The sequence below is a fragment of the Fictibacillus phosphorivorans genome (assembly GCF_007673525.1).
Classification (GTDB): domain Bacteria; phylum Bacillota; class Bacilli; order Bacillales; family Fictibacillaceae; genus Fictibacillus; species Fictibacillus phosphorivorans_C.
In genome coordinates, this window is record NZ_VDZU01000001.1 from 2,354,068 (window position 1) to 2,411,738 (window position 57,671).

64 protein-coding genes (2 of these 64 only partly in view) are annotated in these 57,671 nt (G+C 39.6%); 1 reads left to right on the forward strand and 63 read right to left on the reverse strand.

The window, feature by feature from the left end; all coding sequences use genetic code 11:
• The 54 genes from FS458_RS11695 to smc form a co-directional block, all read right to left on the reverse strand.
• Positions 1-208, reverse strand: the beginning of a protein-coding gene (locus FS458_RS11695) for a chemotaxis protein CheC (protein WP_144700743.1). It extends 425 nt beyond the left edge of the window; the window shows 208 of its 633 coding nt (coding positions 1-208); it begins with the start codon at positions 206-208; its stop codon lies off the left edge, out of view.
• A gap of 1 nt (position 209) precedes the next feature.
• Positions 210-674 (reverse strand): chemotaxis protein CheW, encoded by a 465-nt coding sequence (locus FS458_RS11700; RefSeq protein WP_370629964.1) that lies wholly within the window; start codon positions 672-674, stop codon positions 210-212.
• Between the two features lie 11 nt (positions 675-685).
• Positions 686-2,692: a chemotaxis protein CheA gene (locus FS458_RS11705; RefSeq protein ID WP_144700745.1), complete on the reverse strand. Its 2,007-nt coding sequence runs from the start codon at positions 2,690-2,692 to the stop codon at positions 686-688.
• Positions 2,693-2,710: 18 nt separating this feature from the next.
• On the reverse strand, positions 2,711-3,757 hold the full coding sequence (locus FS458_RS11710; RefSeq protein ID WP_144700747.1) for a protein-glutamate methylesterase/protein-glutamine glutaminase: 1,047 nt from the start codon (positions 3,755-3,757) through the stop codon (positions 2,711-2,713).
• Between the two features lie 7 nt (positions 3,758-3,764).
• Positions 3,765-4,622, reverse strand: coding sequence for a MinD/ParA family protein (locus tag FS458_RS11715; RefSeq protein ID WP_144700749.1), 858 nt, complete (start codon positions 4,620-4,622; stop codon positions 3,765-3,767).
• Positions 4,615-5,736: a flagellar biosynthesis protein FlhF gene (gene flhF / locus FS458_RS11720; RefSeq protein ID WP_144700751.1), complete on the reverse strand. Its 1,122-nt coding sequence runs from the start codon at positions 5,734-5,736 to the stop codon at positions 4,615-4,617. The genes FS458_RS11715 and flhF overlap by 8 nt, the downstream gene beginning before the upstream one ends.
• The gene (gene flhA, locus FS458_RS11725) at positions 5,736-7,769 is read right to left on the reverse strand and encodes a flagellar biosynthesis protein FlhA (RefSeq protein WP_144700753.1); all 2,034 of its coding nucleotides are present in this window, start codon (positions 7,767-7,769) and stop codon (positions 5,736-5,738) included. Before flhA ends, flhF begins: the two co-directional genes overlap by 1 nt.
• A 23-nt stretch (positions 7,770-7,792) precedes the next feature.
• Positions 7,793-8,872, reverse strand: coding sequence for a flagellar biosynthesis protein FlhB (gene flhB, locus FS458_RS11730; RefSeq protein WP_144700755.1), 1,080 nt, complete (start codon positions 8,870-8,872; stop codon positions 7,793-7,795).
• Between the two features lie 4 nt (positions 8,873-8,876).
• On the reverse strand, positions 8,877-9,647 hold the full coding sequence (fliR, locus tag FS458_RS11735) for a flagellar biosynthetic protein FliR (RefSeq protein ID WP_144700757.1): 771 nt from the start codon (positions 9,645-9,647) through the stop codon (positions 8,877-8,879).
• A 4-nt stretch (positions 9,648-9,651) separates the two neighbouring features.
• A complete protein-coding gene (fliQ, locus tag FS458_RS11740; protein WP_066393686.1) occupies positions 9,652-9,921 on the reverse strand; it encodes a flagellar biosynthesis protein FliQ in 270 nt (89 codons plus the stop codon).
• 13 nt (positions 9,922-9,934) lie between these two features.
• Entirely contained in the window at positions 9,935-10,615 is a 681-nt protein-coding gene (gene fliP, locus FS458_RS11745; RefSeq protein ID WP_137789655.1) for a flagellar type III secretion system pore protein FliP, read from the reverse strand.
• Complete coding sequence (locus FS458_RS11750; protein ID WP_144700759.1) at positions 10,608-11,267, reverse strand: flagellar biosynthetic protein FliO; 660 nt, start codon at positions 11,265-11,267, stop codon at positions 10,608-10,610. The genes fliP and FS458_RS11750 overlap by 8 nt, the downstream gene beginning before the upstream one ends.
• Before the next feature lie 6 nt (positions 11,268-11,273).
• On the reverse strand, positions 11,274-11,636 hold the full coding sequence (locus tag FS458_RS11755; protein ID WP_066240809.1) for a response regulator: 363 nt from the start codon (positions 11,634-11,636) through the stop codon (positions 11,274-11,276).
• Positions 11,637-11,654: 18 nt separating this feature from the next.
• Positions 11,655-12,791 carry a flagellar motor switch phosphatase FliY gene (gene fliY / locus FS458_RS11760; RefSeq protein ID WP_144700761.1) on the reverse strand — a complete coding sequence of 379 codons (1,137 nt, stop codon included), beginning with the start codon at positions 12,789-12,791 and terminating at the stop codon, positions 11,655-11,657.
• Entirely contained in the window at positions 12,785-13,777 is a 993-nt protein-coding gene (gene fliM, locus FS458_RS11765; protein ID WP_137789658.1) for a flagellar motor switch protein FliM, read from the reverse strand. The genes fliY and fliM overlap by 7 nt, the downstream gene beginning before the upstream one ends.
• A 34-nt stretch (positions 13,778-13,811) precedes the next feature.
• On the reverse strand, positions 13,812-14,240 hold the full coding sequence (gene fliL, locus FS458_RS11770; RefSeq protein WP_144700763.1) for a flagellar basal body-associated protein FliL: 429 nt from the start codon (positions 14,238-14,240) through the stop codon (positions 13,812-13,814).
• Positions 14,241-14,453, reverse strand: coding sequence for a flagellar FlbD family protein (locus tag FS458_RS11775; RefSeq protein WP_144700765.1), 213 nt, complete (start codon positions 14,451-14,453; stop codon positions 14,241-14,243). It lies immediately after the preceding gene.
• A gap of 48 nt (positions 14,454-14,501) precedes the next feature.
• Positions 14,502-15,359, reverse strand: a complete 858-nt coding sequence (gene flgG, locus FS458_RS11780; RefSeq protein ID WP_144700767.1) for a flagellar basal body rod protein FlgG — start codon at positions 15,357-15,359, stop codon at positions 14,502-14,504.
• 83 nt (positions 15,360-15,442) lie between these two features.
• On the reverse strand, positions 15,443-15,817 hold the full coding sequence (locus FS458_RS11785) for a TIGR02530 family flagellar biosynthesis protein (protein ID WP_144700769.1): 375 nt from the start codon (positions 15,815-15,817) through the stop codon (positions 15,443-15,445).
• 12 nt (positions 15,818-15,829) lie between these two features.
• On the reverse strand, positions 15,830-16,282 hold the full coding sequence (gene flgD / locus FS458_RS11790; protein ID WP_144700771.1) for a flagellar hook assembly protein FlgD: 453 nt from the start codon (positions 16,280-16,282) through the stop codon (positions 15,830-15,832).
• Between the two features lie 6 nt (positions 16,283-16,288).
• Positions 16,289-17,449, reverse strand: a complete 1,161-nt coding sequence (locus tag FS458_RS11795) for a flagellar hook-length control protein FliK (protein ID WP_231607269.1) — start codon at positions 17,447-17,449, stop codon at positions 16,289-16,291.
• Between the two features lie 26 nt (positions 17,450-17,475).
• Positions 17,476-18,042 carry a MotE family protein gene (locus tag FS458_RS11800; RefSeq protein ID WP_144700775.1) on the reverse strand — a complete coding sequence of 189 codons (567 nt, stop codon included), beginning with the start codon at positions 18,040-18,042 and terminating at the stop codon, positions 17,476-17,478.
• A gap of 16 nt (positions 18,043-18,058) precedes the next feature.
• The gene (gene fliJ / locus FS458_RS11805; RefSeq protein WP_144700777.1) at positions 18,059-18,496 is read right to left on the reverse strand and encodes a flagellar export protein FliJ; all 438 of its coding nucleotides are present in this window, start codon (positions 18,494-18,496) and stop codon (positions 18,059-18,061) included.
• The gene (fliI, locus tag FS458_RS11810; protein ID WP_144700779.1) at positions 18,496-19,812 is read right to left on the reverse strand and encodes a flagellar protein export ATPase FliI; all 1,317 of its coding nucleotides are present in this window, start codon (positions 19,810-19,812) and stop codon (positions 18,496-18,498) included. The genes fliJ and fliI overlap by 1 nt, the downstream gene beginning before the upstream one ends.
• Positions 19,809-20,603, reverse strand: a complete 795-nt coding sequence (gene fliH, locus FS458_RS11815; protein ID WP_144700781.1) for a flagellar assembly protein FliH — start codon at positions 20,601-20,603, stop codon at positions 19,809-19,811. The genes fliI and fliH overlap by 4 nt, the downstream gene beginning before the upstream one ends.
• A complete protein-coding gene (gene fliG / locus FS458_RS11820; protein WP_144700783.1) occupies positions 20,596-21,609 on the reverse strand; it encodes a flagellar motor switch protein FliG in 1,014 nt (337 codons plus the stop codon). Before fliG ends, fliH begins: the two co-directional genes overlap by 8 nt.
• Before the next feature lie 14 nt (positions 21,610-21,623).
• Complete coding sequence (gene fliF / locus FS458_RS11825; RefSeq protein ID WP_144700785.1) at positions 21,624-23,216, reverse strand: flagellar basal-body MS-ring/collar protein FliF; 1,593 nt, start codon at positions 23,214-23,216, stop codon at positions 21,624-21,626.
• 81 nt (positions 23,217-23,297) lie between these two features.
• Positions 23,298-23,597, reverse strand: a complete 300-nt coding sequence (gene fliE / locus FS458_RS11830) for a flagellar hook-basal body complex protein FliE (RefSeq protein WP_144700787.1) — start codon at positions 23,595-23,597, stop codon at positions 23,298-23,300.
• Between the two features lie 12 nt (positions 23,598-23,609).
• On the reverse strand, positions 23,610-24,056 hold the full coding sequence (gene flgC / locus FS458_RS11835) for a flagellar basal body rod protein FlgC (RefSeq protein ID WP_144700789.1): 447 nt from the start codon (positions 24,054-24,056) through the stop codon (positions 23,610-23,612).
• Positions 24,057-24,058: 2 nt separating this feature from the next.
• Positions 24,059-24,445: a flagellar basal body rod protein FlgB gene (gene flgB / locus FS458_RS11840; RefSeq protein ID WP_144700791.1), complete on the reverse strand. Its 387-nt coding sequence runs from the start codon at positions 24,443-24,445 to the stop codon at positions 24,059-24,061.
• A gap of 474 nt (positions 24,446-24,919) precedes the next feature.
• Positions 24,920-25,699, reverse strand: coding sequence for a GTP-sensing pleiotropic transcriptional regulator CodY (codY, locus tag FS458_RS11845; RefSeq protein ID WP_066393642.1), 780 nt, complete (start codon positions 25,697-25,699; stop codon positions 24,920-24,922).
• A gap of 24 nt (positions 25,700-25,723) precedes the next feature.
• Positions 25,724-27,118, reverse strand: coding sequence for an HslU--HslV peptidase ATPase subunit (hslU, locus tag FS458_RS11850; protein WP_137789674.1), 1,395 nt, complete (start codon positions 27,116-27,118; stop codon positions 25,724-25,726).
• A 20-nt stretch (positions 27,119-27,138) separates the two neighbouring features.
• Positions 27,139-27,678 carry an ATP-dependent protease subunit HslV gene (gene hslV, locus FS458_RS11855; protein WP_137789675.1) on the reverse strand — a complete coding sequence of 180 codons (540 nt, stop codon included), beginning with the start codon at positions 27,676-27,678 and terminating at the stop codon, positions 27,139-27,141.
• Positions 27,679-27,702: 24 nt separating this feature from the next.
• A complete protein-coding gene (xerC, locus tag FS458_RS11860) occupies positions 27,703-28,608 on the reverse strand; it encodes a tyrosine recombinase XerC (protein WP_144703529.1) in 906 nt (301 codons plus the stop codon).
• A 61-nt stretch (positions 28,609-28,669) separates the two neighbouring features.
• The gene (gene trmFO / locus FS458_RS11865; protein ID WP_144700793.1) at positions 28,670-29,974 is read right to left on the reverse strand and encodes an FADH(2)-oxidizing methylenetetrahydrofolate--tRNA-(uracil(54)-C(5))-methyltransferase TrmFO; all 1,305 of its coding nucleotides are present in this window, start codon (positions 29,972-29,974) and stop codon (positions 28,670-28,672) included.
• Between the two features lie 13 nt (positions 29,975-29,987).
• The gene (gene topA / locus FS458_RS11870) at positions 29,988-32,063 is read right to left on the reverse strand and encodes a type I DNA topoisomerase (protein WP_144700795.1); all 2,076 of its coding nucleotides are present in this window, start codon (positions 32,061-32,063) and stop codon (positions 29,988-29,990) included.
• A gap of 99 nt (positions 32,064-32,162) precedes the next feature.
• Positions 32,163-33,029 carry a DNA-processing protein DprA gene (dprA, locus tag FS458_RS11875; protein WP_144700797.1) on the reverse strand — a complete coding sequence of 289 codons (867 nt, stop codon included), beginning with the start codon at positions 33,027-33,029 and terminating at the stop codon, positions 32,163-32,165.
• A 78-nt stretch (positions 33,030-33,107) separates the two neighbouring features.
• The gene (sucD, locus tag FS458_RS11880; protein ID WP_144700799.1) at positions 33,108-34,022 is read right to left on the reverse strand and encodes a succinate--CoA ligase subunit alpha; all 915 of its coding nucleotides are present in this window, start codon (positions 34,020-34,022) and stop codon (positions 33,108-33,110) included.
• Positions 34,023-34,056: 34 nt separating this feature from the next.
• Positions 34,057-35,217, reverse strand: a complete 1,161-nt coding sequence (gene sucC, locus FS458_RS11885) for an ADP-forming succinate--CoA ligase subunit beta (protein ID WP_144700801.1) — start codon at positions 35,215-35,217, stop codon at positions 34,057-34,059.
• 201 nt (positions 35,218-35,418) lie between these two features.
• The gene (locus FS458_RS11890; protein ID WP_137789681.1) at positions 35,419-35,577 is read right to left on the reverse strand and encodes a small, acid-soluble spore protein, alpha/beta type; all 159 of its coding nucleotides are present in this window, start codon (positions 35,575-35,577) and stop codon (positions 35,419-35,421) included.
• A 46-nt stretch (positions 35,578-35,623) separates the two neighbouring features.
• Positions 35,624-35,899: an EscU/YscU/HrcU family type III secretion system export apparatus switch protein gene (locus tag FS458_RS11895; protein ID WP_144700803.1), complete on the reverse strand. Its 276-nt coding sequence runs from the start codon at positions 35,897-35,899 to the stop codon at positions 35,624-35,626.
• Positions 35,896-37,359: a hypothetical protein gene (locus tag FS458_RS11900; protein WP_144700805.1), complete on the reverse strand. Its 1,464-nt coding sequence runs from the start codon at positions 37,357-37,359 to the stop codon at positions 35,896-35,898. Before FS458_RS11900 ends, FS458_RS11895 begins: the two co-directional genes overlap by 4 nt.
• On the reverse strand, positions 37,352-38,137 hold the full coding sequence (locus FS458_RS11905; protein WP_144700807.1) for a ribonuclease HII: 786 nt from the start codon (positions 38,135-38,137) through the stop codon (positions 37,352-37,354). The genes FS458_RS11900 and FS458_RS11905 overlap by 8 nt, the downstream gene beginning before the upstream one ends.
• Positions 38,138-38,570: 433 nt before the next feature.
• On the reverse strand, positions 38,571-39,434 hold the full coding sequence (gene ylqF / locus FS458_RS11910; RefSeq protein WP_144700809.1) for a ribosome biogenesis GTPase YlqF: 864 nt from the start codon (positions 39,432-39,434) through the stop codon (positions 38,571-38,573).
• Positions 39,435-39,445: 11 nt separating this feature from the next.
• Positions 39,446-39,997, reverse strand: coding sequence for a signal peptidase I (gene lepB, locus FS458_RS11915; RefSeq protein WP_144700811.1), 552 nt, complete (start codon positions 39,995-39,997; stop codon positions 39,446-39,448).
• A gap of 84 nt (positions 39,998-40,081) precedes the next feature.
• The gene (gene rplS, locus FS458_RS11920) at positions 40,082-40,423 is read right to left on the reverse strand and encodes a 50S ribosomal protein L19 (RefSeq protein WP_066393605.1); all 342 of its coding nucleotides are present in this window, start codon (positions 40,421-40,423) and stop codon (positions 40,082-40,084) included.
• A gap of 113 nt (positions 40,424-40,536) precedes the next feature.
• A complete protein-coding gene (trmD, locus tag FS458_RS11925; RefSeq protein ID WP_144700813.1) occupies positions 40,537-41,277 on the reverse strand; it encodes a tRNA (guanosine(37)-N1)-methyltransferase TrmD in 741 nt (246 codons plus the stop codon).
• Positions 41,277-41,792, reverse strand: coding sequence for a ribosome maturation factor RimM (gene rimM, locus FS458_RS11930; RefSeq protein WP_144700815.1), 516 nt, complete (start codon positions 41,790-41,792; stop codon positions 41,277-41,279). Before rimM ends, trmD begins: the two co-directional genes overlap by 1 nt.
• Positions 41,793-41,923: 131 nt before the next feature.
• Positions 41,924-42,151: a KH domain-containing protein gene (locus FS458_RS11935; protein WP_066393598.1), complete on the reverse strand. Its 228-nt coding sequence runs from the start codon at positions 42,149-42,151 to the stop codon at positions 41,924-41,926.
• 21 nt (positions 42,152-42,172) lie between these two features.
• Positions 42,173-42,445 carry a 30S ribosomal protein S16 gene (rpsP, locus tag FS458_RS11940; protein ID WP_066393596.1) on the reverse strand — a complete coding sequence of 91 codons (273 nt, stop codon included), beginning with the start codon at positions 42,443-42,445 and terminating at the stop codon, positions 42,173-42,175.
• A gap of 82 nt (positions 42,446-42,527) precedes the next feature.
• Positions 42,528-43,874, reverse strand: a complete 1,347-nt coding sequence (ffh, locus tag FS458_RS11945) for a signal recognition particle protein (protein ID WP_144700817.1) — start codon at positions 43,872-43,874, stop codon at positions 42,528-42,530.
• 15 nt (positions 43,875-43,889) lie between these two features.
• Positions 43,890-44,213 (reverse strand): putative DNA-binding protein, encoded by a 324-nt coding sequence (locus FS458_RS11950; protein WP_066393591.1) that lies wholly within the window; start codon positions 44,211-44,213, stop codon positions 43,890-43,892.
• A 469-nt stretch (positions 44,214-44,682) separates the two neighbouring features.
• Positions 44,683-45,672: a signal recognition particle-docking protein FtsY gene (gene ftsY / locus FS458_RS11955; protein WP_144700819.1), complete on the reverse strand. Its 990-nt coding sequence runs from the start codon at positions 45,670-45,672 to the stop codon at positions 44,683-44,685.
• A gap of 14 nt (positions 45,673-45,686) precedes the next feature.
• Positions 45,687-49,253 (reverse strand): chromosome segregation protein SMC, encoded by a 3,567-nt coding sequence (smc, locus tag FS458_RS11960; RefSeq protein WP_144703532.1) that lies wholly within the window; start codon positions 49,251-49,253, stop codon positions 45,687-45,689.
• Between the two features lie 228 nt (positions 49,254-49,481).
• Here smc and FS458_RS11965 point away from each other — a divergent pair, with 228 nt between their 5' ends.
• Entirely contained in the window at positions 49,482-49,706 is a 225-nt protein-coding gene (locus FS458_RS11965) for a DUF1128 domain-containing protein (RefSeq protein WP_144700821.1), read from the forward strand.
• A gap of 50 nt (positions 49,707-49,756) precedes the next feature.
• Here FS458_RS11965 and rnc read toward each other — a convergent pair whose 3' ends face one another.
• The 9 genes from rnc to sdaAB form a co-directional block, all read right to left on the reverse strand.
• A complete protein-coding gene (gene rnc, locus FS458_RS11970) occupies positions 49,757-50,467 on the reverse strand; it encodes a ribonuclease III (RefSeq protein ID WP_260858766.1) in 711 nt (236 codons plus the stop codon).
• Positions 50,468-50,650: 183 nt separating this feature from the next.
• On the reverse strand, positions 50,651-50,884 hold the full coding sequence (gene acpP, locus FS458_RS11975; protein ID WP_066240701.1) for an acyl carrier protein: 234 nt from the start codon (positions 50,882-50,884) through the stop codon (positions 50,651-50,653).
• A gap of 83 nt (positions 50,885-50,967) precedes the next feature.
• The gene (fabG, locus tag FS458_RS11980; protein WP_144700825.1) at positions 50,968-51,708 is read right to left on the reverse strand and encodes a 3-oxoacyl-[acyl-carrier-protein] reductase; all 741 of its coding nucleotides are present in this window, start codon (positions 51,706-51,708) and stop codon (positions 50,968-50,970) included.
• Positions 51,701-52,651: an ACP S-malonyltransferase gene (fabD, locus tag FS458_RS11985; RefSeq protein WP_144700827.1), complete on the reverse strand. Its 951-nt coding sequence runs from the start codon at positions 52,649-52,651 to the stop codon at positions 51,701-51,703. Before fabD ends, fabG begins: the two co-directional genes overlap by 8 nt.
• A 3-nt stretch (positions 52,652-52,654) precedes the next feature.
• Complete coding sequence (gene plsX, locus FS458_RS11990) at positions 52,655-53,653, reverse strand: phosphate acyltransferase PlsX (RefSeq protein ID WP_144700829.1); 999 nt, start codon at positions 53,651-53,653, stop codon at positions 52,655-52,657.
• 6 nt (positions 53,654-53,659) lie between these two features.
• Positions 53,660-54,232 (reverse strand): transcription factor FapR, encoded by a 573-nt coding sequence (gene fapR, locus FS458_RS11995; protein ID WP_144700831.1) that lies wholly within the window; start codon positions 54,230-54,232, stop codon positions 53,660-53,662.
• Positions 54,233-54,402: 170 nt separating this feature from the next.
• Positions 54,403-56,439: an ATP-dependent DNA helicase RecG gene (gene recG / locus FS458_RS12000; RefSeq protein WP_144700833.1), complete on the reverse strand. Its 2,037-nt coding sequence runs from the start codon at positions 56,437-56,439 to the stop codon at positions 54,403-54,405.
• 2 nt (positions 56,440-56,441) lie between these two features.
• Positions 56,442-57,329: an L-serine ammonia-lyase, iron-sulfur-dependent, subunit alpha gene (gene sdaAA / locus FS458_RS12005; RefSeq protein ID WP_144700835.1), complete on the reverse strand. Its 888-nt coding sequence runs from the start codon at positions 57,327-57,329 to the stop codon at positions 56,442-56,444.
• Positions 57,330-57,341: 12 nt separating this feature from the next.
• Positions 57,342-57,671, reverse strand: partial view of an L-serine ammonia-lyase, iron-sulfur-dependent subunit beta gene (sdaAB, locus tag FS458_RS12010; protein ID WP_144700837.1) — the final stretch only. It continues 333 nt past the right edge of the window; 330 of the gene's 663 nt are visible here — the last part of the coding sequence; its start codon lies off the right edge, out of view — the gene reads right to left on this strand; its stop codon occupies positions 57,342-57,344.

A 57,671-nucleotide genomic window follows, 5' to 3' on the forward strand; every position in this document is an offset into this window, starting at 1 on the left:
TTCTTAAGAAAACGGAAGCCACAACGTTCTCTGCTCCGCCGACCATCTCAGATATTTCTTCAAATGAGATGACATTCACTGAAGGAACTTTCATATCGACAGCTTTGTTCAACATCGTCGACAAAGCTGTCGCTGCATGTCCTGCTCCAATGTTACCGATCTCACGTAAGACATCTAGATGGATAGGCTTAATTTTCAGAAAATCCATCTTAATGGATACTCTCCTTAGTTGGTTGGACATCCAGTTTTTCTGGATTCAAAACCTTCACGAGGTCAAGCAGGATCAATAGTCGCTTTTCAATCTTTGCAACTCCTTGGATATACTCAGCATCTACACCGCCCACTACTTCAGGAGGTGGCTCGATCGACTCTTTATCAAGATCGATTACGTCGTTCGCTGCATCTACAATGAGTCCTGCTTCAATCGTACCTACAGACACAATGATGATTCGAGTCGTATCCGTATGGCTTACTTCTTCGATCTCGAATCGAGAACGCAAGTCAATAATGGGAGTAACGACTCCTCTTAAGTTAATTACACCTTTTACAAACGATACTGTTCTTGGAATTCTTGTGATCGGTTGCATTCTTTCGATCGATTTCACGTGCTGAACAGGAACTGCATATTCTTCATCTTTTAATTGAAATATGATTACTTTTTCTTCATTCATCATGATTAACCACCTTATTTAATGAGTGCGTTGCAATCGAGAATTAATGCTACTTGTCCATCTCCTAGAATCGTTGCGCCAGAGATAGCAAATACCGATGTTAAATACTGACCGAGTGATTTCAAGACGATCTCTTGCTGTCCGATAAACGAATCAACTACTAACGCAGCCATCTTATCTCCTTTTCTTACTACGACTACAGGAACGTGCTGACCCGATCCAGTTGAACCAGGGACTTCAAAAATATCTTTCATGTTCACAAGAGGTACCACTTTACCTCTAAAATCGATCACTTTCTGATTATGAGCTGAAAGGATTTCTTCTTTTCTAATAATAGCTGTCTCAATAATTGATGATAATGGGATCGCATATTTTTCACGACTGATCTCAACGAGCATGACAGACATGATCGACAGGGTAAGAGGAAGCTGTATGGAAAAGATCGTTCCTGAACCTTCCGTTGAATCTACAGTGATAGAACCACCTAAAGATTCAATTTTGTTTTTTACAACATCCAATCCTACTCCTCGTCCGGAGATGTCAGAAACAACATCTGCTGTAGAAAAGCCGGAAGCGAACAATAATTCAAAACACTGCGTATCGGTCAAATTTTCAGACATTTCTTTCGTGAGTATTCCATTTTCGATCGCTTTACTTAATACTTTTTGTTTATTTATACCCGCTCCATCATCTTGAATCTCAATAAACACGTGATTTCCGCTATGAAAAGCTCTTAAATAGATGGTACCTGTTTCATTTTTACCTTTAGAAGAACGTACACCTGGGTTTTCAATACCATGGTCGATCGAGTTTCTAAGTAGATGAACAAGTGGGTCACCGATCTCATCGATTACGGTTCGATCTAGTTCAGTTTCTGCTCCTACGATCTCGAGGTTAACTTTTTTACCAAGATCTTTTGCTAATCCTCTGATCATTCTTGGAAACCGATTGAAGACTTGCTCTACTGGAACCATTCTCATCGTCAGGATGATGTTTTGCAGATCTCCTGACACACGAGACATTCGTTCAACAGTCTCATTCAGTTCCATACTCTTTAATGATTTTGAAATCTCTTCTAGCCGACCACGGTCAATGACAAGTTCTTCAAACAAGTTCATGAGCTGATCAAGCCTCTCGATATTGACACGAATAGTTTTCCCGCTGCTACCAGCATTTGAAGTTTGCTGTACTTCACTCTTTTTATCTTGCGGTGATACTTCTAGTTGCTCTAATTTGTCATTCTCTTCCCTCTCGGAATTAGACGATATGTTAAGTTGATCTGCCTTGATATCAATCACTTCTACTGCATCAACCTCAGAAACTTTTAAGATACGTTCTTTAACGTTTCCGGCGGATTCTTTCGTAAGGATGGAAAGAGTAAAATGTGTTCCAAATTGTTCTGTTTCTAGCATATCTACCGCTGGTAACGTCTTAATGATCTCACCGATCTGTTCGATCACTTCAAACACCATATATACTCTGGCTGCTTTTAAAATACAGTCTTCTCTTAATGAGATCGATAATTCGTATGCATGAAATCCTTGTTCTTTTGATTGAATGATGATCTGTTTTTCATATTGATCATAATCTTGCAATGAACCGGCTTCTTTGTTCGCTTCAACTTGCATCGATCGTGGAACTTCTCCCTTTTCAAGTGCCTCTAACTCTTTCACTGTCTCAGCAACATCACGTTTTCCGCTGCCGCCTTCTGAAATTTCAACTACCATCGCTTCTAAGTGATCAAGTGAAGCGAAGAGTACATCTAGAACAGAAGATGAAACGTCTAATTTGTTGTTGCGAATCGCATCTAGAACATTTTCCATACAATGAGTAAGGTTAGCTAGATCTTCATAACCCATCGTAGCCGACATTCCTTTTAATGTATGAGCAGAACGGAAAATCTCATTGACAATTGAAAGTTCACCTGGTGTTTTTTCCAGCAGAAGTACTTGTTGATTAATAGACTGTAAATGCTCTTTGCTTTCTTCAATGAATATGTCGAGATATTGTGTCATTTCCATCGTATAATTCCTCCTATTTTACAAATGGTTCAAAATTGCTGATCCGATTGACTCTAAATGAACAATTTCATCTACTTTTTTCGTAAGAACCGCGGTCTTTGGCATTCCATAAACAACGCAAGACTCTTCTGCTTCTGCAATAACTACAGTTGAACCCGCTTCTTTTAAATCTACGATCCCTTCGGTGCCATCAGAGCCCATACCCGTCATGATAACAGCGATCTTTTGGTAGTCTTTAAGTTTGCTTGCAGAACTGAACAGTACGTTTACTGCTGGTCGATGTCCTCCTACAGGATCATCTTTATGTAACGAAACGTACAAGCGCTCCATTTTCTCGTAAAGTCGTACATGAAAACCACCCGGTGCGATGTAAACATAACCTTTTTGTAACAGCTCATGGTCCTCCGCCTCTTTTACAGAAACGTTCGATAATGAATTCAATCGATCTGCTAACGATCTCGTAAACCCTGCGGGCATATGTTGTACGACAACAACAGGTGCATCTAAGTCCGTCGGAAGCTTTGTGATCACTTGTTGTAATGCTCTTGGACCGCCAGTGGATGTACCGATCAAGACCAGCTTGTCTTTGTATTCTCTCTTTAGAATTCTCTTCTGTACATTTTTTTCAAGTTTATATGGTGACGGTGCTTTTTTTGCTGTGATATTTGCTTTTGAAGACGTTATTACTTTTTCTATTAAACTATTTTTTACTTTATGTAAATCTAGGGATATTGCGCCAGATGGCTTAGCGATAAAATCAATAGCTCCTGCTTCCATAGCTAGAATCGTATTTTCTGCACCGACTTTTGTTGTGCTCGATAACATGATGATCGGAACAGGGGAGCTGTTCATGATCGTTCTTGCAGCATCAATGCCATTTAAAACGGGCATTTCAACATCCATCGTGATAACGTCTGGTTTTAATTTTATTGTTTTATCAATTGCTTCCTGTCCGTTTCTAGCTGTATCGATCACCATAATTCTAGGATCTTCACTTAAGAACTCTTTGATCAGCTTCCTCATAAAGGCAGAATCATCTACAATTAGTACTCTGATCTGTTTCATGCAGCATCTACCTTTCTCTGAAAAATGACTTCAACTTGCCGATGAAAGACTTATAAGATACTTCTTGCTGTTTTACCGTACCAACATACGTTTCCGCTAACTGATAGACAGCTTTGGAAGCTAATGAGGATGGCTTATGAATAGAGAAGGGAATTTGTTTTTTTACAGCATGCCATACATCTTGATCCATCGGTATCTGTCCTAAACAAATCAGCTCTTTTTGTAAGAACTGTTTACAAACATGGCTTAACTTTTCAACCGTATCTCTTCCTTCTCTTTGATTTTCATATCGGTTGATAACTAAATAGAAGGGAAGTTCTTTATCTTTCATATAAATGAATTTCATCATAGAATAGGCATCTGTTAGTGATGTGATCTCAGGTGTAGCTATCACCAATACCTCATGGCTTGCAAGCACAAACTTTAAAGCCGTTTCTGTTGCACCTGCACCCATATCTAGAAAGATAAAATCATAAAATCTCTCTAATTCTTCTATTTGATTCATAAAATGTACTAACATCTCATCCGTTATGCTTGTAAGAGAACCGAAATTCCTACCACCAGCAATCGTATGAAGTCCATCTTTACCCTCTTCGATGATCTCCCATACAGACAATTGGTTCTGAAGCATATCCATCAAATGTCTGTGAGATCTTCTTCCAAGAATCAAATCTACATTTCCCATACCTATATCAAGATCTAGTACTAAAACCCGCTTTCCCATTTTAACCAGCGAAAGGGCAAGATTCACCGTGACGTTCGTTTTACCGACGCCGCCTTTACCACTGACTACAGAGATTACTCGCGCACTGTTTGCCGAAACAGAGACTAATTGTTTTCGAAGACTATTCGCTTGATCAAGCATGATGTGTCTTTTCCTTTAACAGCATCTGAATAAGTTCATCCGCTTCAGCCTCAAACATATCATCAGGGACGTTCTGGCCGTTAGTTACATAGCCGATCGGTACATTGTTTAGGATTGCAAGATTAAGTAGTGAGCCGTACGTCTTTGTTTCATCTTTCTTCGTAAAGATTACTTTATGAACAGGTAAACTCTTAAACTGACTATAGATGGTTTCCATATCGCGATATTTTGAGGTTAATGAAAGGACAAGATAGTTTTTCATATCCTTATCAAAATGGATGATACGTTGAAGCTCTTCGATATAAAAACGATTTAAAAAATTTCTGCCTGCAGAGTCTACGAGAACTAGATCATAATCTTCAAACTTTTCTTTAGCTCTCTTAAAATCATCCGCTGTATAAGCGACCTCACATGGAATGTTTAAAATCTCAGCGTACGTTTTTAGTTGGTCGATAGCAGCGATCCGATATGTATCGGTCGTAATAAACGCTACTTTCTTTCCATCTTTTAAAACCGCTTTTGCTCCAATCTTGGCTATTGTCGTTGTTTTACCAACACCAGTAGGTCCGATCAAGTTTAAGAATTTCGTTTCATAATGAAAGCCACCAAACTCACTTTTAGCCATTCTTGCACTTAAAAAGCTGCTGATCCACGCATTCCAGTCATAACTGACTCTTTCCATTTCATCTAGACTTTCGTATTTAGTGGATAAAGATGGAATAATTTCTTCTAGTATTGCTGAGTCAACTTCTTGATTGCAAAGAAACGTTTCCCATTCTTTAACAAATGGTGCTGTATCTTCTGGAATCTTGGATTGTACGGTCAACGTGTGAACCATCTTCTTCAGCTGACGAATCTCCTTCGTCAATTCCTCTTCTTGATACTCAGGTTGCTGTTGTTTCACAATATTTTTGTTATGATTCTTCGTTTGATGATAATCTATGTCTTGATCCAATCCTGCGAAAATCTCAACATTTTTCTTTGTAAAGAATCCGAAGAAACCTCCAACTTGAACCTCTCTTGTATTTAATATGACTGCACCGCTGCCAAGATCTGCTCTTACTAATTTCATAGCTTCTGGCAAGTTCTGTGCTGTATACTTCTTCACTTTCATCAGATGTTCACCACCCCTACACTTTTCACTTCTAGCTCAGGTTCCAATTCGTTGTATGATAGAACCGCTACATCCGGAAGATAACGCTCAATGAGTTGCCTTACGTACATCCTTACAGCTGGTGAACATAAGAGAACAACGGATTGGTCAAAGCTTCGTCCTGATTCAAGTTCAGATGTAATGCTGTCAAAGATCACTTGAGAATCTTCTGGATCTAAAGAAAGGTAATTGCCATGTTCTGTTTGCTGAACAGCATCAGCTATCTTCTTTTCTACCGATCCGCCAAGTGTGATAACATGCAGCGGTTCATTTTCATTCGTATAGGTTTTTGATATCTGTCGAGACAAACCTTGTCTTACATACTCTGTTAATAGATCTGTATCCTTTGTCATCTTTGCAAAATCAGCTAACGTTTCAAAGATTACCGCTAAGTTTCGAATCGAGATTCGCTCTCGTAAAAGTTTGGATAATACCTTTTGAACTTCACCGATCGTAAGGGCATCTGGCGTTACTTCTTCGACAATGGCTGGATACGATTCTTTTAGATGCTCTACAAGTTGTTTTGTTTCTTGTCTGCCGATCAGTTCGTGTGCATGTTTCTTTATCACTTCTGTTAAATGCGTTGAGACGACTGAAGGGGGATCTACGACCGTGTATCCTGAGTATTCAGCTCGTTCTTTCATCTCTTCACCGATCCAGATGGCCGGCAGACCAAATGCTGGTTCCATCGTTTCGATACCTTGTACCTCTTCATCATCGATTCCTGGACTCATCGCTAAATAATGATCCAACAGCAACTCACCTTTTGCGACTTGACTGCCTTTTATTTTAATTCTGTATTCATTCGGCTGAAGCTGGATGTTGTCTCGAATCCGAACGACCGGTACGATCATTCCAAGCTCTAGAGCAAGCTGCCTTCTGATCATTACGATCCTATCCAAAAGGTCACCGCCTTGCGAAGTATCAGCTAACGGAATGAGACTGTAGCCGAATTCAAATTCGATCGGGTCGATCTGCAGCAGATTCACAACAGATTCAGGACTTTTCAACTGTTCAGTTTGAATGTCTTCTTCTACCACTTCTTCTTTTTCTTTTTGCTCACGCTCAGCTTTTAATAAAAGATAACCGCCGATAGCTAAGATTCCGCCGATCGTAAGTGTAAAAAAGTCATTGATCGGTGTGAACAACCCCAGCATGATGATGGTTCCTCCAGCTACAAAAAGCATGACAGGGTAAGCAAGCAATTGTTTGCTGATATCAAACCCTAAGTTTCCTTCTGAAGCCGCACGCGTCACGATAATACCTGTCGCTGTCGATATGATCAGCGCAGGAATCTGTGATACTAATCCATCACCAACCGTCATTCTTGTAAACAATTCTGCACTCTCACCAAAGCTAAGACCCATCTGAAGCATTCCGATGATGATTCCGAACACCATATTGATCAAAACGATGATGATACCAGCTATTGCATCACCTTTAACAAATTTACTTGCTCCATCCATCGCTCCGTAAAAATCTGCTTCTCGTTCAATCGTTTCACGTCTTTCTTTCGCTTCCCGATCTGAAATCATGCCAGCGTTCAGATCAGCATCAATACTCATCTGCTTACCAGGCATCGCATCAAGTGTAAACCTTGCAGCAACTTCTGATACACGTTCAGATCCTTTCGTAATTACGATAAATTGAATAATAATTAGAATAAAAAATACCACGATACCAACAAGAATATTTCCACCTACTACAAATTCACCGAAAGTATGTACAACGTTTCCAGCATCTCCTGTTGAAAGGATGCTTCTCGTTGTCGAAACGTTTAGCCCTAGTCTAAAAAGCGTCACTAACAATAACAATGACGGAAATATAGAAAATTGGAGAGGCTGTGTTGTGTTCATGGCAATCAATATGATTAAAAGTGCCAGAGATATATTCGTAATGATTAAGAAGTCCAACATAAAAGTTGGCATTGGTATGACGAGCATGGCGATAATGAGAATAACGCCTGCTAAAACACTCATGTCTCTAGCTTTCATCTGTAAACTCTCCTATTCATTCCTTACGCTTTTTTCTTTACACGGTATACAAAGGCTAAAATTTCAGCTACAGCTTTAAATAGATCTTCAGGAATCACATGCCCGATCTCAACACGAGCGTAAAGCGTTCTTGCTAGAGGTTTGTTTTCTACAACCGCTACGTTATGGTCTTTTGCAATCTCTTTGATGCGTTGAGCGATCAGATCTACTCCTTTTGCTACAACTACTGGAGCATCCATGCTATTATCGTCATACTTTAAGCAGATCGCGTAATGTGTAGGGTTTGTGATGATCACATCTGCCTTTGGTACTTCTTGCATCATTCGCCTCATAGCCATCTGTCTTTGTTTTTCCTTGATCTTCCCTTTAATCTTAGGATCACCCTCAGATTTTTTGTATTCGTCTTTGATATCTTGTTTAGACATCCTGATATTTTTTTCAAAATCGTATTTTTGGTACATATAGTCGAGAAACGCAAGAAAAAGTAAAACGAGTGAAGCGGCAAAGCCCATCTTGACCGCAAGTCCTCCGAATACAGGAAGTGACGATTCAATACTCACTAAGCTCATTCTTAAATAAATATCTCGCTCACTCCAAAGAATAAAAAAAGTCACACCACCGATTAGTAGAATCTTAAGCATCGATTTTGATAGTTCTACTAAAGCACGTACCGAGTAGATTCGTTTAAATCCAGATAACGGATTGATCCGTTCAAGCTTCATCTGAATCGCTTCTGTTGATAATAAAAACCCTACCTGCAAATAGTTCCCTAAGACACCCGCGATCATAGCGGCGATCATTACGGGAGCTATGATAATTGCAACTTCAAGCGAAAGTTCCCAAAACAGCTTAGGAATACTAGATTCCGTCACGTTATAAAGCAGTTTTTTATCTAGACTATAGGCGAAGAGGTGAAGCAATCTTTGCCCCATCCAACTCCCCATAAAGGATAGAAACATAACGGATGCAAACAGCACTAGTGCAGCATTGATGTCAGCACTTTTGGCTACTTGTCCCTTTTTTCTGCTTTCCTGCCTTTTTTTCGGTGTTGCTTTTTCCGTCTTTTCTCCTGAAAAGTATTGTAGATTGACCGGATATCTCATCGACTTAAGCCCCTAACAATTCCATTAAGTTAATCATGCTGTCACGCATCTGATCGACCAGCATCTGAACAGATACAAAGAATGCGGGCATTACTACTAAAAACAATACGAGAGCAATTAAGATCTTCACCGGCAGACCGATAACAAAGATGTTCATCTGCGGTACGGTTCTGGCTACGATCCCAAGTGCAAGGTCGGCTAAAAACAACGTGCCAACGATAGGGATCGCCATCTGAAGAGCGACTAAGAACATACCTGAGAACACACTTAGTACAAACTTCATGACCCCGCCATCTCCAAAATTCGATATGGCCGAATCAATGGGTAAAAATTGATAACTATAAAAGATTCCATCAAGTAACATGTGATGCGCATCTGTTGCTAGCAAGAAAAGAATGGCAAACGTATACAGATATCTCCCCATCAATGGTGTCTGGATGCCTGTTTGCGGATCGAACACGTTCGCGATAGCAAAACCCATCTGTAGATCAATAAATCCGCCGGCAACTTGAATCGCGTAGAAAACGATCGCTGCAATAAATCCGATCGTTAGTCCGACCATCGCTTCTTTAATGATTAATAGAAAAAAAGTAGCATCCAATGGAATTGGTTTTGGGTCAACAGCGTACAACATGATCCAAGATAAGAATAACGATAATCCGATTTTATGCATCACTGGTAAATTTTTATTGGAAAACACAGGAATTGTTAAGAAAAATGCCGATACTCTAGTTAGGATTAATAAAAAAGCAGGGAAAGCCACTAAATCAACCATTTCATCATCCTATATAAGTGTGTAAATTTTGGAAAATATTTGATGTGAATCCTAGGATTTGAGAAAGCATCCAAGGCCCAAAAAACACGAGTCCTACTAACACGGCAACAATCTTTGGTATAAATGCAAGTGTTTGTTCCTGAATCTGCGTTGTTGCTTGAAATATACTGACGATCAAACCTACGATCAGGGCTAATAACATGAGCGGACCGCACAAAAGCAAGGTCATGTATACCCCTTTTTCTGCTAAAGAAATTACAAATTGAGAATCCATGTTTCCACCTGCCCTAATAGCTTAATAGCAATGATTTAACGATGAGGTACCAGCCATCAACCAGTACGAATAACAAGATCTTAAATGGCAGTGATATCATAACGGGCGGCAGCATCATCATCCCCATAGCCATTAAAATAGACGCAACGACCATATCAATGATCAAGAACGGTACAAAAATCATGAATCCAATCTGAAAGGCTGTCTTTAGTTCACTGATCGCAAACGCTGGAACAAGTGTCGTTAACGGAATATCTTTAATACTTTCTGGCTTTTTCGCACCTGAATATTCCATAAACAGCATTAGATCTTTCTGACGTGTATGTTTTGCCATGAATTCTTTGATCGGAAGACTTCCCTTATCAAACGCCTCTTCTTGTGAGATCTCACCTTTTACTAACGGCTGGACCGCTTCTTTGTTTACCTCATGCATCACTGGCGCCATGATAAAAAAAGTTAAGAACAATGCAATTCCAATCAAAACTTGGTTAGGCGGCATCTGCTGCGTCGCTAATGAAGTTCTAACAAAAGATAAGACAATGATTATCCTCGTAAAACAAGTCATAAGAATTAAGATACTTGGAGCAAGCGAAAGGACTGTTAAGAGCAGCAACAGCTGAATCGTAGTTTCCATGTTCGCTGGATCGCTATTATTAATAAAATCCAAGTCTAATCCAGGAATAAATTCATTCATGATGTTTCCCTTTCTCTAACACTCTCTGAAGTTCTTTTTGCTGATTCTTCTTATCTTGAACGATCGATTGAAGCATATTCTTAAATGTTTGCGTCTGATCCTTTGTTCCCGTTTGGCTCGAAGTCTTACTCGACTCTTCGTGTCTACTTTTCATCCACTTTACTTTCAATTGGTCAGTCAAACTTGAAACATTTTGAGACGGACGCTGATCGAGCATCATCTGAACTTCAACTTCATCTGTAATCTCTTTTAGAAGTGTTACCGAATCACCAACACCTACAACCAAGACAGAATTACCCGTTTTGATCAGTTGTACAGAACGATTCTGTCCGATTCCGATGCCGCCCAAAGACTGAAGATTTTTCCCATCTTGAAAACTGACAGACTTTCTTTGAATAAAGCGTAAAACAAAAAACAAGATCGCTAGAACGATTCCAAGCATAAACACGAGCTTGACGAGCATCATAAATGTGCTTTCACTCTCAGAGCTGACAGGGCTGTTATCTGCTGGTGCTTCTTTCTCACCCTTTTGATCTGAGTTATTTATGGTGTCATAAACACTTTTCCCTGAACTGCTGCCTTCCGCTTGTACACTAAATGGTACAAGCGAGAGACAAACTGCTGCAAAAAGACTAATTAACCATCGATACATGTATGCTTATCCTAAAGTTTTCTTGATCGCTTCGATTACACGGTCAGCTGCAAACGGCTTAACGATAAAATCTTTTGCCCCAGCTTGGATCGCATCGATTACCATCGCCTGCTGCCCCATCGCTGAACACATGATAATCTTTGCTTCAGGGTTCGTTTTCTTGATCTCTTTCAAAGCTGATATGCCGTCCATCTCTGGCATCGTGATATCCATCGTAACGAGATCTGGTTTTAACTCTTGGAATTTTTCGATCGCTTGCGCACCGTCTGCTGCTTCACCTACAACATCAAATCCATTCTTAACTAAAATATCCTTGATCATCATTCTCATAAATGCTGCATCATCAACAACTAAAATACGTTCTCCCATTTCACTTACCTCCGATAATTATTTCAATTTTTCTAAACGATCACGCTGGCTTAAAATCTCTGTTACACGGACTCCGAAGTTTTCATCGATAACAACAACCTCGCCTTTTGCGATCATCTTTTGATTAACAAAGATATCAACTGGTTCACCAGCAAGTTTATCGAGCTCTACGATCGAACCTTGAGACATTTCCAAAATATCTTTTATCGTTTTTTTCGTTCTTCCAAGCTCAACCGTTACTTGAAGTGGAATGTCTAATAGCATGTCTAGATTCTTCGTATCTCTTTGATTGGTCTCATAATCTCCAAAGTCAGAAAAGCTTGCTGGCTGAATGGAAACATCTCTCATCTGCGATTGATAAGCAGGCTGAGGGTCATTTCTTGGCTCACTATGAACACGATCTTGATAATGATCTACCGGTGCAGATGGTGGGACTACTTCTTCATGAGGTGCATAATCTGCAACCGGCTCTTTTTCAACAACTGGTTCAGGATTCATCAACTTATGTACAAGGTCCTTTGAGAACTCAGCATCAATGAGCTGCATGATATTCGAATCGATCAGTTCACCCACTTTAAGTCGGAATGAAACTTTAACTAAAATCTCTTCATCAGGAATCAAACTCGTGTTTGATTCAATATCTAGAAAATCAATTTTAGGGGGAGAGATATCTACTTTTTTATTAAAGATCGTAGACATCGATGTGGAAGCTGATCCCATCATCTGATTCATCGCTTCACCAACAGCACTTAATTGCAATTCCCCAAAATCCGGAGAAGGATTTGTGCCTTCGCCGCCAAGCATCAAGTCTGCGATGATCTGTGCATCTGTCTTACGGATCACTAACAAGTTAGCTCCTTCGATGCCTTCTGTATACGTAACCTGAACCGCAACATGCGGAATCGGAAACTCGTCTTTTAACTCGGTGCGTCTCACAACGGTCACTGTTGGCGTCGTGATGTCTACTTTTTGATTCAACAACGTGGATAGAGCTGTTGCAGCACTTCCAAATGAGATGTTTCCGATCTCACCTAACGCATCTCGTTCGATCGATGATAGGTATTCTTCGGTTTCGGTCGCTCCGGACGAGGAAGGACTTCCACCATTCAACAAAGCATCAATTTCGTCTTGTGAAAGCATATCTCCACTTACCATTGATCCTCATCCTCCTTAATGGTTTCGATAATTTGAACGGCTAACTTTTTCTTCACCTTTCCCGGTTGACCGTAGAACTTCGGATTGTTTTCTACTTTTATCACGAGCGGTTGGTTGATCCGTTGATCTAGTTCAATACAGTCACCTATTGATAAGTTCAGAAACTCTTCAATCGACATGTCTGAAGATCCTAACTCAACTTTAAAAGGCAAGAAGGCATTCTTTATCTTTTGTTCAATAAATTCGGTCTCTCCTGGAATTCGTGTTTTCTTTTTATTCTGCATCCAATGATGAACAGAGAGCTTCGGAATGATCGGTTCTATGACAACATGTGGTAAGCAGATATTGATCATTCCGCTCGTTTCACCAATCGTCGTATTCAGTGAGATCACGACTACCGTTTCGTTCGGAGAAACCATCTGTAAAAATTGTGGATTCACTTCCAAATCGAGCATGAACGGCTCCAGTTCGATGACACTTGTCCACGCTTCTTTAAAACTATCAAGTGTGTTTTCAAATAACTGATTCATGATTCTCGTTTCGATCTCAGTTAAATTCTCGATCTTATTCATTCCAGCCCCGCTGCCACCCATCACTCTATCAAGCATGGCGTATGCGATATTCGGGTTGACTTCCATTAAGATGCGTCCTTCAAACGGATGTGCTTCAAACACATTCAACAAAGTCATCTTTGGAACAGAACGGATGAATTCCTCGTATGGAAGCTGATCGACAGACGCAACACCGATCTGGACGTACGTTCTAAGCTGCGCTGAAAAGTAAGTCGTTAAAAGTCTTGCAAAGTTCTCATGCAATCTCGTTAAACTGCGAATCTGCTCTTTCGAAAAACGCAGGGCTCTTTTAAAATCGTAAACTTTAACCTTATTCTCTGACTCTTCCTTTTTAAGCTCTTCTGCATCCATCTCTCCTGTGGAAAGGGCGGAGAGAAGAGCATCTATTTCGTTTTGTGACAAAACATCAACCAAGAGTCTCACCTCTTTTCATGCCGTTTTTAGTGAATTATTGTATGATCTTTTGAGTTGTGTAGACTCTGACTACTTTCCCATCTTGCATAACCTTATTAAGCTCTGTTTTCAGTTTGTTCTCTAGAGAGATCAACCCTTGCTGGCCAGATAGTTCTTCTGTTTTCTTGTTCGAGATCTCATAGATGATAAGATTGTTCACTTGGAACAGTCTTTTCTCAAGTTCGTGTTTCGCATCTTCATTATCCGCTTGAATCTTGAACTGAATCTTCACATAAGATTGATCTGCAAGATTGGTTGTCATTTCATTGGTTTCGACCATCAGCTTGTCCAGCTCTTCTGCTGTAGGCTCAGAAGCTTCGGTCTTAGGTGAGAACTGCTTAAACCCGTAATATCCTGCTGCACCGATTAGACCGATCGCTACAAGCATGGAAAGCATGATCGTTACCGCTTTATTTTTTCCCAACTACAGACCCTCCTTTTTCTGACTTAGTGGCAACAACGTAATATTTCTATAAAACTCTGAAATCAGTTGAGCAACCTCTTCTTCACTTTCTTTAACAACAAATTTTTTGCCTGTAGTTAATGTGATCGTAGTATCCGGAAAAGATTGAATCTGTTCGATATAGATCGCATTCAGCGTAAATGTATTGCCATTTAACTGAGTTAAAGAAATCATGAGTTTCGGGGTTAAGCCGGTTCCTGCTTACCCCTTCCTCCCTTCACGTTAACGTTTTAAGTTCACTAGTTCTTGAAGGATCTCATCCGATGTCGTGATGATTCTTGTATTCGCTTGGAATCCACGCTGTGCAACAATCATCTCAGTGAACTCTTCAGATAAGTCTACGTTGGACATTTCGAGTGCACCTGCTACTAGTGTGCCTGCTCCGCCTGTTCCACCAGGGTATGAGGGTAGCGGATTACCAGAGTTGGTACTAGCTCGATATTCGTTACTTCCAGCCTTTTCAAGACCTTCATTATTTGAAAACTTTGCAAGCTCAATTTGACCCGCTTTCGTTAATTTTCCATCTTTATCAATATAATTTACTGTTCCATCAGCACCTACACTAAAGCTTTTTGCATCAGTTGGTATTTTAATTGCAACACTTGTCGTTGCAGGAGTCCCTACAGGACCGAGTAAATATTTGCCGTCAGAGTTAACAATGTAACCTTCTTGATCTAAATAAAAGTTACCAGCTCTTGAATATGTTGTTTCTGAGAGGGTAATATTTATTCCTTTAACACCTCCTGCTGCTGCAATTGTTCCAGTACCTAATCTAAAAAATCCGTCACCCGAAATTCCTAAATCTAGTGGACGAGCAGTATTTTGCAAACTCCCTTGAGTATGCACAGTATCTATTGTAGATAATTGTGATCCTAACCCAACTTGCTTCGGGTTAACTCCACCTCTTGTTGCAGTGGCTTCGCTCGCCCCAGCAATCTGCTGACTCACAAGGTCCTTAAACGTTGTACGGCCTTTTTTAAATCCGTACGTGTTTACGTTTGCGATGTTATTACCGATTACATCTAGTTTCACCTGAAAGTTTTTCATACCACTGATTCCTGAATACATAGAACGTAACATTTGTTTTTATCTCCCTTACTTGGTTTAATAACTGCGTCTGTCAATCGGCAGTTTTGTGAGCCTCCTGTAAAGGTCCAGCTCGTTTATTCGTCTATGACGATGGCACCATTGATGTTTGTAAAGATCTGAGATGTACTTTCGTTTCGATCTAACGCTGTAATCACGGTTTGATTTGGCGCATTCACGACTAGCGTGACATTCTTCATGATCACTAATGAGTCTTTAATACCTTTTTGTCCAGCTTCGATCATCTTTTCACTTATCTTGTTCCAGCTTGATTCTGATATCGTAATATCTCTATCTTGCAGTCTTTTTTGAGCGTGTTTGCTAATGGTGAGTTGGTTTTCAAGCTCTTTATGAAAAACGGACTGAAAAGATTGATCTATTTTTTTCTGCTGTCGATGTTTGGGGTAAAGCATCGGCTGGTACAATTGATGAGCGTGTATACGTTCGCTCATGTTATCCACTCCTTACTTTGCCTGATCGGATATTTTGATCACTTGGTAACTTGTGATCTTTGTTCCATCACTCATTTCCAACATGACAGATCCTTTTTCAAATAAAACAGATTTCACTACAGCTTCTTTTTCTTCTATCTTTTTGTTACCTTCTGTATCTATTGTTTCCGTTTCGTAGGTTACTTGTTTACCGATCATCTGGCTTTGTTGTAATAATGAAGATTCTGTTTGGAACGATAGGAATTGCTGCATAGTCTGATTCATGTTTGTCATCTGTTCTAGTGATGAAAAGCTTGCCATCTGTGCGATAAACTCTCGGTCTTGCATTGGACTTGTAGGGTCTTGGTTTTGAAGCTGCGTGATTAATATCTTTAAAAAATCATCTTTACCTAAAATGTTTGAACCTGTTTGTTTTGTTTTTGCTTGATAATTAGAAAGCATCAGATCTTCAGAGATCTTGGTCATCGCTCATCACACCTTTTCGTTTAATACCAACTGTGATAATTGTTCATCAAAAGATAGATGATCTGACTTCTCTTCCTCAGACATGTTCTCTTCTGCATGCTGCTGATCTTCATATCCTTGATTATTCTCATCACGAAAATCAAAGGTCTGTTCGTCTCCGTTTAGAAATACATCAATCTTTTCAAAATCTATATCTTGACTTGTGAAAGCTTGTTTCAATTGTGTGAGCTGACTATCCAAGGCATCTTTTGCCCCTTGGCTTGAAGCTATGATCTTCGCTGTGATCTCACCATGTTTTTGGATAAGCTGTATCTCGATGTTGCCAAGATGTTCAGGTGTTAACCGGATCTGCATCTTCGTAAATCCAGATTCTGTAACGAATAGTTTTCCTCTTGATATAATCTGTTGAACCTCACGAACAAACTGCTCCTTCTGTCCTTCCACTCCTGTAACAGGCACTTTCAATGTCCATTGTTCTAGAGGAGAAAGTGGACTCTGCAGCGTTTGAAGTTCTTTAGAAGCGGAAACGTTTGGTTCGATTGACTTTGCTGTCGGTACATATCGCTGAAAGGCTTGGTCCGCAAAGCTTTTCAGCTTTTTTTCAACCGATATCGTCTCAAAAACTTTTAAGAAAGCATTCTTATCATTACCCGATGACTCGTTTAGAAGCTTTTTGATCTCTCCAAAAATCTGCTCTGTTTGTTTTGTTAGAGAATCTTTTTGATCAAGCTTTATTCCTGGAAACCATCTGCCTATCAAATCTGTGAGTTGCTTCTGATCTTTTTGAGAGAATGGTACGGCTTCTTCGTTAACAACAAGCTGTAACAATAGAGCTAGCTTCAGCTCTGGAGAAGGGTTTGTTGGAATCTCAGAGAAATCAATCTCGCTCTCAAGAAGCTTTTCAACAACTTCTTTCATTTCTGGTGGCAGATCGTTTAATAATGATTGAACCGTTTCGTTATTCAATTGGTCTGCCTTATATTCAAGTCCCTCAAAGTTACCTAAAATACTAGCGATCATATCTCCTAAACCCTCTGTAACTCCCTCATTCTCAGTAGCTGAAGATGCCAGAAGTTGAGAAAAGAGAGAATCGATGTTGCTACTTTTCTGAGAAGATCCAGATACTGGTGAAGACTGCACTCCTGTAGCCGCTGGCTGCGAAATCATTAATTGCACGTTTTTCACACCTCCTTTTATAGCGTTTTGTTTGCCATTAGAACCGTAAGCTCAGCTGCACGTTTTACATCAAGTTTGGAAAGGATCTCAGCTTGCGTTTCAGACTGTAAAAGCATCAAGATGCTCATGATTTGATTGTTATTCATCTCTGTCATAACTGCTGCAGCATCTTTTGCTGACATTGCTTCATATAATTTCTTTAATTGCTCATTCTCTTCATCTTTCACAGTTGTTTCAGCATCTTCTACTTGCTTTTCTAATAGAGCAATATTGCTCTTTAAATCGGTTACTTCTTTTTCTTTCTTTTGCAGATCAGCAGATAATACTTTAATGTAATCTTCTTGTTCTTCGAACTTCGATTTCCACTGCTTTTCTTGTACATTGCTCGTTACAGCTACTTCCGTTTTCTCGGTAAAAACATTTTTGATTATGGGTATGTTCTTACCCGTGTTTTTTGCTTCTTCCCATACGTTCACTCCCATAAAAGAAAGTACGATTCCGAAAACAGTCAGTGCAAAAACGAAAGGTACGAATACTACTAATAAAAGCCAAACCACTCTGCTGGATTTTTCGTTCTGTTTCATTTAATCACCTGATTTTTTACGACTTCGCAAAACGCAAAACCGAAAATTCGTCGTTCTGCTTATTCTCATATGAAGCAACTTCCGCTTTATAGGCGCTGAGTTGTCTTTCTTTTAGCTTCTCGTATTTTTTCACTTCAATGGTTTGCTGTAATAACCTTTGTTGAATAACCTGCATTCTTTCTCTTGCTCTTTGTAACAGCGGCTGTAAATCTTTAATCTTGTTCGTCATGGATAAAAGAAAACGCTGCGTATTCTGTAGATCGTTTACAACGATTTTCTGCTTAAAGGTATAATTCGATTGGTTCTCGATGTCTTCTTTCCTTTTAAGTAGGCTGTATATCTCTTCTGCTATGCCTTCAAACGCTTGTACAGCTTCTCCTAATTCTTGTTCAATCGATTCTTTTTCTTTTTGTTTAACGGATAATACTTTCTCCATAGAAAAATGAAATGACATCAACGTTCATCCTTCCCAAATTCAATCAACAACCGCTCTAGAGCTTGTTCATAACTAACATCTTCATCCACTTGCTGTTTAAGAAACGATAGAATGTTGGGGTACATCTGTATCGCTTCATCCACTGATTTCGAAGAACCCCTTTTATATGCGCCAATGCTGATCAAGTCTTCTGCTTCCACATAGGATGATAGAAGTTCTCGAAGACGTTCAGCCGCTTGCCGGTGTTCTTTCGGAACGATGTCATTCATCACCCTGCTTATACTCTTAAGAATGTTAACAGCAGGAAACTGCCCTTTATTGGCTAAGTTTCGATCTAAGATAAAATGTCCATCTAGAATTCCTCGAACCGTATCTGAGATGGGCTCGTTAAAATCGTCTCCGTCAACTAACACGGTATAAAAAGCTGTAATCGTTCCGTTCTTATTCGTCCCAGATCGTTCTAACAATTTTGGAAGAACCGCAAATACGCTCGGTGTGTAACCTTTTGTAGTTGGGGGTTCTCCAACAGCTAATCCGATCTCACGCTGAGCCATAGCCACACGCGTTACAGAGTCCATCATCAACATAACGTTCTTGCCTTGGTCTCGAAAATATTCAGCGATACTCGTTGCAGTCAGTGCACCTTTTATCCGCATTAAAGCAGGTTGATCTGAAGTCGCAACGATTACAATAGATCGCTTCAAACCTTCTTCACCTAGATCTCGCTCAATAAAATCAAGAACTTCGCGTCCACGTTCACCGATTAGCGCGATAACATTAAGGTCAGCTGTCGAATTACGTGCTACCATGCCTAGAAGCGTACTCTTACCTACTCCACTTCCGGCAAAAATACCTACCCGCTGACCTTTTCCAACCGTTAACAAACTGTCGATCGACCGAATACCAAGCTGAATACTTTCTTGAATCCTAGGTCTTTCCATCGGATTCGGCGGCTCGTTCTCTGACGGATAACGAAACAATCCACGAGGCAGAGGAGAGCCATCTAAAGGAACACCCATACCATCTAGTACTTTTCCGATCAAAGAAGGTCCTACTTTAATTTCTAACGCACGGTGTGTGGCTTCAACCAAACTGCCAACTGCAATATTTTTTACATATGTAAAGGGCATCAACAAAACGTTCTCTTCCTGAAAACCAACTACTTCAGCTTTGATTTTTTGCTTGTTGTTCCCCGTGTGTATATAGCAGACATCACCGATCGATGTTTTCGGCCCTTTAGATTCAATCATTAGCCCCACAACCCGAATCACTTTTCCATATCTTTTATAAGAATCGATTGATTGAAGAGACTTCATCAAATTTTGGACGTTCATTGATCTGACACCTCAAGTTGTTCTAACAGTTTTTCTCTGATCTCTTTTAGTTGAACGTCGAGTGTTGCGTCGATCTTTCCAAAAGGAAACTCAATGATTGCACCATTCTCGATCAAGTTTTCATCTGGATAGATGAAAAGAGTCGCTGTCGATTGAAGCATGTTCTTTAGTTCTTCTCGATAGTTTTGTGTAAGTTCAAACCATTGCGGTGGAACGTATAGCTTGATCTCTTCAAACTCTCTAGCTTCTTTAACAAGTTGTTTTACGATAGAAATCCACGTTTCAGGTGTTTCTTGAAGCTTTTTCCCTAAGATTTTCTCAGCAGCTGCCATAGCTAAGATGATCATCTGTGGCTCTGCTTCACTAAGGACGTTATGATATTCTTGCCTTAATGTATCCATAGAACTTTTAACTTCATTTAATTGTGAAGCCCAGCTTTCGTGTCCTTGCTCAACACCTTTTTGAAAGCCAGCATCGTAACCCTCATTCTTTGCCTGTTCGTATGCCGCTTCTAGCTTCTTTTTCCAAGCAGCCTCTTCATCAGCTAATCTTTTAATTTGTGCTGCTCTATATTCTTCTATTTCATTTGTAATAGAAGCAGCTTCGATCTTCGCTTCTTCAAGCAGGTTATACGCTTGATTTTTAATAGAAATGATATTTGATTCTTCATCCTCATCTTCTAAACGCTGATTTCTCATGTTAAATAATGAAAGCGACTGAATTCCTATGACCACTTCATTTGTTTCAGACTTCTCTTTGTGATCGTGAAAAGATTTTATGACTTTAGACAATCACATCATCTCCTCCGCCTCGAGCGATCACAAGCTCTCCGGCTTCTTCAAGTCTTCTAATGGTTCCAACGATTCTAGACTGAGCTTCTTCAACATCACGAAGGCGAACAGGTCCCATAAACTCCATTTCTTCTTTAAAGTTTTCAGCCATACGCTGTGACATGTTATTGAACATCACTTCTTTTACTTCCTCGCTAGATGCACGTAAAGCAAGAAGCAGATCTTCATTTTGCACTTCACGAATAACTCTTTGAATGGCACGGTTATCAAGCGTTACGATATCTTCAAATACAAACATTCGTTTCTTGATCTCTTCCGCTAACTCAGGATCTTGAATTTCAAGCGCATCAAGGATTGTCCGTTCGGTGCTTCGATCCACACCGTTTAAGACCTCGACAACAGCTTCAACTCCACCAGCTTGGGTGAAGTCCTGTGTAACGGTAGCAGATAACTTTCTTTCTAAAATCTGTTCCACTTCATTGATCACTTCTGGTGATGTTCGATCCATCAATGCGATCCTTTTCGCTATATCAGCTTGCATCTCTTGCGGAAGTTCAGAAAGTATCTGACCAGCCTGTGAGGAATCCAAGTAAGACAAAATCAGAGCAATCGTTTGCGGGTGTTCGTTTTGAATAAAGTTTAATATTTGACCCGGATCTGCTTTTCGAGCGAAGTCAAACGGCCTTACTTGCAAAGTCGATGTCAAACGATTGATAATTTGCATCGCTTCGTCTTTACCTACCGCTTTCTCAAGTACTGTCTTCGCATAGCCGATTCCACCTTGGGTAATATAATCTTGTGCTAGAGCTAACTGATGAAATTGAGTGATAATCTCATCTTTCAACGTTGAATCTACTTTTCTAACTTGTGAGATTTGAAGGGTTAATCTCTCAATCTCTTCCTCACTTAAATGTTTATATACTTGGGCAGCCACATCTGGACCTAAAGAGATAACGAGGATTGCTGCTTTCTCTTTACCAGTAAGTTCTTTCATACCTTTTGCCATCGTTCGTTACCTCCTTACTCCTCTGAAAGCCATGTTCTTACTAGCTTTGCGAATTCTTCAGGCTTTTCTTTTGCCATTCGTTCTAACTGTTCCTTACGAACTGTTCCCTCAGACCCTTTTTCTTGGTTTACATCTGGTACATAGTAAGATTCTTGAGGCTCATCCATCTGGAATTCTTCAATCTTGCTTTCGGTCTCTGTTCTTCTTTTTCGAGAGAGCAAGAAGATCAATAGAATAATAACGATTAATAAGACTCCACCAACTATGTAGATCCATAACGGAATACCTTTCGAAACGGCAGTTGTTTCTTGCTTTCCGTTGAACGGCTGTGCAGATACAAATATTTTTTCTTGAATATCATCTTCTGATAATGTTTCGTTTATATCTTTTGAGATACTCGTTCTAACGATCGCACTCAAAATTTGTTCAATATCATCTAATCGTTCTTGCGGTAACGATTCTGGTTTGTTTGGAGTCGGTGGCTCCACCATGACTTGAATGCCTAGATCTCTTATCTCATACGGACTCTCCACGATTTCTTTACGTATCTTGTTCACTTCGTTATTGATACGTTCTTCTACTTTTTCATAGTCTCCGTTTGAGCCAGCAGCTGAACCTGGGTAGGTAGGTACCTCTTGATCACCCGTTCCTCCTACTCCACCTTCTCCTGCACCTTCTCCTGTAAACGTCTCTCTTATTCGCTCAACGCTTACTTCAATGCCTTTCATGTTTTCTTTATCAACAGGTTCTACAATATTCTCTTCACGTTTTTCTTCCGTAAAGTCAATATCTGTTGTCACTGTAGCAACTACTTTACCTTGTCCCATGATGGTTGATAACATCTGTTGAACTCTTCGTTGTAAGTCTCTTTCAACATCCTGCTTAATCTTTCTTTGCTCTTCATATTTTGAAGCTGAAGCAGTAGAGTTTACAGAATTCAAGTCATAATAATTAAAGTATTGATCCGTAATGACGATATTTTCCATAGGAAGGTTGCTCACACTCTTTGAAACGAGATGATAGAGTGCTTTCACCTGATCTTCATTTAATTTCGCTCCCGCTCCTAATGATAGAACAACAGAAGCTGAAGCTTTTTCTTCTTCTTGGTTTACCCACACACTACTTTCGGGGAGGGTAATCATAACGCTCGCATCTTCAACCCCGTTGATGCTCTTTATTAAACTAGCAATCTCTGTCTGTGTTGCTTCTCTTTCTAGAACACCAAACTCTTTGTCTGTTATTCCAAAACCTGATTTCTCACCAAAATATGAGAAATCAATATTTCCACTTTCAGGTAATCCTTCTGCAGCTAACTGCACTTGCAGGTTATTCACTTGTTCTTCAGGAACTAATATTGTTTTCCCACCATCTTGTACTTCGTTTGCCACACCTTTGCTATTTAAATTCTCTTGTATTTGACCTGCTTCCTGAGGGGAAAGATTTGAATACAAAGGAACAAGGTTTGGTGTTGACATCATGACTGTTACAAAAATGAATGCTGCAATAATAAGAAAGATTACACTGAGAATAAATCCCTTTTGTACATTGGAACGAGCTTTAAACCGCTCTGTCGTTTGCTTGATGATGTTTTTCCATTTTTCTTTCATTTTTTCCCCCGATAAGCGCAATAAAAATTTTTAACAGCTACCCCCAAAATTGAATGCTAATATCGAATCATATAACAGAGCCTATACTTGCATCCTCATTATTTCTTGGTAGGCCTCAACAACTTTATTACGAATCTCAAGAGTCGTTTGCATCGTTACACTTGCTTTTTCAGCTGTGATCATCACTTGATGGAGGTTATCCATATTTCCGTTCATCAAACCTTGAGTAGCTTGATTAGATTGTGCTTGTGTTTCACCCAACGTATCTAAAGCTCCTTTTAGATAGCTCTTAAAATCTTCTTGAGCTTCATATGGTGTCACTTTTGAGACTGAAGTTGGATTACTGATGTTCTGAAGTGAACCAATTGAAATTTTGTCCATGTTTCAACACCCCTAACGGCCAATTTCTAATGCTTTTAAGTACATTCCTTTTGCTGCGTTTAGTGCAGTAACATTTGCTTCATACGATCGAGTAGCACTCATTAAATCGACCATCTCTTTTAGTGGATCTACATTCGGAAGTTGAACAAATCCTTCTTCGTTCGCATCAGGATGTTCAGGTTGGTAAACTGTTTTGAATGGAGTTTGATCATTGACTACCCCATTGACTCTAACGCCAGACATGTTTCCGTTATCCACTGCTTTATTAAACATGTTTTTAAAACTAGATTCACCAGAACCTAAGACGACCATTTTACGTCGATACGGTTCCCACACACCGTTCTTATATTCTCCGCGTGTCGAATCGACATTTGCCATGTTAGAGGAAGCAACATCCATCCTAAGCCGTTGAGCCGTTAAACCGGATGCTGATACATTCATTGCATCAAAAACTCCCATTTTTATCTCCCACCTTTAACAACCATCTTAATTGAATTAAACTTTCCATTAATTCGCTGTACGAGTGTCTGATAATAAAGCTGATTCTTTGCTAATTCTGCCATCTCTTTATCTACATCCACATTATTTCCGTTATGATTCATCACTGTATTCGTTTTTTCTCTTACACTAAAAGAAGAGGATGTTTCAGTCCCGAATGAAAAATGCCGCTGATCTGTTCGATGGGCTTGCAAGCTTTTTTTGAATTCCTGGTTAAAGACAGTTTCTTTAGCTTTATATCCAGGTGTGTCCACATTAGCTAAGTTATTTGAAATGGTCTTTTGTTTTAATGCTGATCCATCTAATGCCATCTCTAAGTTTTTAATGACTGAGCCAGAGAACAAGTTCACCACTTCCCTCTTTTTTACTATAGAAGTTTCATATTATGTTAAATCTTACCTCACTATCATATTTTAAGTGATATATCCAAAAAGTGTCTATGTATTTTTTCCCAAACTGACTTTTTTCGATAGAAAGGACTATATTTCGACCGTGACTTTGGACCCAATTTCAAAAATAGTAATAAAATCCCTATATTTATACGGTTTTTGGTACCTCTTTACCACTTTCGTACACAATCGACAAATATTTACATTTTTATCCTTTTTCGTTGTATCTAATCTACCGTGAATAAACAATAGAAGTTTTTTTCAAAAATTTTTCTATCTCAACCTTCCATTAAAAACATCTTAAAAATGTTGATACAGCACCCAAAGTAAAATTTCTCTATAACAAATAATATGAGATTCATAATTAGCACTTTGAGTTTTTTGGAACAAAAAAATCCAGCTCTGGTTTAAAGAGCTGGATCTTATTATTGGTTATTATGAAGTTTTAAGCTTTTCAAGCTCAAGCAAGAACTTGTCGTTCAACACTTTGATATACGTTCCCTTCATACCTAGAGAACGAGATTCAATTACACCTGCACTCTCTAATTTACGAAGCGCGTTTACGATTACAGATCGAGTAATACCCACTCTGTCTGCAATCTTACTTGCTACAAGCAATCCTTCGTTTCCTTCTAATTCTTCAAAAATATGTTCGATCGCTTCTAGCTCACTATATGATAATGAACTGATCGCCATTTGAACAACTGCTTTGTTACGAGCTTCTTCTTCGATCTCTTCCGCTTTTTCACGAAGGATCTCCATTCCAACAACTGTAGCACCGTACTCAGCAAGAACTAGATCGTCCTCTTCAAATGAAGTAGATAGTCTTGAAAGAATAAGAGTTCCTAGTCTTTCACCGCCACCTACGATCGGAACGATTGTCGTTAATCCCGTCGAGAACAAATCTTTGTTCTCAACTGGGAATGCTGTATAATCGCTCTCTATGTCAATGTTTGAAAGAGACTCTGTAATGTTGAAAAGATTTTTTGTGTAATCAGTAGGGAATTGACGATCCTCGATCATCTTCTTCATACGCTCGTTCTCAATTTCTTGTTTAAGAGCGAGACCTAACAGTTTACCACGACGGCTTACTACAAAAATATTTGCTTCAATCACCGTACTAAGTGTTTCAGCCATCTCTTTAAAGTTTACTTGTTTACCACCTGTTTGTTGAAGCATCGAGTTGATACTTCTTGCTTTGTTCAATAAATTCATTGTATTTCTTCCTCCTACTGCATCCTATAATATATATTGGCTCAGATCCTTGTTCTTTGCGATGTTAGCCAGTTTTTCTTCTACATACTCGGGTGTAATGGTAATTTGATCTAAGCTGATATCAGGCGCTTCAAAAGATAGATCTTCTAATAAGCGTTCCAATATGGTATGAAGTCTTCGTGCACCAATATTATCGGTGTCTTGATTCACTTCATAGGCAATGCTTGCAATCTTAGCAATAGCATCGTCAGAAAATTCAACATTTATACCTTCCGTACTCAATAGAGCTTTATACTGTTTTATGATCGCATTATCAGGCTCTATTAATATACGTGTAAAATCCTCAACAGACAAGCTATTTAGTTCAACTCTGATCGGAAATCTTCCTTGCAGCTCTGGAATAAGATCTGAAGGCTTAGAAATATGAAAAGCTCCAGCTGCAATAAACAGGATATGATCCGTCTTGATCGAGCCATACTTCGTCATTACTGTAGAACCTTCAACAATCGGAAGGATGTCTCGCTGAACGCCTTCACGGCTTACATCAGCAGAATTTTGGTTCTTTCCTGCAATCTTATCGATCTCATCTATAAATATAATACCTGTTTGTTCGGTCTTGTAAACTGCTTCACTCGTAACATCATCCATATCGATTAGTTTTGCCGCTTCGTCTTGCGTCAATACTTTACGAGCTTCTCGAACAGTTAGCTTTCTTTTTTTCTTTTTCTTCGGCATAAGTCCACCGATCATATCCTGCATGTTCATGCCTACTTGTTCCAGACCCGAACCTTGGAACATGTCTAGCATAGAAGGATTCTGCTCTTCTACTTCTACCGTAACAAGATGATCCTCCATCTCACCAAGCGCAAGCTTCTGTGCCATTTGGTTTCGTCTCTGTCTAAGATCTGAAACATCATCTTGCTGTGGCTTTTGTTCCTGTTCTTGATTACCCCCACCAAAGAACATCTCTAGCGGGTTTTTAAAGCTCGTTTCTGTTTTCTTACCTGGAACTAAGAGCTCTACAAGTCTTTTATTAGCATTTTGCTCAGCTTTGTCTTTTACATCATTCATCTTCAGCTCTTTTACAAGTCTTACTGAAGTTTCAACTAGATCACGTACCATCGAATCAACGTCACGACCAACATAGCCAACTTCAGTAAATTTAGTTGCTTCAAGTTTAATGAACGGGGCTTGAGCTAGTTTTGCTAACCTTCTAGCAATCTCTGTCTTCCCTACACCAGTAGGTCCGATCATCAGAATATTTTTAGGTGATACTTCATCACGAAGCTTGTCGTCGAGCAAACTTCTTCTATAACGATTACGAAGCGCAACAGCAACAGCTTTCTTTGCATCGTTTTGACCTATAATATACTGATCTAACTTTTCAACAATTTGTCTTGGAGTTAATTGACTGTTCATTGCAACCGCTCCTTTACTTTTTACAATTCTTCTAAAACAATCTCTGTGTTCGTATAAACACAAATTTCGCCAGCAGTCTTTAAAGATGCAAGAGCGATTTCTTTTGCAGAAAGTTCAGGTGCATGATTCTTCAGTGCCCGACCTGCGGCTAGAGCATAATTGCCACCTGATCCAATCGCGAGAATTCCATCGTCTGGCTCAATAACTTCACCAGTTCCAGAAATCAATAACATATGCTCTTCGTTCATTACGATTAATAGAGCTTCAAGCTTTCTAAGAACTTGATCTGTTCTCCATTCTTTAGCCATCTCTACAGATGCACGCTGCAGATTTCCGCTGTATTCTTCTAACTTGCTCTCAAATTTTTCATAAAGCGTAAATGCGTCTGCAACCGAGCCTGCAAACCCAGCAAGCACTTTTCCTCCGAAAAGCTTTCTTACCTTCTTGGCTGTATGTTTCATTACAACTGCGTTGCCGAATGTAACCTGACCATCTCCAGTCATAGCGGACTTGCCGTTATGCTGAATCGCAAAAATTGTAGTAGCATGAAATGTTGACATTGAAAAATCCCTCCCTTTTTGTTTTTATGCTCGAGGATGCGCATTATTATAGATTTTTTTTAAATGACTTTTTGAAACATGTGTATAAACTTGTGTAGAGGAAAGGTTAGCATGCCCTAAAAGCTCCTGAACTGCTCTGAGATCTGCGCCTTCATTCAGCATGTGCGTCGCAAACGTATGCCGCAAAACATGCGGGCTGATATGTATCGTAAGGGAAGATTCCTCAATTAGTTTATTTAATATAGTTCTTACGCCTCTCGCGGTTAAAGGTTCCCCTTTATAGTTTAAAAATAATGCATCCGACTTTTTCTCCGTTTTTTCTAACAGCAACTTGCGACCGTCCTGTAGATATTTTTCAAGAGATTCTCTCGCAAACGATCCGATCGGAACATATCTTTCTTTTTTACCTTTTCCTTTAACAAGCGCTATCTCTACATTTAAATCAAGATCCTTTAACTGCATCTTACACAATTCACTGACACGAATACCAGTTCCGTACAATATTTCGAGGATGGCTTGATTTCTTTGTCCCATGGGGGTTGTAATATCAGACACATTAAAAAGCCTCTCCAACTCTTTTTCGTAAAGAAATTGAGGAAGCATTCTTGCTTTTTTAGGGAGTGATGCCATAGCAAAAGGGTTATGTTCTTCGACGATCTTTTCGCGGTTTAGGAAACGATAAAAACTTCTCATCGCCGATATCTTTCTTGCTACTGTATTTCGAGCATACTTCTTCTCATGGAGAGTCACTAAATATTGCCTGACTAAAACATAAGAAACAGCAGCGAATCCTTCGATTGCTTGCTGTTTCAAAAAAGAAGTAAAATCATTAATGTCTTTTTCATAGTGTTCAATCGTATAAGGTGAACAGTTCTTCTCGATCATTAAATAATTCAAGAAATCCACCACGTGTTGGCGTTCTGATACCATTTCATACACCTCACAAAGCCCCTAAATCGTAACACAATTTAGGGGCTAAATCAATACATGTTCACAAATTTGTTATAAAATTCTGAATTGTTTCCAACGCTCTATTAGCTAGAGCTGTATTACGCTCTTGTTTATTTTTGATTCTCTTCTCAAGAGGTGGAAGAAGTCCAAAGTTAGCATTCATCGGTTGAAAATTATCCGGATTAGCAGTCGTAATATAATACGCCATGCTTCCGATCGCCGTCTCTTTAGGGAAAACAGCTAGTTCTTCGCCATTAACCAACTTTGCAGCATTGATTCCCGCGATCAATCCTGAAGCAGCACTTTCAACGTACCCTTCAACACCAGTCATCTGACCTGCAAAGAAAAGATCTTTTCTTGCTTTTAACTGATACGTCTCTTCTAAGAGGCGTGGAGAGTTTAAGAACGTATTACGATGCATTACACCGTAACGTACTACCTCTGCGTTCTCTAAGCCTGGAATCAGTCTTAGAAGCTCTTTTTGAGGTCCCCATTTAAGGTGTGTTTGGAAACCTACAATATTATATAGAGTTCCTGCACTGTTATCTTGTCTTAATTGAACGACCGCATAAGGAATCTTGCCTGTTTTCGGATCTTCGAGACCGACTGGTTTCATCGGTCCGAACAATAATGTTTTCTTACCTCTTTTAGCCATAACTTCAACTGGCATACAACCTTCGAAAAAGATCTCTTTTTCAAATTCTTTTAGAGGGACTGTTTCAGAAGTGATTAACGCTTCATAAAAACGGTCAAATTCTTCTTCAGTCATCGGACAGTTTAGATAAGCTGCTTCACCTTTGTCGTAACGGGACTTTAAATACACCTTGTCCATATCGATGCTGTCTACTTCGATGATCGGTGCAGCTGCATCGTAAAAATAGAGATACTCTTCTCCCGTTAATGAGTTTAGCGATTTTGATAAGTTATCAGAAGTTAGAGGTCCTGTCGCAATAATAGTTGGACCTTCAGGGATCTCTGTAACTTCTTCAGTGATCACCTCAACATTAGGATGATTCTTAACTCGCTCTGTCACAAGACTAGCAAATTCGTGACGGTCGACCGCCAGAGCTCCACCAGCAGGAACTGCACAATCATCAGCTGATGAAATAATAACAGAGTTTAATTTTCTCATCTCTTCTTTTAGTACACCGACAGCGTTCGTTAGTGTATTAGCACGAAGTGAGTTCGAACATACTAGTTCTGCAAACTTCTCAGTATGATGAGCCGGTGTTTGTCTAACCGGTCTCATCTCGTATAATTTTACTTGAATTCCTCGGCTAGCGATCTGCCAAGCTGCTTCACTTCCAGCAAGACCTGCTCCGATTACGTTAACATGTTGATTCATGAAGATAAACTCCTTACTTTGCTTCCTCTTCAGCATAATCGCAAGAGACACACTGTACGACTTTGCCTTTTTTCGTTTTCTTTTCTACTAACATACTATTACACTTCGGACATGTTCTGGCAATAGGTTTATCCCAAGATACGAATTCACAATCTGGATAACGGTTACATCCATAGAAAAGTCTCTTTTTCTTACTTTTCCGCTCTACGATTGTTCCTTCATGACAAGTCGGACATGTAACACCTATGTCTTTTACGATCGGTTTCGTGTTTCTGCAGTCTGGAAAGTTAGAACAAGCCATAAACTTTCCAAAGCGTCCCATCTTATAGACCATCTCATGTCCACATTTCTCACAGTCTTCACCGGCCGGCTCATCTTTGATCTCTACTTTTTGCATCTCTTCTTCTGCAATCTTCAGTTTCTTTTCAAAACCTTTGTAGAAGTCATCGATGATCCTTATCCAGTTTTCTTTTCCGTCTTCTACTTCGTCAAGATCGCTTTCCATCTTGGCAGTAAATTCAACGTTGAATACTTCAGGAAAGAATTCCAATGTCATCTCTAAAACAAGCTCACCAAGCTCTGTTGGAACAAATTTCTTTTCGTCTAGAGCTACATACCCACGTTTTTGAATCGTATCAAGCGTTGGTGCGTATGTTGATGGTCTGCCTATACCCAGTTCTTCCATCGTACGAACAAGTCTTGCTTCCGTATATCGAGGAGGAGGCTGCGTAAAATGCTGAGTTGGTTCAAGATCTTTCTTTTCTACTTTCATGCCTTCTTGAACATCTGGAAGAATACGATCTTCTTCTTTTTTTCCATCATCATTGCCTTCAACATAGACTTTCATGAATCCAGGAAACTTAACCTTAGATCCAGTCGCACGGAAATTGATTCCGTTGTTCTCTAGATCTACTGTCATCGTATCAAGAACGGCAGATGCCATTTGGCTCGCTAAGAAACGCTCGAAGATGAGCTTATATAATCTGAGTTGATCTCGTGAAAGATAATTCTTCAAATCACGTGGATGATACATGACAGAAGTGGGACGAATCCCTTCATGGGCATCTTGAGCGTTCTTTCCTGATTTCTTCTCCACTCTTGATTTGTTCACGAACTGCTCTCCATACTCTTTTTCGATGAATTCAGCAGCTTCTGTCTTAGCAGTATCAGATATACGTGTCGAATCTGTACGCATATAGGTGATCAGACCGACCGTACCTTCTTTTCCTAGATCGATTCCTTCATATAATTGCTGTGCGAGCATCATCGTCTTTTTAGCTCGGAAATTTAGTTTCCTTGCCGCTTCTTGTTGAAGTGAAGAAGTGATGAAAGGCGGCGAAGGATTTCTGCGTCTTTCTTTTTTCTGAACAGAATCGATCTTAAACTGTTTACCTTTTATCGTGCTTAGGATTTCTTTCACTTCTTCTTCGTTGGAAAGTTCCTTTTTCTTGCCGCCAGTTCCATAGAACTGTGCTTCAAAATCCTCTCCAGAAGCACTAAAGATCCCTTTAATCTTCCAATACTCTTCTGGTTGGAACGCTTCAATCTCTTTCTCTCGTTCAACGATCAATCTGACCGCAACCGTTTGTACACGTCCAGCGCTCAATCCTTTTTTGATCTTTTTCCATAATAACGGACTGACTTTGTATCCTACTAGTCTGTCAAGCACCCTTCTTGCTTGCTGTGCATCAACTAAGTCCATATTGATCTTTCTTGGTCTTTTAAAAGAATCTTTTATCGCATTTTTTGTAATCTCATTAAACACAACTCTACATTCAGAATCTAAATCCATATCCAAACTGTGAGCAAGATGCCATGCAATTGCTTCACCTTCGCGATCCGGGTCAGCTGCGAGAAAGATGCGTTTTGCTTTTTTCGCTGCAGTTTTTAAATCTTTTAAGATAGGACCTTTTCCACGGATCGTAATGTATTTTGGTTCATAGTTTGCTTCTACATCTACGCCAGTCTGGCTTCTGGGAAGATCACGAACATGTCCCATAGATGCTTTAACGTCATATTTGCTCCCTAGATACTTTTTTATTGTCTTTGCTTTGGCGGGAGACTCAACAATGACTAAATATTTTTCCATTTACAGTTTATCCCCCTTTAAGGGTTTAGTGAAATCTTCCCTATTATTAAATAATGTATCTGCATTTGTCAAACTGTTTCCTCATTTAAATGAAAACGGTTAGATACTTTCGTTTTGAATATCTTCTGCACTCATGACTAATTTTGCTCCATTTTGAATCAAAAAATTGGTCCCGTTCGCACACTCTTCTAAAATGGATCCTGGGATCGCAAATACATCTCTTCCTTGTTCGAGTGCTTGATCAGCTGTAATTAAGGAACCACTCTTTGTTCGTGCTTCAGCAACAAGTGTTGCACGGCTGAGACCGCTTATTATACGGTTACGAAGCGGAAAATGCCAGCGTTTTGGTGTAACCTGTGGCGCAAACTCAGATAACAAGATTCCTTGTTCACTAATCTTCTTAGCTAGTGCTCTGTTTTCTTGCGGATAGATCTGTAACAAGCCAGAACCTAGAACTGCTGCTGTTAAGGACTTGTGTTGAATACTTAACTCATGAGCGAACGTATCAATCCCTTTAGCTAATCCGCTGATCACGATCCAATTATTATCAATTAAAGGAGTAAGTACTTTTTCTAACGCTTGTTTTCCCTGTTTGCTAGGATGACGAGTACCGACCACACTAATCATTTTATCCCGATTTAGGATTGTCCAATCCCCTTGTCCATAAAGAACCCATGGCGGGTCATAAATGTTCTTTAACAGCGGAGGATAATTATTATCGAATATCGTAACTGCTGAAATAGATTGTCTTAAAAGATTCTTCATTATGTATGTACTATTATATTGTTTCATGTGTTGATGGAGGCGCTTTGCCGTTAGGTCACTGTAACCAAACGACATTTTCAACCTGCGAATGTCCATTGAAAAAACAGATTTAAGTTCAGGATCAGCTACAACTATTGATCTTAATTGATTCCAAGTGAGTCCTTCGCAATGATGAAGAAAAATTAAGCGTTCTTTATCCAAACTGCATTCCTCCTCATGAAACAATTCAATGTAAATAAAAAGCTCCCGATCTGGGAGCTTTTCACGTTGTAATCGTTATTACGCTTTTGCTTTGTTTGTTACACAGCGATCATATAGATCGTTTTCTTTTAAAGCTTCAACTAAAGTTTCACCCATAACTGAAGGCGTTGCTGCAACTTTAATTCCACAAGCTTTCATCGTTTTGATCTTTTCATCTGCTGTACCTTTTCCACCAGAGATGATCGCACCAGCATGCCCCATACGTTTTCCTGGAGGTGCGGTTTGACCACCAATGAATCCTACTACAGGTTTCGTCATGTTCGCTTTAACCCATTCAGCTGCCTCTTCTTCAGCAGTTCCACCGATCTCACCGATCATGATTACTGCATATGTGTCCTCATCTTCGTTAAAAGCCTTTAAAACGTCGATAAAGTCTGTTCCGTTGACTGGGTCTCCACCGATACCAACTGCTGTAGATTGCCCGATCCCACGCTCTGTAAGCTGATGTACAGCTTCATACGTTAATGTACCAGAACGTGACACAACCCCAACATGACCTTTTGTATGAATGTACCCTGGCATGATACCGATCTTACATTCTTCAGGAGTGATTACACCCGGGCAGTTCGGACCAACTAGACGTGTCTTCTTGCCTTCCATGTAACGTTTAACTTTTACCATATCCATTACTGGAATACCTTCAGTAATACAGATTGCTAGATCAAGTTCAGCGTCAACAGCTTCAATGATCGCTTCTGCAGCAAATGCAGGCGGAACATAAATAACAGAAGCATTAGCTCCAGTTTCTTTAACTGCATCCACAACGGTGTTAAAAACAGGAAGACCTTCAACTTCTGTTCCACCTTTACCTGGTGTAACACCGCCTACAATTTTCGTACCATATTCAAGCATTTGTTTTGTATGAAAAAGACCAACAGAACCTGTAATACCTTGAACGATAACTTTTGTATCTTTATTAATAAAAATGCTCATGCATCAATCCATCCTTCCTACGATGTTTTCTCTATTACTTAACTAAAGCTACGATCTTCTCTGCACCATCAGCCATAGAATCTGCAGCTGTAATGTTTAGACCAGATTCTTTAAGAATCTTTTTACCAAGATCAACGTTAGTACCTTCTAAACGCACAACAAGAGGTAACTCAAGACCAACTTGTTTCGTTGCTTCAACAACGCCGTTCGCGATGATATCACATTTCATAATTCCACCGAAAATGTTAACAAAGATTCCTTTAACATTTTTGTCAGAAAGAATAATCTTGAATGCTTCTGTTACCTTCTCAGTAGTCGCGCCGCCCCCAACGTCAAGGAAGTTAGCCGGGTCGCCGCCGTAATGTTTAATGATATCCATCGTTGCCATTGCAAGTCCAGCACCATTAACCATGCATCCAATATTTCCATCAAGAGAAATGTAGCTAAGATCGTATTTAGATGCTTCGATTTCTTTTGCATCTTCTTCTTCAAGATCTCTATATTCTAAGATGTCTTTGTGACGGTATAAAGCATTAGAATCAAAGTTCATCTTTGCATCAAGTGCCATAACATTTCCGTCACCTGTTACAACTAATGGATTGATTTCTGCGATTGAACAGTCTTTTTCAACGAAAGCCGTATATAGACCAATCATGAATTTCACTGCTTTTCCTACCAATTCAGTAGGGATGTTGATGTTATAAGCAAGTCTTCTTGCTTGGAATGCTTGAAGGCCGATCGCTGGATCGATTACTTCTTTGAAGATTTTTTCAGGTGTCTTTTCAGCCACTTCTTCAATTTCAGTACCGCCTTCTTCAGATCCCATCATAACAACACTTGATGTTGCACGATCTAGTACAAGACCGATATAGTATTCTTTCTTAATATCACAGCCCTCTTCGATAAGTAAGCGCTTAACTTCTTTACCTTCTGGACCTGTTTGATGAGTTACAAGAACTTTTCCTAAGATTTCATTTGCGTATGTACGCACTTCATCGATATTTTTAGCGACTTTAACGCCACCTGCTTTACCGCGGCCACCTGCGTGGATCTGTGCTTTAACTACAGATACAGTGCTCCCCAGCTCATTAGCAGCTTCTACTGCTTCTTCAACGGTAAATGCTACTTTCCCGTTTGGAACAGCCACACCATATTTTCTAAGTATCTCTTTACCTTGGTATTCGTGGATATTCATTTACTCTCCATCCTCCTATCATGGTGAAAACTTAAAGTACCGTTATCATTGTATAAGACCTAGTCTATTATGTCTACTATTCTTCAGAAAATTGCAAGCGCATACACCCTCTTAGCCAAAATAAAAAACCAAAATCACTGTGGAATGACTTTGGTTTTATCACTTTTTCGTCCCCTTTAGGAACGAAAACACCTTCTTTTTTCATTTGTTTTTTTCGTTTTTCTGTTTCTTGATGATTTTAGGTGTTATAGCTTCAGATTCAGCAGCTGAACGGTACATGCCAAACTCTTCAGCCATCTCTTCTTTAAATTGGTTCACTAATTGTTCGGATTGCTGTACGACTAATTTATTCTTAGGCATTAAAACACACTCCTTTAAAGATAGGAATGCCCCGTTTCAATAACATTTATGTAGATTTTCCTGCTTCTTTATCCAATTTATAAATAAAAGCAAACAGTTCAGCGACCACTTCATACAATTCTTCAGGTATACTTTCCTCGATCTCTAGCTTAGATAATAAATGAACTAAAGAAGGATCTTCCTGAATCGGTATGTTATGATCTTCTGCAGATCTTACTATCCGCTCTGCTGTTTCACCTTTCCCCTTAGCAATAACTACCGGAGAGGTAGATTCGAGCGGACTATACTTTAACGCCACAGCTTCTTTTTTATGATCACTCATACTCTAAGATCCAATCCTTTATATGATATAGAAGTCTCGGTATTTTTTATCTTTTCGTTTTGAGAACTGAATATAACGGATGATAGCGTATAATTCATGTTCTTCATACTAATCTTTAACGTGTGTAATAACGGTTCAGAAAATTTTTCGATAGCGGGATGAGAATTATAAACTTTTAACGAAACGATTCTGTTTTGAATATGCACATCTACAGCCACATCATTTAGATGCTTCATCTCTAACCAAAAAAGCATCCTACAATGATCTGGATCGATTCCTTTTCCACCTTGCTTTTTGCTTTCCCACCGAACGGTCATCTCTTTCGGATATTCCGATCCATTAAACGGAATATGAAGAATAAATTGCTGCATGTTCTCATTGCTTTGAATATTCTGTAACTGTTGACCAGTAAGTTTATTTAATGCTTGTTTTGTTTTTTGCTGTATGATCTCAGGCAGTTCTATACGGTCAGCGTTCTGTTGCAGGTGCAGAAGTTGAGACTTTAACGTTTCCGTTTGTTTTAGTTGTACTGGGTCTAATAAAATATTTTTTTCATGCAATAGACCCGATTTAATCAACCACTTTTTTGCAGCTGTAATAAATTCTTCTGATGGGTTCAGATTTGTTTCTTTAGAAACCTTCATCACATCGTTTCTTAATTGTGTTGATAAATTTTCTTCCACATTAAATATTCCTGTCTGAACCTTTATTGGATCTGGAAGTTTTCCATTCGATGGCATAATGATGTCTGCTGTGTTTTTAATATCCATACTTTTCACTCTATCATGAATGGGAGCCTGTTGATTACTTGCTTCGTTACCTTTAAATACATAGAGTTCTTTTAAAAGCTCTAAGGTTTTTGAAACAGCTTTATCTTTATGAATAAAGGGCATTAGAGCCTCATAGAGCTGTTTGAATTCACCACTTGATCCTGCACTGCTTTTTAGACTGAAAGCAACTGCTTGAACGATCTCTTGCTTAGGGGGCAGTTGAAGCTCCAACATACGCTGAACAACTGCTTTTTTTTCATGGAGTGGTAGTGCGTTTGTGAATTTTAAAACCTCGGAAACAGATTTTATGTTTTCTTTTAATAGAGGTAACTTTTCTATGATCGCAAAATCAACTGCTTTTTTGTTCATATCGGATGCTGGAAGGCTCCATCTCGATAAAATCTGTTCTGAAGTAGACTTAACTGGATCTGTTTCCACCTTTTTCAAATAGATCGTACCGTTTTTCTCTGAAACTTCAAATAGATAGTTATCTCCTTTGATTAAAGGTGCTTCCAATTTGGCATAAAGTGTTGAGCCATTATAAAGAACCTTCGCTGATTGATCAGGGAAGATTTCTAAAATCTTAGCAGATATAAACTGATTAAGCTTTAAAAGTAACGGTTCATCCATTAATCTAGCAGGGATTAACGATTTACCATTCATTTGGTTGAGTTGTAACAGGTTAATCACTTCCTGTAATTTTAATAAGTTCTCCTACCGGACTAAATGATCTACGATGAATGTCTGTTGGTCCAAACTGCTGAAGTGCATGTAAATGTTCCTTCGTTCCATAACCCATATTGGAATTCAATCCATATTGAGGATATTTTTCATGAAGGTTATGCATATATCGGTCTCTTGTAACCTTTGCAACGATTGATGCAGCCGCAATAGAAATACTTTTCTCATCACCTTTTATTATTTTTAATTGGTCGATCGCTAAAGGAACTTCCATAGCATCAATTAAAAGCTGATCTGGACGAACATGTAATGAGCTGATTGCTTCAGTCATTGCCAACTTAGACGCTTGATAAATGTTAATCGCGTCGATCTGATCTGGCTGCACTAAATGGACACTGTAAGAAATAGCATCCTTCATAATAATCTCATATAGAGCATCTCTTTTTTTCTCAGATAACTTCTTAGAATCATTGACCCCTGGCAACATATATCCTATAGGTAAAATAACTGCAGCTGCCACGACGGGACCAGCTAAAGGCCCACGGCCGACTTCATCTACACCCGCGATCAAAGTTTTCCCTTGAGCTTGGCATTGCTCTTCGTAAGTATGCATCAGCTTCAATCTCGTTCTTTCAGCTTCTTCTCGTGCTAAGCGTTTTGAGAAAGATTGAAATAGTTTTTGTGCACCTTGTCTTTCATCTTCAGAGAGGATTTTTAGTAGATGGATCAACTCATTATCTTTACTGGATTTTAATTTTTGTTCCCATTCTTTTATAGACATTTTCATGTTCATCACGCTCTTTATGTATGTATTATCGGTTTTATATACGTTCTTTTTATAAGATGTTTTCGTATTACATAGATCCTCTCTGGAAGTAGTCGCTTTCCGCTCCAGGTCGCTCGCTTTCCATGAACGGTGAGCCTCCTGTCTAGTTGCAGTGACTAGCCCCTCGAGGTCAAAAGTTAAACGGTCAAGAAGGCATAGTGCGCCGTCCTCGCCTTTTTTACCTTTTGCTTGTCGGGGCTAACCGAGTCACTTCCTCTTTTCGAACTGCCGCTTTGCGCCTTTAGGAGTCTCCACCTGACCGCTCGTCCCATAGGAGTCTCGCGACCTTACGCTCCAATCGACAGGCTAAAGAAGATTTGAAAACATCCACTACAAAATTTTCAACCCGAAATTTTAAAAACAGGCACTTTCTTAAGCGCCTGTTCAGTTAGCTCTATTTAATTTCAAAGTCATTTGGGCGCTCATATGACAAGCGTCCAAGCTTTTCTGCTCGAAGGTCTCGTAACACAATCTCAGCAGTCTTTTCAAGATCCACTTCTCCGCCACTCATCATACATCCCCGTTTCTTGCCGATCTCTTCGAATAGGGGCAGTGAGTCCTCTGGAATCTCAGACAGCTTGTATCGTTCCACTAGACGCTCTTCGTAGTGTTCTTTTAAATATTTGATCGCATATAAGACTACTTCAGTAAAATCAAAGAGAGTTTCTTTAATCGCTCCGGTAACTGCTAACTTCAAACCGATTGATTGGTCTTCAAATTTAGGCCACAGAATTCCTGGAGTATCTAATAATTCTAATGTCTTACCTGCTTTAATCCACTGCTGCTTTTTCGTTACACCAGGCTTATCTCCTGTTACAGCAATATTTTTACCAGCCATACGGTTGATGATCGTGGACTTACCAACGTTAGGTATACCAACAATCAATGCTCTTACCGCACGAGGTTTGACGATTCCCTTTGCTCTCATCTTATCGAACTTTTCTTTTACTAACTCATGAGCAAGAGGTTCTATTTTTTTTATCCCTTTTCCATCTTGCGAGTTGATAGCAAGAGAAGGAATGCCTTTTTCTGAAAAATAACTTTCCCACATTGATGTCACTTTTGGATCAGCCAGGTCAGCTTTGTTCAAAAGTACAATACGAGGTTTCTGACCCAGAATCTCATCGATCATGGGATTTCTAGAAGCTAGAGGAATTCTAGCATCCACTAACTCAAAAACGACATCGATCATTTTGAGTTTTTCAGTTATTTCCCGGCGTGCTTTGGCCATATGTCCAGGAAACCATTGAATGGTCATGTTATCTCACCCTACTTTACAAATCCAATATCCTTTAACGGCCAGAAACGGAAAGATGCTTTTCCTAAAATCGTATCATCATCCACTGTTCCTATATTTCGGCTGTCTTGAGAATTTCTTCGGTTGTCACCTAATACAAATAGTTGACCTTGAGGAACCTTTTGCTTACCCGTTACTTCAAGTAACTTAAAATCATAAGTGAAGTTTCCATCTTTTGTTTTCTTTTTATACGCTTCTAAATATTCTTCTTTTACCTGCTTACCATTTACATAAAGGGTATCATCTTTATATTCGACTGTATCCCCAGGTAAACCGATTACTCTTTTTATGTAATCTTTTTCTTCGGTAGCATGGAAGACTACAATATCGAATCTTTTTGGATCACCAATCACATATGAAAACTTATTAACGATCAGTCGATCTCCGTTGTGCAGAGTTGGCATCATAGATTGTCCATCGACCACGACGGGTGCGAAAAGAAAAAATCGGATGATCCCTGCTAATAATAAGGCTGCCGCTAATGCTTTAATCCATTCCCACGTTTCGTTTTTTGTACGTGCCATTCTTAATCCTCACCATCTCTAGAAATTCCTTACTTATAATATGGAAAAAGGAGCTTGAATAAGTCAAGCTCCTTTCGAGAATTATTAGCGAATTTCTTTAATACGAGCTGCTTTACCGCGAAGTGCACGTAGGTAGTATAGCTTCGCACGACGAACTTTACCACGACGAACTACTTCAAGGTTCGCGATCTTCGGTGAATGTAATGGGAACGCACGCTCCACTCCAACACCATAAGAAATTTTACGAACAGTAAACGTTTCAGAAATTCCTGATCCACGCTTCTTGATAACTACACCTTCAAAAAGCTGGATACGCTCACGAGTACCCTCGATTACTTTCACGTGTACACGAACAGTGTCACCTGAACGGAATTTTGGTAAATCTTTTAATTGATCTTTCGCTAGATCTGCAATAAGCTGTTGCATAGTTTATTGCCTCCCTTCCCATGGATGTTCTTGCTAAATGATAAAGCAGCGGAACACCGGATTAAACGGGCATAAGCCACAAACAATATAATACCATATAACTTAAACAGTGTTCAAGTTGTTTTATGATCTTTTATCTCATTCAGCCAAATTTCTTCTTCTTTTGTTAATTTGATTTTCTCTAGCAAGTCAGGTCGACGTTCATACGTTCTTCTTAAAGACTCTTTTCTGCGCCATGTCTCGATATTCTTATGGTTTCCTGACATAAGCACATCAGGCACTTTCATACCGCGAAAATCAGCAGGTCTCGTATATTGTGGATGCTCTAACAAACCTGTGCTGAACGAATCCTCTTGGTGAGATGCTTCTTTTCCTAAAACATTAGGAAGCAGTCTCCCAACAGCGTCTATGACGACCATAGCACCCAGTTCGCCACCCGTTAATACATAGTCACCTATAGAAATCTCATCTGTTACAAGGTGCTTTCTAACACGTTCATCATAACCTTCATAATGACCGCATAAGAAAATAAGATGTTCTTCTTCGGCCAACTCTTCTGCTTTTCCTTGAGTAAACGTTTCTCCTTGAGGACATAAAAGGATGATTCTAGGTTTTACAGTTACCTCTTTCTTTAAATGTTCCACCGCGTCAAACAGAGGCTGAGGAGTGAGGACCATGCCAGCTCCTCCTCCGTATGGGTAATCATCAACATTCCGATGTTTGTTGGTTGAGAACTCTCGAAAATCAATCACTCGAAGTTCGAGCGCATCCTTCTCCTGGGCCTTTTTTAAGATCGAATGACCAAAAACGCCAGAAAACATTTCCGGAAAAAGGCTTAAAACATCTATTTTCATTAGAATAATCCTTCTAATGGCTCAATAACAATCTTTGATTCTTTCACATCCACTGATTTCACAACAGAAGGAATGTAAGGAATAAGAATATCTGAACCAAATCCTTTTCTCTTCACTACCCAAACATCGTTTGCTCCAGGGGACAATATTTCTTTAACTTTTCCTAGTTCTTCACCTTCAACAGTGAAAACCGAGCAGCCGATAATATCATGGTAGAAAAACTCTCCTTCATCTAACGAAACAGACTGATCCTTCGGCACTCTAAGCAGATTTCCTTTAAAACGTTCAACATCATTGATGTTATGCAGGTTTTCAAATGTTAAAAGGTCAAATTGCTTATGTTTTCTATGCGTTTCAATCTTTACAGGTATATGTTCTGATCCCATATCTACATATAAAGTGTTTCCGATCTTATACCGTTCCTCAGGAAAGTCAGTTCTTGAGATCACTCTGACTTCTCCTCTAATTCCGTGTGTATTCACAATCTTACCTACGTTCAGCCATTTATCTGTCATGATTTATAACCTTCTCTCATACAAACTTAATCATATTATTATCCAGTCTAAAGTTTATCATAAATGCAAGTATGTATACCTTTAAAATATTGCTATAGATAAAAAAAAGGAAGAGGTTTCCCTCATCCTTTTTAGACGATTTCGATTGAAATCCTTTTATTTTGATTCGTACCTGCTGCATTCACAACCGTTCGAATCGCTTTAGCCACTCTTCCTTGTTTACCGATAACTTTTCCCATATCCGTCTGGTTAACAGTTAGTTGATAAACAAGTCGGTGTCCTTCTTGAACCTCTTTGACGCTAACTTCATCTGGGTGATCAACTAGAGCTTTCACAATTGATTCGATCAACTCTGTCATATCTGTTCCCCTTCGTCAAAATTATTTTTGGTTTTTCGCGTTATGGAATTTCTCCATAAGACCAGCTTTTGAGAAAAGGTTACGAACTGTGTCAGATGGTTTCGCACCGTTTGTCATCCACTCAAGAGCTTTTTCTTCGTTGATCTTAACTTCAGCTGGGTTTGCAACTGGGTTATACGTTCCGATCTCTTCGATGAAACGTCCATCACGAGGAGAACGAGAATCAGCTACTACTACACGATAAAAAGGAGCTTTCTTAGCACCCATACGCTTTAAACGAATTTTTACTGCCATTATAACTTGCACCTCCGAAAATAGTTCACACAAAATAATATAATAGTATAAATTGACAGGTTTGTAAACCTGAAAATTCAGTTTACATAAAAGGGAATTTGAATCCACCTTTTTTCTTTTTGCCATTCATCATTCCAGACATTTGTTTCATCATTTTCTTCATGTCCTCGAATTGTTTGATGAGGCGATTCACTTCTTGTACCGTTCGCCCGCTTCCTTTAGCGATGCGGCGTTTACGGCTGGCATTGATAATCTCAGGCTGTTCTCTTTCATGAAGAGTCATCGAACGGATGATGGCTTCAACGTGACCGATCTGTTTTTCATCGATCTGAACGTTTTTGAGGCCTTTCATCTTGTTCGCACCTGGGAGCATGCCTAGTATTTCATCAAGCGGTCCAAGATTTCTAACTTGTCCCATCTGATCAAGAAAATCATCGAACGTGAACGACATATCACGCATCTTCTTCTGAAGATCACGCGCTTTCTCTTCATCTACTGTGGTTTGTGCCTTTTCGATAAGAGTAAGCATGTCACCCATTCCTAAAATTCTAGAAGCCATACGATCGGGATGGAAAGGCTCTAAAGCATCCATCTTTTCACCTAGACCTACAAATTTTATAGGAAGGCCGGTAACGGCTTTAATTGAAAGTGCGGCCCCACCGCGTGTATCTCCATCTAGTTTGGTTAATACAACACCAGTGATCCCTAGCGCTTCATTAAAGCTCTCGGCAACATTCACAGCATCTTGACCAGTCATTGCATCGACAACTAAGAAGATTTCATCAGGTTTTGAAATTTCTTTAACCTGTTTCAACTCATCCATCAGCGTTTCATCAATGTGTAAACGCCCAGCTGTATCGATAATGACATAATCGTGATGATCTTCTTTTGCTTTTGCGATGGCTGACTCAGCAATTTTGACAGGACTTACTTGATCACCCATCTGAAACACAGGAAGATCCAACTGTTTTCCTACTATTTCTAGTTGCTTGATCGCAGCAGGACGGTAGATGTCAGCTGCAGCCAGTAACGGTTTGCGATTTTGCTTTTTGCGTAAATGATTTGCAAGCTTTCCTGTTGTTGTTGTTTTACCAGCACCTTGCAGACCTACCATCATAATTACGGTTGGCGGTCGGTTGGAAACGGCAATCTTACTTTGTTCTCCACCCATGAGGGTTGTCAGTTCATCGTTAACAACTTTTACTACTTGCTGTCCTGGTGTCAGACTCTTTAATACTTCCTGACCAACAGCACGTTCAGATACTTTTTTCACAAAATCTTTAACTACTTTAAAGTTAACGTCCGCCTCAAGAAGCGCAAGGCGTACTTCCCTCATCATTTCCTTTACATCCGCTTCATTTACTTTCCCTTTTCCACGAATTTTTTGTAAAGTGTTCTGAAGACGGTCGGCTAAACCTTCAAATGCCATCTCACTGAACGCCTCCTATTCCATATTTTCAAGGCGATCGATAATTGCAATTACGTTATCAGGTTCAGAATTCAGAAGCTCTCTTAAAGATGACAGCAACTGGTCACGTTCCTGAAACTTTGCAAAAAGCCCTAACTTTTCTTCATATTCTTCCAGCATCGCCTCTGTCCGTTTAATATTATCATAAACGGCCTGGCGGCTGACATTATATTGTTCAGCAATTTCACCGAGAGAATAATCGTCCAAATAGTACAAACCCATATAATTCTTTTGTTTAGGGGTCAATAATGCTTGGTAAAAATCAAATAGATAATTAATTCTCATTGTTTTATCTAGCATTTTTCCACAACCCTTGTTAAGTGAAATGCCTTTACGTGATTACTATACAACCCATGGTTTTAGATGTCAAGTTTTTTTCTTAACACATTAGTTGTTAAGTTGTTGCTTGGAAATTAGAAAGACATATCCTACTTATTGTTGGTTTGTAAGTAGTTGTACTTCGTCCTCACGAATACAGTGAATCAGTGATGAGTGACTCTTCTGTTATCCGTAGGAAACAATCAGAAGTGATACCTCATAGGGTATTTAGTCACATTTATAAGGATTAATCCAAATAAACGAGGCATGAATCCAAAAATTTTTGTTATTTATCCTCGAGTTTTTGATTCGAATCCAAAATTTTTGATTGTTTATCCGCGAGTTTACAATCCTCGACAATTCTCGATATTCAGATACCCCCTGTTAAAACAAAAAACCATCCAGCTCCCAAGTAAAGTGAGCTAAATGGCGTTAATAAAAGAAAACAGATTTACTCTGCACCTTCCTCTTCTGTTCCTGCAAACAAACCATATACAAACTGATCAGCATCAAACTCTTGCAGATCGTCAATTTTCTCACCGAGCCCTACAAACTTAACTGGGATATCTAGTTCATGACGAATCGCTAAAACAATTCCACCTTTTGCCGTTCCATCAAGCTTTGTCAAAACTAAGCCAGTTACATCTGTAGATTGTCCGAAAGTTTTCGCTTGATTCATGGCATTCTGTCCAGTTGTAGCATCAACAACAAGCAAAACTTCATGAGGAGCACCAGGAATCTCACGTTCGATGACACGTTTCACTTTTGATAGCTCGTTCATCAGATTCACTTTATTCTGAAGTCTCCCAGCTGTATCACAGAGCAATACATCAGCCTTACGAGATTTAGCGGCCTGGATGCTGTCGTAAATAACAGCTGCAGGGTCCGCTCCTTCATGATGCTTGATCACATCAACTCCAGCACGTTCTCCCCACACTTCAAGCTGATCGATCGCACCTGCACGGAAAGTATCTCCGGCCGCTAGAATCACTTTCTTACCATCGTTCTTCAACTGATGAGCGAGTTTCCCAATCGTTGTTGTTTTACCAACACCGTTCACTCCTACGAATAGAATAATGGTCATTCCATCAGTCTGTAAGTTCAGTTTATTATCACTTTCTTCTTTTTGAAGCATTTCAGCTAATTTCTCAGTGATCGCTGATCGAAGCTCCATTGGATTTTGAATGTTCTTTGTACGTGCAACATCTTTAAGTTGATCAATAATATCAAGAACGGTGTGAACCCCAACATCTGCTCCGATCAAGATTTCTTCTAGCTCTTCGAAGAATTCTTCATCCACTTTTCTAAATCGTTTTAGTAGATCGTTAACTTTAAATGAAAAAGAGTTCCTCGTCTTCTCTAGTCCACTTTTAAACTTTTCAGATGATTCCTCAGATTGTTGTGTTGAGAACTTTTCTTTTAATCGTTTCAAAAAACTCACTATCAATTTCCTCCCTATGATGTTACAAGTTCTTTTGTTTCTTCAAGCCTCACGGAAACAAGTTTCGAGACACCAGACTCTTGCATGGTGACTCCATAAAGTACATCCGCTTCTTCCATGGTACCTTTTCGATGCGTAACAACGATAAATTGCGTCTCTTTACTGAATGCTCGTAAAAATTTAGCAAACCGATTTACGTTCGCATCATCTAATGCTGCTTCAACTTCGTCTAAAATACAGAACGGAACAGGTCTTACTTTTAGAATTGCAAATAATAACGCAATAGCGGTTAGAGCTCGTTCTCCACCAGACAACAGACCTAGTTGCTGCAGTTTCTTGCCAGGTGGCTGCGCCATGATGTCTACACCCGTTAAAAGCATATCATCCGGCTGAGTTAAAACGAGATCAGCTCGACCACCACCAAACAACTCTTTAAAAATAACACCAAAGTGTGAACGAATAGAAGTAAATGTCTCTTCAAAACGATTCTTCATCTCTTCATCCATTTCAGAAATCACGCCATAAAGAGTATCTTTTGCTTCTGTTAAGTCATTTCTTTGATCTGTAAGAAAATCAAAGCGCTGGCTCACTCTGTCGTATTCTTCGATCGCCCCAATGTTTACAGCTCCGAGCTCTTCGATCGCCATCTTGATCAACTTTACTTTTCGTTTTGCGTCTTGAAGCGGTATCTCTAATCGATGCTTCAATCTCGCGCCTTCGTATGATAGTTCATATTCTTCTCTAAGATGAGTAAGTCTTGATTCTAGTTCTACATCGAGTCGATTAATACTAACCTCTTCTGTTCTAAGCCCGTCATGAAGTTGTTTATATTGTCTTTTTGCCTCTTTTAATCCGATCTCCATACTTTCGATCGACCGGAAAGAATCTGTTCTTTCTTTTCTTCGTTCTGCAATTAATTTCAATGCATTATTCTTTTCATGTCTTCTCTGTTGGATCTGTTCATCGAGAGAATCTTCACCAGAAGAGCTTGAGTTCATCTCTTCCTCCAGAAGCCAATAATCTTCTTCTATTTCTTTGCTCTTTGCTTCTACTTCATAAAAATCTTGTTCAATTCTTAAGCACTTTTCTCGCTGATTGGCAACCTGCTGCTCGAGTTCGGCTGCTTTAATCTTTAACAGTGTTAGTGCTTCTCTTAGTTCTTCTTTTGAGCTCTGATTATTCTTCTTTTTCTCTGTAAGATCAGCAATCGTTTTTTCAAGCTCTCTCCCAGATCTCATAGCAAGATCGAGTTTTTTCTGTAAAGCTGAAAGACGGGTATCTGCAGCAGATCTTTCAGTTTCATAGGAATTCTTTTCGCGATCATACAGTTGTAGTCTATCGTTTAAACTCTTTTCTTCTATTTCAACTTCTCGTAAAGAAGATCTCAGCTCTTGTTCTTGTTCTCGTAGGAGTTCTCCTTCAGTTTGAAGAGATTCGAGTCTTTCTTTCTTCTTCGTTAGTTTCGATCGTAATTCACTAACTTTTTCCTCAAGTTGAAGTGTTTGCTTCTCCATTGTTGCTACTTTGACTGTAAGAGAATCAATCTCTCTTTGTCTACTTAATAGAGAATTACTTTTTTGTTTCAGACTTCCTCCAGACATCGATCCTCCCGGAGACACAACATCTCCTTCAAGAGTAACGATTCGGTAACGGTAGTTCACTTGCTTTGCAATCTTGTTGGCACCCGCTAAATCTTTAGCGATGATAATATTCCCTAAAAGATTGCCTACAATGTTTTGATACTTAGAATCAAACGTAATAAGGTTTGCAGCAACACCAACAAAAGCATCGATAGAGCTTGCTTGGTGAGCATCTGCACTAGAGATCTGACGCGGCTTAATTACATTCAATGGTAGAAAGGTTGCTCTTCCTGCTCTCGTTTGCTTTAAAAATTGAATAGCTTTCATTGCGTTCTGTTCATGATCTACAACAATATGCTGCATAGAAGCGCCTAGAGCCGTTTCAATTGCCGTTTCCACCTCAGACGGTACCGATAAAAGTTCCGCTACCGCTCCTTCAATGCCAGTGAGCTTTGTTTCTTTCGCTTTCAAAACCTCTTTAACGCCCTGCATGAAACCTGCGTATTCGTCTTGCATGGATTCTAGCATCTCTTTTTTAGATTTGAACTGCTGAATAAACTGATACGCTTGATACAATTTATCTTGAAGTGTTCTCGTTTCCTGATCATCGATCAAAATCTCTGATTTCAGAGCTTGATATTCTTCTTGCTTTATTTTTAATTGCATTTCAGCTGCTTGATAGGAAGCTTCAGCGTTCTTTCTTGTTTCTTTTAATGCTTCTCTTTGTTCCAGGTATTTTGTATTCTCTTCATCTAAACGAGTACTTTTGGAGCTCTGCTGTCTAGCCTGATCCTCTAAGTAACGCATCTCGTTCTTAATCGTTGTTTGTTCGTTCAAGCGCTCGAAATAATCACTTTTTAATTTTTCTAGTTCTGCTTCAACGTCCATCTCGAGAACAGACAATCGTCCTTCTTCGTCTTTCACTTGTTTTTTTATGGATTTTAATTGCTTTTCTTTATCTCTTAATGAGTCTTTTTCAACAGTAAGCTGTTTTCCCAACTCTTCTTTTTTTGCCTTGTAGAGCTGAATTTGTTCTAAAAGCGACGTTTTATTTTGATCATAATTCTTTTTACGTTCTTTCAAGACTTCTTTCTTACCTTCTAATTTTTCCAGTGTTTCACTAGCTAAAAGAAGAGCACTTTGTAGTTCATCGATCGATTCATCCATCGCTTGCATATCAAGTCGTGCTCTTTCGATCTTAGTCTCACCTTGTTTTACTTTTACCGATAGGACCGATTCTTGGTTCTGTAGCTCTACAACAAGTTCTTTTTGCTTTTCCCACCGAACATACAAGTCTTCGATCTCTTGAACGAGAACAGCTGTTTCAACGACCTCGAGCTCTTCTTTTTTCTCAAGGTAGTCTCTTGCGATAGAAGCTTGTATTTTAAGAGGTTCGACTTGACCTTCTAATTCATGAAGAATATCTTCTACACGATTCAGATTTTCTTGCGTCTCAGTGAGTTTAGCCTCTGCTTTTTGCTTTCGGGTCTTGTACTTTAATACACCTGCAGCTTCTTCAAAAATCTTTCTGCGCTCATCCGATTTGCTGCTTAATATTTCTTCTACCCGGCCTTGTCCGATGATAGAAAAAGCCTCTCTTCCAAGTCCTGAATCCATAAACAGCTCTACAATATCTTTTAAACGACACTGTTGTTTATTGATCAAGTATTCACTGTCTCCTGAACGAAATACTCTTCTTGTGATCGATATTTCATTATAATCAAGCGGTAGATGCTGATCTTCGTTATCTAAAGTAAGTGTAACTTCTGCGACATTTAATGGTTTTCGATTATCACTGCCTGCGAAGATAATATCTTCCATCTTAGAGCCTCGCAAAGACTTCGCTGACTGTTCGCCCAGCACCCAGCGTACAGCATCTGAGATGTTACTTTTACCGCTTCCATTTGGGCCAACAACCGCTGTGACCCCTTGTACAAATTCAACTTGTATCCGCTCTGCAAATGATTTAAATCCTGCTACATCAATTCGTTTGAGGAACATCATTAAATCCCCCTTTATTTCTCACAATATGCTTTCCCGTTTTTATAATTTCGGGCGCTTTATTTGAATTTCTTATGTATTTATTTCTTTAACCTTTATATTTTATCATAGATTCACTCATACATAGTCACAAACATTACAGTGTGCTAAAATGAAATGTGTTTGGACTTAAAATATGCATGCAAGTAAAATCTCACATGAAGATATGTGGATAAAAAGGAGCCCACCATGGACTTAACGACTCAGAATCATGAGAACTTATCATTTATGATCGAAGGATTAAAAAAGAAACTTCAGCTTGTTAACAGCGGACTCATTCAACCAGAAGACTATGAACTGTCAAAGTACGAAGACATTAAGGAACTTTATGATATGGTCATGAAGATGCCATCATTCAGTATTCGAGATATGGAAGGCATCGTTGAAGAACTAGCATCTCTTAAAACAAAGTAACAGAAACCCCCTCACACGGCTTATTGCCTAATGTTAAGGGGGTTTTTTGTTTAGCTCTTTTTAGACACTCTCTCTATCGCTTCTTGTGCCGCATGCTGTTCAGCTTCTTTTTTGGACCTGCCATACCCTATTCCGAAACTCTCTTCATTCAATCTTACTTCTGACACAAACTCTCGATTGTGTGCCGGACCTTTTTCTTGAATGATTCGATAGTCGATATGACCTAATCCTTCACGCTGTACATATTCTTGTAACTGACTTTTAAAATCCATCACATGAGAAAAAGCACCTTCGTTTATTCGTGGCACCACATACTGATTTAAAAACTCTTTTACTTTTTCGAGTCCTTGATCGAGATATAGCGCTCCAATAAATGCTTCAAAAACATCTGCTAAAAGGGCTGGTCTTGATCTTCCTCCAGTATTCTCTTCACCTTTTCCCAATAAAACAAACTCACCAAAATGAAGGTCGTTTGCAAAGAGAACCAACGACGGCTCGCATACGATAGCTGCTCTAAGTTTCGTAAGCTCACCTTCACTCATATTTGCAAACTTGCTGTATAAATATTGAGATATGGTCAATTCAAGAACGGCATCACCTAGAAATTCAAGTCTTTCATTATCCTCAAACGTTCTTCCTCGATGCTCATTCACATATGATGAATGCGTAAATGCTTGAGCTAACAATTTTTCATTCTGAAACTTTATGTTTAAACGCTCTTGTATCGGGGCTACTTTTTGAATGCGCACCTTGTCATCCATGCCCTTTTTGGAAGCAGATTTAAACCGATTTTTCACCGTTTTCTTTTGAGTTGAATGTTGTTTTGAACCTTTCATAAACTTCCTCCAAAAATCTCGTAAAAGGGCTATTTTGCTATTGATATTTTTCCGTTAAAAAGGGAAGAAAGCCCCGCTGTTTTGCACGGGACTTTATCCGTCTTACACTTATTGTTTGCTGTTTATGTAATTTACAACGTCACCAACAGTTGCAATTTTCTCAGCATCTTCGTCAGAAATTTCTAGTTCGAACTCATCTTCAAGTTCCATTACTAGTTCAACTACATCAAGAGAGTCAGCACCAAGATCTTCTTTAAAGGAAGCTTCAGGCTTAACCTCAGATGCATCAACACCTAAACGGTCCACAACAATCTTTGAAACTCTATCTAAAACATCTGCCATTTTGTGTGTCACCTCCTTTCAATAGTATATTCTTTTTCCCATTAAAAAACTAGAGGGATTTGTAGTCATCGAAGGTTCTTTTCTTACATCACCATTCCGCCGTCTACATGGAGGGTTTGGCCTGTGATATAAGAACTTGCATCACTTGCTAAGAATGCTGCCGCTGATGCGATATCATCAGGCTGTCCAAAACGAGCAAGCGGAATGCTTCTAAGCATTTCCGATTTAATGCCTTCTTCTAGTTTACCAGTCATATCTGTCTCGATAAAACCTGGTGCAATGGCATTAACCGTGATTCCTCTAGAAGAAAGTTCTTTAGCTGCTGTTTTCGTTAAGCCAATTACACCAGCTTTAGCTGCTACATAGTTTGCTTGCCCTGCGTTTCCAGATACACCAACAATAGAGGCAATATTAATAATACGACCTTTTCTTTGTTTCATCATCTGTCTTGTTACAGCCTTTGTAGTCAGGAAGACTCCTTTAAGATTCGTGTTGATAACCGCATCCCAGTCTTCTTCTTTCATTCTCATCAAAAGGTTATCTCTCGTGATTCCTGCGTTATTAACGAGAACGTCGAGACTTCCAAACTCATCAACAACTGTTTTTACCATGTTCGTAACATCTTCTGATGAAGAGATATCCGCTTTAATCGCAAAAGCAGTTCCACCGTTTTCTTTTATTTCCTTTACGACTTCATTTGCCTTCTCTTCACTTCCAGAGTAATTCACCGCAACTTTAGCGCCATTTTTAGCAAAATACAAAGCGATCGCTCGTCCGATTCCTCGAGAGGCACCTGTTACTAAAACTGATTTTTCATTAAGCATCCACAGACTCTCCTTTTAGTTTCTCAACTGCCATGTTAATCGTCTCTAAATCACTTACAGCTATTACGTTAGCTCTTCGATTCACCTTTTTAACTAACCCTGAGAGAACTTTTCCTGGTCCGATCTCAACAAACGTATCAACACCTAGGTCCATTAACTCACGAACCGTTTCTTCCCAACGAACTGGCGAGTATAGTTGTTCGATCAACTTTTCTTTAATATCATCAAGATCGGTAATAGCTTTCGCCGTTACGTTAGCAATTACAGGAGTGTTTGCATCATTTATCACAATTCGATCTAAAATTTCGTTGAATTTATCTGCCGCTGGTTTCATAAGGGAAGAATGAAACGGTCCGCTTACCTGAAGTGGAATCACTTTGGCTCCTTCTTCTTTGGCAAGGGCACTAGCTTTCTCAACTCCACCAACGGTGCCAGAAATAACGATCTGCCCTGGGCAATTAAGATTAGCGATCTGAACGCTCTCTTCACCGTTAGAGACTTCCTTCGTAATTGTTTCTAATCGTTCTTGATCGAACCCGATCACAGCTGCCATCGTCCCTACTCCTGCAGGAACTGCTTCTTCCATAAGCAATCCTCTATTTCTAACCGCATAAACCGCGTCTTCAAAAGAAAGGCTGCCCGCTGCAACAAGTGCAGAGTATTCGCCAAGGCTATGACCTGCTACGTAGTCTGCTTGAATACCACGCTCTTTTAGCAGTTCAAGAACCGCTGTCGAGACCGTTAATAATGCCGGCTGTGTGTTTTCTGTTCTTGTAAGAACATCTTCCGGTCCTTCAAAGATAATATCTGACAGTTTCATACCAAGTTTTTCATCCGCTTTATCAAAAATAGTTTTTGCTGATGCTTCCTGTGATATTAGCTCTTTACCCATTCCTACTGCTTGAGAGCCTTGTCCAGGAAAAAGAAAGGCAATTTTCCCCATCTCTTACTCCTCCTTGTTATCTTGGGATTGTACATGATTCTGAATGGTTGGTACCACGTTCTTCTCTACCATACTTTTGGTTTGTCTGATTGCATTCAACATAGCATTCGCATTTGAGGAACCATGAGCTTTAATAACAGGCGCTGCTAGTCCGAACAAACCAGCTCCTCCATACTCTGTATAGTCAAGTTTATCTTTTATGCCTCTTAATTTCGGCTTTAATACTCCAGCTGCTAGTTTTGAAGTTAAACTTGATGTTAACTGTTCTTTAATCATTGAAAACATGCTCATAGCAGTTCCTTCGATCGATTTAAGAACCAAGTTTCCAGCAAATCCATCACACACAACTACGTCCGCTGCTCCCATCAAGAGATCTCTTGCTTCAACATTCCCAACAAAATTAATATCTGCTTCCTGTAAAAGTGAAAATGCAGCTTTCGTTAAAGCATTTCCTTTCTCACTTTCTGTTCCAACGTTTAGTAATCCTACGCGCGGTTTTTCAACACCTCGTACTTCTTTCCAATACACAGAACCCATCAATGCATATTGTAAGAGGTGCTCTGGCTTCGCATCCATATTAGCGCCTACATCTAAGAACAAGAATCCATCACCGTTTAAAGTCGGAAGTGTCGGAGCAAGCGCTGGACGATCAATGCCTTTTATACGGCCTACATAAAACAACCCACTGGCCATCAATGCCCCTGTGTTACCAGCAGAAATATATGCATCAGCTTTACCTGATTTCACTTCGTTTGCTGCTACTACCATCGAAGCATTCTTTTTTCGACGAACTGCTCGAACTGGCTCCTCTGATGTTTCGATCACTTCATCGGTATGGATGATCGTAAACGCGTGCTTTTCAGGTAGATGTTTTACGATTTGATCCTGATCTCCAACTAACGTAATCGAAAGCTCTGGATATTGTTCTTTCGCTAGAATTGCACCTTTAACGATTTCTGCTGGTGCATTGTCGCCACCCATTGCATCTATTGCGATATTCATGCTGATTTAACTTCCTTCCTTTGTATCTTGTGCAGATCTATACATGGTAAATTCACCTTTGAAAACAGGCTCATTCTCTACATAACTAGTAACTTCTACAATAGTTCTCTCTTGAGTGGTCTCTTTTACTTTCGCTTTTGCAACCACTCTCTCTCCTACTCTAACAGGTCGAGAAAACCGAATGTTCGCTTTGGCGGTTAATGCCAATTCATCATTTATTATCGCTACTGCCAACGAGTTCGCCTGAGCGAAAACGTGATGGCCCCTTGCAATCTTATTACGAGAAAATACATGTTCTTCTTTTATGTCTAATATAGAAATAGCGGATTCATCTAACTGTAAGTCAATGATTTCTCCGATGACCTCTTCAAGCGGCAGTGCTTTTACATCATCCAGTTTAGTTTCTGCCACAGACTTTATTCTTTCTCTTAGCTCTGGAATGGAAAGTTCCAAACGGTCAAGCCTAATCGTCTGAACGCTGACACTAAACTTTTCTGCCAATTCTTCATCTGTTATAAAAGGGGTTAACTTAATCGTTTCCTTTAACAGCTCTTGTCTCTCTTTTTTTGATTTTTTCATAGTTTCTTCCTTCTTCCATACAAAGGTCTCATATATGAGAAAGATAGTGAGTAAAGATGCAGTGCGTAGAAAAGCAGGTAACGCCATTACAGCGTACCTGCTATTTATCTTTCTGCTATTAAGAGCTGGTACTAATAGTAGTATATAGTATCAACACTCTTCTTTCAAGATTAATCTAGTCTTTCTTTGTCGAGCACACCTTGCCTTGTTAAAACTTCTCGAATCAATCGATACGTCTCATCTTGCCAGAACTCTTCTGATTGAACGAGTCTAGCCGCATCGTGTCTAGCTGTTTCTAGTATTCGATAATCATGTACGAGGTCAGCTACCTTAAAGTTTGGAACACCGCTTTGCTTGTTTCCAAAAAAATCACCTGGTCCACGAAGTTCAAGGTCTTTTTCCGAAAGCTCAAAACCATTTGTTGTCTCCGTCATAATCCTCATCCGCTCTTGACCTTCTTCAGACTTCGGATCTGCGATGAGTACACAATATGATTGTTCGCTGCCGCGCCCAACTCGTCCTCTTAACTGATGCAATTGTGAGAGCCCAAATCTTTCTGCATCGTATATGACCATGATAGTAGCGTTTGGAACATTTACCCCGACCTCTACAACCGTTGTAGATACGAGGATCTGACAAACATTCGCTGCAAACTTTCTCATCACCTCATCTTTTTCTGTCGAATGCAATCTTCCGTGCATCAGACCTACTTGGTAAGTATGGAAATAAGCACTTAGCTGCGCATGAACGTCAATCGCATTCTGCACATCTATTTTTTCTGATTCTTCGATTAATGGACAGATCACATAAGCTTGTCTTCCAGATTCAATTTCTTTTTTTATAAAATCAAGAACACGATCTAACATGCCATGTTTCGCCCAATGCGTGATGATCGGCTTTCTTCCCGCTGGCATCACATCAATCGTTGAAACATCCATATCTCCAAAAGCCGATATCGCAAGAGTACGAGGTATAGGTGTTGCCGTCATAAAGAGAACATCTGGACTCTCGCCTTTTTCCCTTAATACTCTTCTTTGGTTAACTCCAAACCGATGCTGCTCGTCTGTAATCACTAGACCAAGGCTATTAAAATTTACTTCCTCTTGAATAAGGGCGTGTGTACCAACCATGATCTGGATCTCTCCTTGCTGTAAAAGGTTCAACGTTTCTCTCCGCATCTTCCCTTTAACAGAGGAAGTTAAAAGAGCTACTGTAATTCCAAACGGAGCAAAAAGCTCTTTTAACGATTGAAAATGCTGTTCAGCCAGAATTTCTGTTGGTACCATCAGCGCACCTTGTCTGTTAGCTGTAACTGCTGCATATAACGCTACAGCTGCCACTACTGTTTTACCAGAGCCAACATCCCCTTGAAGCAGCCTGTTCATCCGGCTAGTATCTGAAAGATCTTTTAATATCTCATCGACCACCCTCTGCTGTGCTTCGGTTAGCTGAAAAGGTAAAGAACGAATGAATGTGTTTACTTCATCTCGATCAAACTTTAAAGCTGCTCCTTTAGATTGCTGTCTGTTCCATTTTCTAAAGATCTGCATCTTTAATTGAAAATACAACAATTCTTCATACGCAAGCCTTCTTCTTCCCGCTTTTAACGCCTTAAAATCTTCAGGAAAATGCATCATCTTAAGAGCTGATTCTCGATCGGGAAGTCGATAAGATTCACGGATTTCTTGAGGAAGTGGATCCTCGATCGCACCAGAGAACTGGCGAAATGCCGAATCTATAATCTTACGCATCGTTTTGCCATATAAAGAACCTTTGACAGAATAGACCGGTTCAATCTTATGATCATCACTGAATGTTCCAAAATGAACATCGCTGACGGTTAACGTCATTTTATTTCGGTCCCATTTACCTGTTACGGTAAGTGTTTGTCCTAGAGCAATCTGATTCTTTAAGAAAGGTCGATTGAAGATTGTCGCAGTGATCAAATATTTACCGATCAACATCCTAAATGTTAGACGGGATTTTTTCTTCGGAAAATAACGCAGAGAAGGTTCAGAATGAACCTTCCCTTCAATCGTTGCTTTTTCATCATGCGCAATCTCCGCAAGATCTTTCTTTTGGTAATCTTCATACCGGTAGGGTAGATATTCTAAAAGATCTTCAACTGAATGAATACCCATGCTAGCCAGCTCTTCAGCCTTCTTCTCTCCAATACCGTTTACTGCTGTTATTGATTGATTCAGCATCGTTATTTCTCGTTCAACGGAATGCCGAATATTTTTGCTTCAAGCTCTCTTCCTGTTGGTGTAGCTGCTAAGCCTCCAAGAGCTGTTTCACGGAGAGCAGATGGCATCGTGAGACCGATCTTGTACATCGCATCGATCACTTCGTCACAAGGAATACGGCTTACGATCCCAGCAAGTGCCATATCAGCCGCTACTATAGCATTGCTTGCACCCATCGCGTTTCGTTTCACACAAGGAACCTCTACTAATCCAGCGACAGGATCACAAACAAGTCCTAGCATATTCTTTAGTGCGATCGCCATCGCTTCGGCTGATTGCGAAGGTGATCCTCCTGCAAGTTCGACGATCGCCGCTGCTGCCATACCAGTAGCAGAACCCACCTCAGCTTGGCATCCACCTGCTGCTCCAGAAATTGAAGCGTTGTTTGCGACAACAAAACCAAACGCACCTGCAGCAAACAAATACTCAATCATTTGTTCTCGGGTAGGATTTAATTTTTCTTTTAACGCAAACAGAGTACCAGGAACGACTCCTGCAGAACCTGCTGTAGGCGTTGCACAAATCGTACCCATTGCCGCGTTCACTTCATTTGTTGCCATGGCTTTGCTTACGGCATCAAGCATAAGTTCGCCTGATAGAGATTTACCAGATTTAATATACGTTTGAAGAAGCTTTCCGTCCCCTCCGGTTAGACCAGAATGTGATTTCACATCTTCTGTAATTCCTCGCATGACGGCTTCTTCCATCACTCTTAAATTTCGATCCATGAACCCTAGAACTTCTTCTCTAGAACGCCCAGTAACATCCATTTCTTGCTGTATCATAATCTCTGAGATCTTACAATTTTTCGACTCAGCTAATTCTATTAATTCAGCTACATTACGAAACATACTTCTCACCTCTTAATCGTGTATCTTTACTACTTGTTGAACAATCGGGAGAGAATTTAGTTCGTTTATGATGATCTCATCTGCATTCTGATCGATCTCAATAACCATCAAAGCTTCTTTCCCTTTTTCTTTTCTTGATACTTCCATATGACCAATATTGATCTCGTGCTTAGCTAATATATTTGCCACTCCTGCTATCGCTCCATATTTATCATTATGAACGATCAAAAGAGCTGGGTGATTTCCAGATAAACGCAGTTCAAACCCATTAAGCTCTGTAATCTCTATTTTTCCGCCACCGATTGATATTCCGACAACTTCGATTCTGTCTGTCTCATCTCC

Coding starts and splice junctions, on each gene's coding strand:
- xerC (WP_144703529.1), bottom strand. CDS start 28,608: ATGGTATCAGAACGCCAACACGTGGTGGATTTCTTGAATTATTTAATG.
- flhA (WP_144700753.1), bottom strand. CDS start 7,769: ATGAAAGCTAGAGACATGAGTGTTTTAGCAGGCGTTATTCTCATTATC.
- fapR (WP_144700831.1), bottom strand. CDS start 54,232: ATGAAAAAATCAAAAAAAGAGAGACAAGAGCTGTTAAAGGAAACGATT.
- plsX (WP_144700829.1), bottom strand. CDS start 53,653: ATGAATATCGCAATAGATGCAATGGGTGGCGACAATGCACCAGCAGAA.
- rimM (WP_144700815.1), bottom strand. CDS start 41,792: ATGACAGATAAATGGCTGAACGTAGGTAAGATTGTGAATACACACGGA.
- flgD (WP_144700771.1), bottom strand. CDS start 16,282: ATGACCAAGATCTCTGAAGATCTGATGCTTTCTAATTATCAAGCAAAA.
- FS458_RS11775 (WP_144700765.1), bottom strand. CDS start 14,453: ATGATTTCTTTAACTCAGTTAAATGGCAATACATTTACGCTGAATGCG.
- FS458_RS11965 (WP_144700821.1), top strand. CDS start 49,482: ATGGACTTAACGACTCAGAATCATGAGAACTTATCATTTATGATCGAA.
- acpP (WP_066240701.1), bottom strand. CDS start 50,884: ATGGCAGATGTTTTAGATAGAGTTTCAAAGATTGTTGTGGACCGTTTA.
- hslU (WP_137789674.1), bottom strand. CDS start 27,118: ATGAACAGTCAATTAACTCCAAGACAAATTGTTGAAAAGTTAGATCAG.
- recG (WP_144700833.1), bottom strand. CDS start 56,439: ATGCTGAATCAATCAATAACAGCAGTAAACGGTATTGGAGAGAAGAAG.
- rplS (WP_066393605.1), bottom strand. CDS start 40,423: ATGCAACAGCTTATTGCAGATCTAGCGAAAGATCAATTAAAAGATTTA.
- flgG (WP_144700767.1), bottom strand. CDS start 15,359: ATGTTACGTTCTATGTATTCAGGAATCAGTGGTATGAAAAACTTTCAG.
- FS458_RS11935 (WP_066393598.1), bottom strand. CDS start 42,151: ATGACAGAGTTGATCGAATCAATTGTGAAAGCTCTAGTTGATCACCCA.
- fliG (WP_144700783.1), bottom strand. CDS start 21,609: ATGGCAAAAGGTATGAAAGAACTTACTGGTAAAGAGAAAGCAGCAATC.
- FS458_RS11795 (WP_231607269.1), bottom strand. CDS start 17,449: ATGATTTCGCAGCCAGCGGCTACAGGAGTGCAGTCTTCACCAGTATCT.
- fliY (WP_144700761.1), bottom strand. CDS start 12,791: ATGGTAAGTGGAGATATGCTTTCACAAGACGAAATTGATGCTTTGTTG.
- fabG (WP_144700825.1), bottom strand. CDS start 51,708: ATGCTTAATGAAAAATCAGTTTTAGTAACAGGTGCCTCTCGAGGAATC.
- FS458_RS11715 (WP_144700749.1), bottom strand. CDS start 4,622: ATGCTTGATCAAGCGAATAGTCTTCGAAAACAATTAGTCTCTGTTTCG.
- flgC (WP_144700789.1), bottom strand. CDS start 24,056: ATGGGAGTTTTTGATGCAATGAATGTATCAGCATCCGGTTTAACGGCT.
- FS458_RS11755 (WP_066240809.1), bottom strand. CDS start 11,636: ATGGGAGAACGTATTTTAGTTGTTGATGATGCAGCATTTATGAGAATG.
- sucC (WP_144700801.1), bottom strand. CDS start 35,217: ATGAATATCCACGAATACCAAGGTAAAGAGATACTTAGAAAATATGGT.
- lepB (WP_144700811.1), bottom strand. CDS start 39,997: ATGGCACGTACAAAAAACGAAACGTGGGAATGGATTAAAGCATTAGCG.
- fliE (WP_144700787.1), bottom strand. CDS start 23,597: ATGGACAAAATTTCAATTGGTTCACTTCAGAACATCAGTAATCCAACT.
- fliP (WP_137789655.1), bottom strand. CDS start 10,615: ATGAATGAATTTATTCCTGGATTAGACTTGGATTTTATTAATAATAGC.
- trmFO (WP_144700793.1), bottom strand. CDS start 29,974: ATGAATCAACATGTTAACGTAATCGGAGCAGGTCTTGCTGGAAGTGAA.
- sucD (WP_144700799.1), bottom strand. CDS start 34,022: ATGAGCATTTTTATTAATAAAGATACAAAAGTTATCGTTCAAGGTATT.
- FS458_RS11800 (WP_144700775.1), bottom strand. CDS start 18,042: ATGAAACAGAACGAAAAATCCAGCAGAGTGGTTTGGCTTTTATTAGTA.
- ylqF (WP_144700809.1), bottom strand. CDS start 39,434: ATGACCATTCAATGGTTTCCTGGACATATGGCCAAAGCACGCCGGGAA.
- fliJ (WP_144700777.1), bottom strand. CDS start 18,496: ATGTCATTTCATTTTTCTATGGAGAAAGTATTATCCGTTAAACAAAAA.
- codY (WP_066393642.1), bottom strand. CDS start 25,699: ATGAATTTATTGAACAAAGCAAGAAGTATCAACTCGATGCTTCAACAA.
- smc (WP_144703532.1), bottom strand. CDS start 49,253: ATGTTCCTCAAACGAATTGATGTAGCAGGATTTAAATCATTTGCAGAG.
- ffh (WP_144700817.1), bottom strand. CDS start 43,874: ATGGCATTTGAAGGTTTAGCCGACCGTCTTCAGAACACTTTACAAAAA.
- sdaAA (WP_144700835.1), bottom strand. CDS start 57,329: ATGTTTCGTAATGTAGCTGAATTAATAGAATTAGCTGAGTCGAAAAAT.
- FS458_RS11890 (WP_137789681.1), bottom strand. CDS start 35,577: ATGCCTAAGAATAAATTAGTCGTACAGCAATCCGAACAATTAGTGAAC.
- FS458_RS11705 (WP_144700745.1), bottom strand. CDS start 2,692: ATGGAAATGACACAATATCTCGACATATTCATTGAAGAAAGCAAAGAG.
- FS458_RS11750 (WP_144700759.1), bottom strand. CDS start 11,267: ATGTATCGATGGTTAATTAGTCTTTTTGCAGCAGTTTGTCTCTCGCTT.
- topA (WP_144700795.1), bottom strand. CDS start 32,063: ATGGAAAAATATTTAGTCATTGTTGAGTCTCCCGCCAAAGCAAAGACA.
- fliF (WP_144700785.1), bottom strand. CDS start 23,216: ATGAAAGAAAAATGGAAAAACATCATCAAGCAAACGACAGAGCGGTTT.
- rnc (WP_260858766.1), bottom strand. CDS start 50,467: ATGGATGACAAGGTGCGCATTCAAAAAGTAGCCCCGATACAAGAGCGT.
- FS458_RS11785 (WP_144700769.1), bottom strand. CDS start 15,817: ATGAGCGAACGTATACACGCTCATCAATTGTACCAGCCGATGCTTTAC.
- fliQ (WP_066393686.1), bottom strand. CDS start 9,921: ATGGATTCTCAATTTGTAATTTCTTTAGCAGAAAAAGGGGTATACATG.
- rpsP (WP_066393596.1), bottom strand. CDS start 42,445: ATGGCAGTAAAAATTCGTTTAAAGCGTATGGGTGCTAAGAAAGCTCCT.
- fliR (WP_144700757.1), bottom strand. CDS start 9,647: ATGGTTGATTTAGTGGCTTTCCCTGCTTTTTTATTAATCCTAACTAGA.
- FS458_RS11895 (WP_144700803.1), bottom strand. CDS start 35,899: ATGAGTGATCATAAAAAAGAAGCTGTGGCGTTAAAGTATAGTCCGCTC.
- fliI (WP_144700779.1), bottom strand. CDS start 19,812: ATGAACGTCCAAAATTTGATGAAGTCTCTTCAATCAATCGATTCTTAT.
- FS458_RS11710 (WP_144700747.1), bottom strand. CDS start 3,757: ATGAAACAGATCAGAGTACTAATTGTAGATGATTCTGCCTTTATGAGG.
- trmD (WP_144700813.1), bottom strand. CDS start 41,277: ATGAAAATAGATGTTTTAAGCCTTTTTCCGGAAATGTTTTCTGGCGTT.
- flhF (WP_144700751.1), bottom strand. CDS start 5,736: ATGAAAGTGAAGAAGTATACAGCACAGAACTTGCCAGAAGCTATGAAA.
- FS458_RS11905 (WP_144700807.1), bottom strand. CDS start 38,137: ATGAAAATGTCTATAAAAGAATGGGAACAAAAATTAAAATCCAGTAAA.
- hslV (WP_137789675.1), bottom strand. CDS start 27,678: ATGTCAACATTTCATGCTACTACAATTTTTGCGATTCAGCATAACGGC.
- fabD (WP_144700827.1), bottom strand. CDS start 52,651: ATGGGGAAAATTGCCTTTCTTTTTCCTGGACAAGGCTCTCAAGCAGTA.
- FS458_RS11700 (WP_370629964.1), bottom strand. CDS start 674: ATGATGAATGAAGAAAAAGTAATCATATTTCAATTAAAAGATGAAGAA.
- flhB (WP_144700755.1), bottom strand. CDS start 8,872: ATGAGATATCCGGTCAATCTACAATACTTTTCAGGAGAAAAGACGGAA.
- FS458_RS11950 (WP_066393591.1), bottom strand. CDS start 44,213: ATGCTAGATAAAACAATGAGAATTAATTATCTATTTGATTTTTACCAA.